Origin of the sequence: Streptomyces sp. DSM 40868, from assembly GCF_011820545.1 — a bacterium.
In the GTDB taxonomy this organism is placed as follows: Bacteria; Actinomycetota; Actinomycetes; order Streptomycetales; family Streptomycetaceae; genus Streptomyces; species Streptomyces eurythermus.
Window position 1 is genome coordinate 3,694,887 of the sequence record NZ_CP050504.1, and the last position, 57,316, is coordinate 3,752,202.

A 57,316-nucleotide genomic window follows, 5' to 3' on the forward strand; every position below is an offset into this window, starting at 1 on the left:
GCAGCGCGGGCCCCTGCGCGCCGGCCTGCTGCACCGGGACGGTCGCCCGTTTCTCCTCGCCGGCGCGCGGCTCGCCGCCGTCGTCGAGGCCGCGGTTACGACGCGAGTCCTTCGGCTCCAGCGGTATCGGCGAGCCCCGCAGCGGCTCGTCCGCGGTCCTCGGCAGCGTCAGCCTGAACTGTGAGCCGCCCCCGGGCTCACCCCAGGCCTGCAGCCAGCCCCCGTGCAGCCGCGCGTCCTCCAGGGCGATGGACAGCCCGAGGCCGGTGCCGCCGGTGGTACGCGCGCGTGCCGGGTCGGCCCGCCAGAAGCGGCTGAAGACCCTGGTCGCCTCGCCGGGCTTCAGGCCGACGCCGTAGTCCCGTACGGCGACGGCCACCGCTCCGCCCGCGGCGGCGAGCTTGACGACAACGTCCTTGCCCTCGCCGTGCTCGACCGCGTTGACGACGAGGTTGCGCAGGACCCGCTCCACGCGCCGGGCGTCCGCCTCGGCGACGACGGGCTGCTGGTCGCCGACCACCCGGATGTGCGTGCCCTTGCGCTCGGCGAGCGGCTCGGCACCGCTCACCACCCGCCGCACGACCTCCCTGAGGTCTATCGGCTCGGCCTCCAGCGCGGCGGCGCCCGCGTCGAACCGGCTGATCTCCAGCAGGTCCGCGAGCAGCGACTCGAACCGGTCCAGCTGGTCGGCGAGCAGCTCGGCCGACCGCGCGGTCACCGGGTCGAAGTCCTCGCGCGCCTCGTGGATGACGTCGGCGGCCATCCGGACGGTGGTCAGCGGGGTGCGCAACTCGTGCGAGACGTCGGAGACGAACCGCCGCTGCATCCGCGACAGGTCCTCCAGCTGCTGGATCTTGACCTGGAGGTTCTGCGCCATCTTGTTGAAGGCCTCGCCCAGGCGTGCGATGTCGTCCTCGCCGGTGACCTTCATCCGCTCCTGCAGCCGCCCGGCGGACAGCCGCTCCGCGATCCCGGCCGCCATCCGCACCGGCGTGACCACCTGCCGCACCACCAGCCAGGCGATGGCGCCGAGCAGGACGACGACGAACAGCCCCGCCGTGGCCAGGGTGCCCTTGACCAGGCTCAGGGACTTCTCCTCCTGCGTGAGCGGGAAGAGGTAGTACAGCTCGTACTGGCGGCCGTTCGGGTCGTTGAGCTGCTTGCCGATGGCCAGCCCCGGCTGCGACTCCTTGCCGCCGAAATAGACGATCCGCGTGTTGCTCTGCACGGCCGTCGTACCGTTGTTGACCCGCTCGCGCAGCTCGGCGGGCACGCTGGAGGTCGGATTGACATTCCCGGAGCCACGCGGGCTGCGCCCGCCGCCGCTGTCGTCGCCGACGGGCAGCGTCACCACGTCGAAGGCGCCCGCGCCACCGCTGGACAGCGACTCCACGAGGTCGCTCATCCACTGGATGACGTTCTGGGACTGCCGTCCGTCGACAGTCGCCGTACCGTCACCGGTCCCGGCCGCCCCGCCGGCGCCCGTGCCGCTCACCGCCTCGTCGGCCTTCTGCCTGGCCACCGCGAAACCGCCCGTGGCCTGGCTCTGCGACGCCTTCACCTTGGCGTCCAGCAGACCGTTGCGCACCTGCCCGATCACGACGAAGCCCAGCAGCAGGACGACACCCAGCGACATCACCAGGGTCGTGGCCACGACCCGGAGCTGGATGTTGCGCCGCCACAGCCGCATCACGGGCAGCAGCGGGCGGCGCACCCAGCGCAGGAACAGCCGCAGAACCGGGCTGCCCTGGACCCCGCCGCGCGGCAGCCCGCCCTCGAGCAGCCTCCTCAGGCGCGCACCCGTCGCCGACCGGCCGACAGGCCGCCCCGAACGGGTCCCGGGCCCGCCGGGAACCGAAGCGGCACTGTCCCCGGACATGTCAGCTCGGTCCGGCCTTGTAACCGACACCACGGACGGTCACCACGATCTCCGGCCGCTCCGGGTCCTTCTCGACCTTGGAACGCAGCCGCTGGACATGAACGTTGACGAGCCGCGTGTCGGCGGCGTGGCGGTAGCCCCACACCTGCTCCAGCAGCACCTCACGGGTGAACACCTGCCACGGCTTGCGCGCGAGCGCCACCAGCAGGTCGAACTCCAGCGGGGTCAGCGCTATCGACTGCCCGTCCCGCTTCACCGAGTGCCCGGCGACATCGATGACCAGGTCACCGATGGTCAGCTGCTCCGGCGCCGGCTCCTCCGACCTGCGCAGCCTGGCCCGGATCCGGGCCACCAGCTCCTTGGGCTTGAACGGCTTGACGATGTAGTCGTCGGCCCCCGACTCCAGGCCCACCACGACATCCACGGTGTCGCTCTTGGCCGTGAGCATCACGATCGGCACCCCGGACTCCGCCCGGATGAGCCGGCACACCTCGATACCGTCCCGTCCGGGCAGCATCAGGTCGAGCAGCACCAGATCGGGCTTGCTCTCACGGAAAGCGGCCAGCGCCTTGTCGCCGTCGGCTACGAAAGACGGCTCAAAACCTTCACCACGCAGCACGATCCCGAGCATCTCGGCCAGTGCGGTGTCGTCGTCGACGACAAGGACTCGTCCCTTCATAAACGACATCATCCCATTCTCGTAACGGTGACCGGGGCGCTGGTGAGGCAGGTCACTGGCCCGTGACCATAGTCGTACCGGGCCGTCACTGTCTGCCCCTGTCCGTCAGCGTTGATGTCAGCGGTAGATGTCAGATCTGGGCGCCGGAACACCGGCTCTTCCCGACCGACCAGACGGGCCCCACCCCAGCTCCCTGGACGCAGCCGCCTCCGCTCGGACGGTTCCAGCTCCCCCCGAGGGACGCAGGCACGCTGCCGCGCACGTTCCACAACCACGACTATCGGTCCGGCCCACTCACGCGGAGCAGATCATCCATGGCGCTACGCGCTGCCGTCACGAAGGCGTCGAGACAGTCGTTCAGCCGGGAGTGAGCCTGGAACCACGAATCAACCGGCGTCTCCTCGCCAGGCTCGGCACGGCTGCCATCCTGCCGCCAACGCCGCAGCGTGCTGAGCGTGGGAGGTAGCTGGGACAGGCACAACATGAGCTCATCAGCGAGTTGCGACACTGGTTCAGGCCCCTCCAGCTGGACCTTATGTACCGAGCCGCCGGCCGCTCTGACTGCTGCGTCGACTTCCGCAGCTAAGGCGTCGATGTCACCGACCGCCTCGTAACGGGAGCGCATGATCATGTCGCCGAGCTTGTCGCCATCATGATTGACGGCATGGGCGTCCGCCAGGAACTGCTGATACACCTGTCGACGGTGATCGATCTGTAACTCTCGTATCTGCCGACGTTCCTCGGCTTGCAGCAGTCGCACCTGTTGCTGTTCAGCAGACAGGAGCTGCATCCGTTGCTGCTCCGCGAGGGCTGCATCCTTGCGTCGTTCGGACCGGAATGTAACGGCTGCGGTCAGTCCGCCACCAGCAAGCGTCCCCAGGACGCTCACAGCCGCCACGAGTAGGGAGTCCGCCATAGGCCTCATGTTGCCAGCCGAGGAGTTCCTCACGTTCGGGGATTGATCGCTAGCGCGGAAGACATCGACCGGTTGCCGTCCGATCGGGCACGCGAGAGACACGTGCGTCTGTGTAGCGAGAGATCGACGCACGGCACGGCAGCAATGTGACGCAAGTCACATAATCGAGCTCGGCCGCGATGGTGGCGACGGCGTGGACGATCGCAGTTTTGACGACGATGCCGGCGTCAAAAGCCGCCCATAGCGCGCATAACCCATTCGAGACTTCACTCTAAGTGACGAAAATCGGGCCTTGCCCTGCACTTGCCGCTACGCTCCGGCGCTACGCTAATCGCCAGCGATTCCGGAGCGTAGCGGCAAGTGGCGTGACATCTCGCCAAGGTGTCTGATATGCCCGAAAACTTTAGAGATTCTTTACCCGTGGGAGAGCTGTGGTGCAACGCTTCCAGGGCGCTGACCTGCGGAAATGTAGCGATGGCCCGATTGACTTCAGCACTACTTCTGCAATCATCGAAGACATGAGCACGCGATACGCCGACCAAGTCCCGTTCTCCGAGCTCATGCGTAAGCAGAGTGAGGTGGCCGACAAGGCTGCTCACGGTAAGGGGGTACTGCTGCGCCGCCGTAACGAAGAAGATCTTGTACTGATGAGTGCGGCTCACGCCGAGTCCACGGCCAATGGCTTCAGCGTTGCCAGCCGCATGTTCGTCTCCTTGATGAAGCACGACGCCGGAGCTAGGGAGCTGCTGATGGTTCTACCTGACGTGTTCCCGTGGGTGCGCTACCTGCCGGAAGAGGATGTGCGCGAGTTCCTAGTTGATCTGGTGCAGACCATCGACGCGTGCGACGACTTGGAGAACCTCGCCCCGCTTGAAACTGCTGTGGCAGCATGGCGAAGCACCGCCGAGGTCTATGCTGATCCCAAGCTGCGCGCTGCGCTGACTGAGGGGGAGCTAGATGATCTCGGGCAGGTCGAAGTCTGCTGACCCTCAAGGGGGGTTCACCTGGTGAGTGGAGGAAGGCGGGAGCGCGTCGCTCCTCCTCCGATAGGTGACGAGTGGGACGTGAAGTTCGGCAAGTCCGACGCGAAGCGCGGTTGGGACGAGCTGTGTAGGACTGCAACGGCCAATGCCCGGAAAGCGTTTGAGACTCTTCGGGCAGCGCCGTGCCCCTTCCCGGAAACGTCGCGTCAGCACCGTTTGAAGGGCAGTCTGAGGTCTACTACCTTCGACGGACGGTCCTATGCCTTGTGGCAGTACGAAGTGACGTCGGGTGGCCGGATCTGGTACTGCGTTGATGAGGCCAAGCGCATCGTTTGGCTGCTTCACGCGGGGCCCGGGCATCCGAAAATCACTGAATAAGGCTGACAGCCGGTGGTCGAGCTCCCCCCTCAACCCACCACTCACCCCAGCTCCCATCCCGTACGCCGTCGACCCACACACCGTGGAGCAGGCGTGGTTCCTGGCGTCCAGGTGGAGCGCGCCACTGTACGAACGACCTGGACGCCAGGGGCCGCGTCTGCTCGGCTCTGCCTGGGTCGGCGGTGTACGGGATGGGAGCCCCTCGCCCGCCACGACGAACCCGCGGTCGGCGACGGCGCCCCCTCCATCCCGGTGCCGGCCGATCCCCCGCCGGAGGCACTGTTCTGACCGTGACCGGAGCTCGGTGGGTGACCGACTCATGGCCACCGGCCCTATCCACCCGTGGGCGCGCGTCGGCGCAGCGCGGGCGGAGCGGGCCGAAGGCAGGAGCGGCGCCCGCAGCGGAGCCGGGAAGCGCGCCCGGCGGAGCGGAGCGCAGCCGGGGCTTGATGAGGTAGAGAAACCTGTAACAGCTCCTGGCCGATACGGGCTTAGGACTTGGTGCGCCTCCGTGGCGGTCCGGCATCGACGCGCACACGAGGGAGCAGGGTGCGACTGCTGGCAGGCGACTTGGCGGGGAACCGTCCGGGCGACGCGGTGCGCCGCAAGATCGTGGAGCTACAGCCGGATCCACTGCTGAGGCTGATTGGGCGCTGACCGCCTGCATGGCGCGGGACGCGCGGACTTGGATCCGCTGATCAACCGTCGATGGCGTACCCAAGTGCCTGGGCAATGGTGCCCATGTCCTCGGTGATGGCGTCGGCTCCGACCTCGGTGAATGCTTCGATCTTGCGCGGCTTGTTGGCGTAACCGATGGCCGTCCCTCCCGCCGCATGCGCGGCCTGGATGTCGGTCACGGAATCTCCGATGAGCACGCAGGCTGTGGGTCGGACATCGAGCCCCTTGGCGGCCCGGGTCACCGCGTCAGGGTTGGGCTTCATCAGGTCGGGCCTGTGCCGGACGCGCCCCACCACGTCATCCACCAGGTAGGACAGCCCGTGCCGATCAAGGAAGCTGAGGACGCACTCCGGGCTGTTGTTCGTGACCACCGCTACCGGTCGACCGGCCTTCCTGGCGGCCATCATGGCTGCCACGCCGCCACTGGTCGGATCACCAGATACCTGTACAGCGTCCATCTCCGCTGCGATCAAGGCTTCCTCGATCTTCCCGCTCAACGGCCGGTCGATGTCGTAGGTCAGACGCAGGACTTCGAGGGGATCTGATATCCCAAGCAGCTTGGTGCGAAGCTCGGGGTTCTGGTCCGCTGCCAGCCGGGCGAGGTCCTCCGCCACCTGGGGCGCCGGCAGGCCCGCGAAGACATCGCACAGCGGCCCATCGAAGTCGAACAGCACAGCCTGCGCGGCGGTAAGTGTCCTGGTCAGGCTGTCACTGGGCATCAAGATCAAAGTCCCTCGCGACGGTGTCCCATACGCTCTCGAACCACATCTGGGCTTGCTGGACTTGCTGGGCGCCGCTCGAAGACTCGCCCTCGTTCACCGAGTGGTGGAACAGGACGGTGTCCTTGCCCAACAAGTCGTAGATCTCGATGGCCTCTCCCTGGGCCACGACCTTGTTGGGCTTGACCGGGTAGTACCCGAAGAACACGTCGGCACCGTTGATTACGTACAGCTTGAAGAACGCTGTCCCGCTGTGAACTCGGACCTCGACAGCGGTCTCCGGAACCAGTCCTAGTTGTTCCAGCTCGTTGATCGAGTCCCGGATGCTCCGCGCGTATCCCAGCATGATGTCGTTCATCCGCTTGCGGAGACGCGGATCGTCCGCGCCGTCACCTCGGCGTACGGGCGCGAGGTGGGGCACCGACATGTCCGGCACGAGTATCCGAACGCGGATGCTGCTAGGGGTCAGGCGCCCAACTCGGATCTTGTCCAGCGGCTCTTGCAGGGCACCGTGCAGTGTCTCGCTGGTGAATCCGGCGAAGTCGATCGTCACGTGCTGTGCGGCGAACGCCTGCTCCACGTACGGCCGAAGTCCCGCCGGCCGCTCCGTCCGGTTGCGGACGTAGACGCCACTGCCCTTGCGGGAGACCACGAGACCTTCGTCCTCCAGCTCGCGCAACGCCCGCTGGATCGTCGCCCTTGCGAATCCATACAGCTCCGTCAGCCGCTGATGCGACGGCAGCTTCTCGCCCGGCGCCAGCTTCTTCGTGCGGATCGCAGCCCCGAGGCTGCTCGCGACCTGCTCATACGGCGGCCGATCGTCGTCCGGGTCGAGTGGATCTGGAGTGAAGGCCATGAGCCGATCGTACGCGCCCAAGTCCCACATTGGGACAACCAGGCCAGCCAGGTGTTGACATGGCTAGCCAGGCTGCTTACGTTAGTCATGCAGCCAAGAAGGCTAGCCAAGCCAGTCACCTACTGGAGGCGAACTATGCCGTCCTTCAAGATCGACACGTCTACTGCCATGGTGTTCGTGGCGACCGCACCGGAACCGAAGATGGCCAACAAGAAGACCGGGGAACGGGCCATCGACCGTGACACCAGCGCGCCGCTGTCGACGGTGGGCCTGCTGATCTCCGACGAGGGGGAGGGAAACCTCTACCAGGTCACGATCCCGGAGACGGGTTACCCGGAGGGTCTGGCTCCGGGCATGCCGGTCAAGGTGGTCGGCCTGAAGGCCCGTGACTGGGAGAACGAGTTCAACGGCCAGAAGCGGCACGGCATCTCGTTCCGCGGTCGCGATCACCCCGGTGGCCTGACCATGACTGACCTGACGATGTGGCTGGAGGCCACTGCCGGGTTAACCGCCGCCGGTGGTGTCGGCTACGCGAAGGTGCGGGCGCCTCGCGCGTACTGGGCGCTAGTGGGTCTGCCGACCGCGCTGACACGGTTCGGGTTCACCTACCGGTCCACGATGGACGTGTGCGGCCTCACGGTGCAGCCGTCGGGCCTGCGGGCGTTCATGACCCGCAACGTCGCCCGCCGTGAGGTTCAGCCGGTACCGCCGAAGATCCGCCGCGTGCGGGGCACGTCGACCGGACTGCGGGTGACCCTGCGGCTTCCGGCCGGTCTCGAGCCTGCCGACGTGGCCGCCGCCTCCGAACGGCTCCGCCACGCCTGGGGCGTGCACTCGGTGACCGTGGTGGAAACGAAGCCGGGTTTCGTTGAGTTGCGGATGACCGGGTATGACGTGCTCCGCCGGGTCCGCATGCCCCGTAAGGCCGCGCCGCACGACATGATCGTGCCGGTTGCGCTGCGGGAGGACGGGACCGCCTTCGAGCGTGACTACCGCAAGGCGCCGATGGCGCTCACCCTGGGAGCGAACCAGTCCGGCAAGTCCATGTACCAGCACAACCTGATCAAGGGCCTGGCACAGCTCCCGGTCGCGCTGGTCGGGGTGGACTGCAAGCGCGGGGTCGAGCAGTCCGGCTACGCGCCGCGTCTGTCGGCGCTGGTCACCACCCCGGATGACGCCGCTTCCCTGTTCGGCATCCTCGTTGCGGAGATGGAAGACCGCTTCGACCTGCTCAGCAAGCAGGGGGCCTCGGAGATCTGGGAACTGCCCGACGCCTTGCGGCCCGTGCCGGTGGTCGTGCTGGTGGATGAGGTCGCGGAACTGTTCCTGATCTCCTCGAAGAAGGATGAGGAGCGGCGGGAGCGGATCGTCACCGGTCTGATCCGGTTGGCGCAGATGGCCCGCGCCGTCGGGATCTACCTGGAGATCTGCGGGCAGCGGTTCGGCTCGGACCTGGGCAAGGGCGCCACTATGCTCCGCGCCCAGCTCACAGGCCGTGTCGTGCACCGGGTCAACGACAAGCAGACCGCCGAAATGGGGCTGGCTGACATCGCCCCGGACGCCGTACCGGCCGCGAGCCTGATCCAGATGGACCGCCCGGGGACCGCTGTCGCGGCGGACACCTCCGGCGGCTGGTCGAAGATCCGCACCCCGGCTGTCACGCAGGAAGAAGTGGTCGCCGTGTGCCGGAAGTACGCCCACCTGGTCCCGGATCTGCCGTTCCTCGAACCGTTCCGCCCGTACGCGCCCGTGGCGCCGGCGGATGCCCCGTCGCTGGTCAAGCCGCGACCGGTCACCGAGTAACCCCCTCTGTTCCACGGTCGGCGCGACCGCTCTCGCGCCAGGTCCCCACCCCTTCCATGCCTGAAACCGGATCGGAGATCACATGTTCTGCGAGCACTGCGGCGACGAGGACGGCGCCCAGACCGGCATCGACCACGACGAGCGCGACTGCCCCTGGTACGAGGCCGACTCCGATGAGGACGACGAGTGAGCGCTGCGAAGAGCGCTACCAAGCCCGCCGACGGCACCGGCCAGAACCCTGACTGATCTGCCCATTTCTGGGCCTGACTCCCCTGAGGGGAGGTGTCTCATGACCCGCTCATCCCTCCGCCCGGACGCTGTACTCATCCAGGCCGTGATCGCCGGTGCGCTGTCCTTCGCCCACCTGCACGACCTGGCCGAAGCCGCCGGCCAGTCCGGTTGGAAAGCCTGGGCCTACCCCGTCTCCGTCGATCTGCTCCTGGTCGCCGCTTGGCGCCGACTGCGCAATGCCCGGCGCGACCGCTCGGCCTGGACCTGGTTCGTCATCGCCCTGGGTGCCTCGCTCGGCGCCAACGTCGCCACCGCCGGTCTCCTCGACTTGCACCAGGTGCCCGCCTGGCTGCGCATCCTCGTGGCTGGCTGGCCGGCGCTGGCCTTCCTCGGCGGCACCCTGCTCGTCCACTCACCCGCCACCCCGGCGCCCGCCCCGGTCGAGCCGGAAACCGAGCAACCGGCCATGGCGGAAGTCGCCGTCGACCGCGCCGACGAACCCGCACCCGCGCCAGCTCCGGAACTGGTTCCCGCGCCGGAACCCGAGCCCGTGAAGCCCGCGGTTCCCGCCCCGGTCGTCCCGGCGGCGCTGCTGGACCACGCCCGCAAGCTCACCGAAGCCCACCGGGCCTCCACCGGCTCCCCGATGTCCGCCGACGTGCTCGCGGCCCGCCTCGGCCTGCCCGAGGAGATGACCCGCGCCATCACCGATCAACTCCAACTCGCCTGATCAGAGGGGACACCAGCACATGGCCCTGTTCAACTTCAACCGCCCGTCGGACTACCTGGACGCGGCACGCGAGATGGCCGACAGCAACCGTCCGACCCTGGCCCGCCTGCTCGCCGAGGAAGCCGCCGACCGTACCTCGGACCCCGCCGAGAAGGCGCGCATCCTCGCCGGGTTCCCCGGTGGCAGCCTCCAGAAGGACAACTGATGACCGTCTACCGCCGCTTCCGCAACGTGGTCCGCATCGGCCCCGTCCAGGTCGCCACCTCCTACGACGGCCGGGGCCGCGACAAGCACACCGCCGCCTGCACCGCCCCGCGCTGCGGCTTCTCCGCCGACTACGACAGCCGCGCCGCCGCCGAACTCGCCGCCCGCACCCACCGCTGCACGGCCTGAACGGAGATCCCCGCATGAACGTTCCGCTCTGGCTCGCCGTCGTCGCGGTCGGCTACCTCGGCGTCAAGCACATCCGACCGCCGTGGTGGCTCGTGGTCCTGCTCCTTCTCGGCGGCTACCTCGTCGCCCACAGCGCCCTCGGCCCCGTCGTCGGCTCCCTCGTCAACTAACCCGACCGAAGGGACACCACCGTGTTCACCCCGAAGTACCCGGCCCAGGACACCGCCCAGCCCTCGGCCACCGTCCAGCCGCAGACCACCGTCCCGGCCTCCGCCGTCCAGGCCCCCGCGCCGGTTGTCCCGGCGGCCCCGGTCTCGAACCGCCCGACCATCCAGCTCACCCCCGGCAGCACGCTCGCCCTCGTGGCCGGCGGCGGCGCCGTGGTCCTCGTCGTCGGCGCCGTCCTGGTCTCCATGCTGTTGGCCGTCGCCATCACCGGCGTCTCCGTGGCCGTGGTCGCCGTCGTGCTCCGCTCGCTCGTCAAGGACCTTCAGAAGGGGCGGTGACCGGTATGGACACGCAGACGATCGCGGCGGCTGGCTTACCGGCCCTGGGCTGGGCCTTCCACGGCGGGCTGCTCCTGCGCCGCCTGGCCACCGCCCGCCGTGACCCCCTGACCGGGCTGCACACCCGCGCCGGATGGACCGCCCGCGCCGAACGACTCCTGGCCAAGCACCCCGGCGCCCTGGTGCTCCTGGTCGACCTGAACGACTTCAAGGCGATCAACGACACTCACGGCCACGCCGCCGGAGACACGGTGCTCACCGCTACCGCCCGCCGCCTGGCCGACTGGTGCGGACGCCACGGCATCACCGCCCGTCTCGGCGGGGACGAGTTCGCCGCCATCGTCACCGACCCCAGCCACACGCCCGGCCTCAGCGCCCTCCAGGCCGCCTTGGATCAGCCCGTTGACCACAACGGACGCTCCCTGCCGGCCTCCGCTTCGGTCGGCCACTGCCACCGCCAGCACCTGCCCGTACCAACCCTCACTGACGCTCTGTCCGCCGCCGACTCGGCGATGTACGCGGCCAAGGGCCACGGCAGGCGCAACACACGCTAAGCGGCCCCCGGGGCGGCTCTCTCGCCAAAGATCCGCCGCCCCGGGCGCCTTCCCACCTTCCAGATCCAACGGACCCGAAAGGCAAGCCCATCATGCCCGAGGAACATGCCCAGGACATGCCGATCTGCGGCGACTGCGACGGCTTCCCCACCGTCGCCATCACCACCGGCACCAACGCCGACGGCTCCCGCGCCACCCTCACCGTCACCTGTCCTGCCTGCAAGGGCACCGGCCACACCATGGCCCCCGGCCCGGCCCACGCCAAGGGGGCAGCGTGACCGACACCGCCACCATGGCGGGCCTGGACCCGGCCACCCTCACCGACGTGCTGAGGCTGGCCGGGTCCACCGGCTTCGACCGCATCCAGGAACAGATCCGCCGCACCGGCGGCTGCGCCGACCCCATCCACCTCCAGGGCTCCGTCGTCGTCCGGGACAAGCAGACCCGGCACGTCCTGCACCACTACTCGACCGACACCGAACCTGGTGGACGGCTCCGGATCGCCTGCGGCAACCGCCGCGCCTCCCGCTGCCCCGCCTGCGCCTGGACCTACGCCGGTGACACCTACCACCTCATCCGCGCCGGCCTCGTCGGCGACCCCGACAAGGGCACCCCGCACACCATCCGCGATCACCCCCGCGTCTTCGCCACCCTCACCGCGCCCTCGTTCGGCCCGGTCCACAACCGGCTCGGCAACCGGCCCTGCCGCTGCGGCACCCGCCACAGCGAGGACGCGCCCGAACTTGGCACCCCGCTCGCCCCCGAGATGTACGACTACGCGGGCGCGGTCCTGTGGAACAACCACGCCTCCGACCTGTGGCGGTACTTCACGATCTACCTCCGCCGCGAGATCGCCCGCCGTGCCGGTCTCACACAGAAGGCCGCCCGGGAACAGGCCCGCGTCTCCTTCGGCAAGGTCGCCGAGTACCAGAAGCGCGGGGCCGTCCACTTCCACGCCGTGATCCGCTTCGACGGCCCAGACGGACCTGACAGCCCCCCGCCCGCCTGGGCCACCCTCGACCTGCTCACCGACGCCATCCACGCCGCAGCAGCCCGCGTTCAGGTCGACATCGACCCCGCTGGCGACCGGCCCGCCCGTTCTCTCACCTGGGGCAAGCAGCTCGACGTACGCCCGATCCGTGCCTTCGGCGACGGCGAGGAGATCACCGAACAGGCCGTCGCCTCCTACGTCGCCAAGTACGCCACCAAGGCCGCCGAGACCACCGGCACCGTTGACCGCCGCATCGGCAACAAAGAGGCCCTGGCCCTGCTCGGCGTCCCGGACCACCCGCGTCGGCTGATCGAAGCGTGCTTGGACCTGCACCCGCTCTACCCGGACCGCAAGCTCCGCGACTGGGCTCACATGCTCGGCTTCCGCGGCCACTTCTCCACGAAGTCCCGCCGCTACTCCACCACCCTCGGCGCCCTCCGCCAGACCCGCGCCGACTACCGCGCCGCCCAGCAACGCGCCGCCCTCGGCCTGCCCGACCCCGACGACGAGGAAGCGACCACGCTCACCCTCGCCCACTGGACCTACGCCGGCCACGGCCACACCCCCGGTGAGTCCTGGCTCGCCGCCAACATCCGCCGCGACATCCAGCACAGCCGCGAGATCGCCCGGGAGGAGCTACCCGCGTTGCTCGACCTGGAAGGAGCCGCCGCATGACCACCGCTGCCCCGGTGCTGCTCACGGTTCCTGAGGTGATGGGCAGGCTCAAGTACAGCCGCTCGAAGGTGTACGACCTGATCCGCTCGAAGCGTCTCGCGTCGTTCACGGAAGGTCGGTGTCGACGCATCCCCGAGAGCGCCGTCCAGGAGTACATCCGCACACGGCTTGAGGAGGCTTCCTGATGCCTCCGCGCAAGCGCAACCCCAACGGTTCCGGCACCGTCACGAGGCGCGCTGACGGCCGGTACCAAGCGGCGGTGTACGTCCCACAGCCGGACGGGACGACGAAACGCAAGTTCGCCTACGGCAAGTCCTACGACGAGTGCGACCGGAAGCGCCGCGAACTCCTGGACCGCGCCGCCGGCGGCATCCCCACCCCGACTCGCGACATGACTCTGGGGCAGTGGTTCGACTACTGGCTCCAGGTCGTGGTGAAGCCCAACCTGGCGCCCAACAGCTACCGCGCGTACGAAACAGCCGTGCGACACCATCTCCGGCCCCGCCTCGGGCCCAAAGTCATGGTCAAGCTGGGCGTCACGGAGCTACGTGGGGCCGTACAGGCGCTCGCAGAGGATCAAGGGGCGAAGACTGCCAAGCGGGCGTTACGGGTCCTCTCAGCCGCGCTCACGGCCGCGATGGTGGAAGACATCGGCCTGACTCGGAACGTGGCCAAGCTCGTGCACGTCCGCGCGACCACCGACAGCGGCAAGAGCTGGGACGCCGTGACGGTGCTGCGCTTCCTGGCCGCCGCTCGTCGCCTAACCCCGTACTACCCGGCCTTCCTCCTGCTCTGCCTCCTCGGCCTGCGACGCGCTGAGGTGTGCGGACTGCGCTGGGAGAGCATCGACCTAGACAACCGGATCATCTGGGTGGAGAAGCAGCGGCAGCGGGCCAGCGCGGGCACGGTCGACACGGAGCTCAAAACCGAGACGTCCAAAGCACCCCTGCCGCTGCCCGCCCAGTGCATCGCTCCTCTCCGCTGGGCACGCATGCGGACTGCCATGCTGCGCGAGCGCGCCATCAGCCGGGGGCGCCCCTGGTTCGAGGATCCCGACGGGCACGTGTTCGTGACTCGGACCGGCCGCCCGCTCTCGCCGACCCATCTCTACCTGGTCCTGCAACGGATCATCAGGAAGGAGGGACTGGGCAAGATGAACCCGAAGGGACTGCGCAAGTCCTGCGGCACCTTGCTCGTCCACCTCCGGGTGCACCCGCGGATCGTGAAGGCGATCCTTCGGCACAGCCGCATCACCACGACGATGGACATCTACGCTGAGGCCCTGGACCCGGACGTCGTGGAGGCGGTGGCGCAGCTCGATCGGCTGCTCCGCCAGCCGGCCCGGATCCGGGAGCTGGAAGCCGCTCGATCGGACCTGGATTCCGCCGCTTGATGTAGCCGTTGGATGTCACGGCCCCTCTCCTCGCGCGTCGCCGCAGGTAGAGGGGCCGTTTCCGTTGCTAAGGGCGAGAGCATCCCATTCTCGTAACGGTGACCGGGGCGCTGGTGAGGCAGGTCACTGGCCCGTGACGATAGTCGTAGGGGACGGTCACTGTCTGCCCCCGTCCGCCGGCGTCGACGTCAGCGGTGGAGGCCGGACCCGGGCACCAGAACACCGGCACCCTGCGGCGCACGTAGCGCGCGCAGCCGGGTCAGAACCTCCTGTACGCCTCGAACACCGTGCCGGGCGGCAAGGAACGACTGAAGAGCACGTGCACAAGACCGTACGGAGCCGCTGTTGCCGGGGGCGGACAGGCCCGTAAGGGGCCGTCACCGTCTGCCCCCGGCGTCTGCCGCCGGCCGCGGTCCGGTCAGGCGGGGTCCGGGGTGGGGCGTGAGCGGGCGCAGAGGCCGGCGAGGGACTCGGCGGTCACCGGGGAAACGGCTCCCTCCTCGGTGACGATGGCCGTCACCAGCTCGGGGGGCGTCACGTCGAACGCCGGGTTGTACGCCTGCGTCCCCAGCGGCGCCACCGGTATCCCGCCTGCCGCACCGGTCCCCGCCACCTGGGGCGCCACGACCTCGGTCACCTCGAAACCGGGCCGCTGCTCGACCTCGATGGACGCCCCGTCGGGCGTGTCCGGGTCGATCGTCGTCACCGGGGCCACCACGATGAACGGCACATGGTGGTACCGGGCGAGCACGGCCAGCGGATAGCTGCCCACCTTGTTCGCCACCGAGCCGTCGGCCGCGATCCGGTCCGCCCCGATCAGCACCGCGTCCACCTCACCCGCCGCGAACAGCGAACCCGCCGCGTTGTCGGTGAGCAGGGTGTACGGCATGCCGCTGCGGGCCGCTTCGTACGCCGTCAGGCGCGCCCCCTGCAACAACGGCCGTGTCTCGTCCACCCACAGCCGCCGCAGCCGCCCCGCGCGGTGCGCGGCGAGTGCCACGGCGAACGCCGTGCCCTCCCCGCCCGACACCAGCGAACCGGTGTTGCAGTGGGTCAGGATCCGGTGCCCGCCGGCCGGCAGCAGTTCGTCCAGCAGCGTCAGCCCGTGGGCCGCCATCCGGCCGCTGGCCTCGGCGTCCTCCTGGTGCAGCGCCCGCGCCGCGGCGAGTGCCGCCACGGCGGCCGCGGTGGGGTCACCGGTGCGGGCCAGCGCCGCCTGGTGCGCCGACTCGGCCCGGCGCACCCCGACGGACAGGTTCACCGCGGTGGGCCTGGCCCCTTCCAGCGTCCGCGCCGCCTCGGGCACGTCGAAGCCACGCGCGGCGGCCAGCGCGACGCCGTACGCCCCGGCGATCCCGAGCAGCGGCGCCCCGCGCACGGCGAGCGAGCGGATCGCCTCCACCAGCGCCGACGCGTCCGTGCACACCAACTCGACCTCTTCGGCCGGGAGCCTCGTCTGGTCGAGAAGGACCAGTACGGGGCCCTCTGGTGGTTCCTCCCATCGGATCGCCGGTATCTCGGTCGGCCGCTTGTCCCCACTCGTTCGCGCCTGCTGATCAGCCATGCCGTCAGTCTGCCCCGGATCCGGCGGACAATTGAAGAAGTCCCGCCCCCACTGCGGCCGGTACCCCGGTGACCGGCCCATGGCACGATGGCTGCCAACCCGCCGCCGCGACCGCGGACGGGCACCGAGAAGGAGCTTCGATGACTGACACTCCGGGCTGGGCCTCGCCCGGATCCGCCCCGTCGTCCGAGGGGCGGGAACCCGGTGCGTCCGGCCCCGCCGAGCCCGCCGACCGCCCCGGCCCCGCCGAGCCCGCGCCGCAGCCGGGCCCGGACCCGCAGGGCCAAGGCGTGAAATGGTCCAAGGAGCAGCCGCCACCCGGCCAGTGGTCGGCGCCCACCGGCGCCCCCGGGACGCCCGGCCCGCACCAGACCCCGCCACCCCCGCCGCCCGGCCCCGGCTGGGGCGGTCAGCCCCCGGGCGCCCCGGGCCCCGGCGGCTACGGCGGTCATGGCGGCGGATACGCGGGCCCGCCCGCCGGCTACGGCGGTTACCCGGCCTGGGGCGGCGGCTGGGGCGGACCGCCGCCCGCCGCCAAGCCCGGCGTCATCCCGCTGCGCCCGCTCGGCGTCGGCGAGATTCTCGACGGCGCCGTCTCCACCATGCGCACCTACTGGCGCTCGGTCCTCGCCATCTCGCTGGCGGTCGCCCTGATCACCGAGACCGGCCTGGTGCTGCTGCAGGGCTTCGTCCTCAACGACGCCCTCACCAACGCCTCGCTCGACAGCGAGACCGCCACTCCCGGCGAGGTGCTCCGCAGCCTGCGCGACACCATGGTCGGCACCGGACTCCTCACGGTGGTCTCGGCAGCCGCCACCATCGTCGCGACCGCCCTGCTCACGACCATCACCAGCCGTGCCGTGCTCGGCAAGCCGGTCAGCACCGGCGAGGCCTGGCGCGAGGCCCGCCCGCGGCTGCTCAAGCTGTGCGGTCTGCTCATCCTGCTCGGTCTGATCGTCTTCGGCGTGCTCGCCGCCGGCGCACTGCCCGGCTTCCTGGTCCTGATCAGCAGCCGCAGCGACACCGCGGGGGCCGCGCTGATGGCCCTGGGCATCCTCGGCGCCGTAGTCGTCGCGATCTGGCTGAGCATCCGCTACTACCTGGCCGCGCCCGCCCTGATGCTGGAACGGCAGGGCATCCGGAAGTCCATGAACCGCTCCGCCCGGCTGGTGCGGGGCTCCTGGTGGCGCGTCTTCGGCATCCAGTTGCTCGCCGGCCTGATCGCGAACATCGTCTCCGCGATCGTGACCATCCCCTTCGCCGTCATCGGCGCTGCCGCGAGCGGCGACGGCATGGCCGACTTCCTCGCCACCGACGGCGGACACGTCGGCTGGGCGTTCCTGATCATCCGGTCCATCGGCTCCGTGATCGGCACCACGCTCACCCTCCCGATCAGCGCCGGCGTCACCGCGCTCCTGTACATCGACCAGCGCATCCGCCGCGAAGCCCTCGACCTGGAACTGGCCCGCGCGGCCGGTGTCCAGGGCCACGGCACCGGCGCCCCCGGTCCCGTCCCCGGGAGCTGACGCGGTGAGCCTCACGGGGGGAGTACTCACGGCGGCGCTCCCGTCGGGCGCCACCACCGTCGTACGAGTGTGGCGCGCGTCGGACCGTGCGCTCCTGGCGGCCAGCGGCTCGGGCGACGAGCCGCCGGTGACCATCCCGCGTGATCCCGCGCGGGAAGCGGCCCGGCGCGAACTGTCCAAGGGGATGTACCACGAGAACGATCCCAGCCTGTTCCAGCGCGCCCTGAACGCGTTCTGGGACTGGCTCGACCGGCTGTTCGGCACTGCCGCGTCGGCCACCCCGGGCGGCGCGGTCGGGGTGGCCGTCGTCATCCTGTTCGTCGTCGCCGTCCTGGCCGCCCTCTGGTGGCGCCTCGGCACCCCCCGCCGCCAACCCACCTCCCCTCCGGTCCTGTTCGACGAACGCACCCGCAGCGCCGCCGAACACCGCGCGGCCGCCGAGGCACACGCGGCCCAAGGCCACTGGAACCAGGCCGTCCAGGAACGCATGCGGGCCGTGGTCCGCTCCCTGGAGGAACGCGCCCTGCTCGACGTACGCCCCGGCCGCACCGCCGACGAAGCCGCCGCCGAGGCCGGCCGCGCCCTGCCCGCGCACGCGGACCGACTGCGCGCCGCGGCACGTGAGTTCGACGACGTCGCATACGGCGGGCGCAGTGCCGGCGAGCAGTCGTACCGCCGCCTCGCGGAACTGGACCGCGACCTGGAGAACACCCGGCCGAGCCTCGCCGGCAGTACGGTCAGCACGGCCCACAGCAGCCGCCAGGGGGCAGCCGAGTGACCACCGAGGCCCCGCCGACGACCACCACCTCCACCGCGCCCACCGGCCGCCGGCTGTGGACCCGGACACGCGGCATCACGCTCGCCGTCGTCCTCATCCTGGCCGCGGCCGTCGCCATGGCCGCCGTGCGCTCCACCGCCCGTCACGGCGAACTGGACCCGCGCTCCGCCGACCCCTACGGCAGCCGTGCCGTCGCCGAACTCCTCGACCAGCGGGGCGTGTCCACGCGCGTGGTCACCACACTCGACGAGGCCCGCTCCGCCACCGGCCCGGACACCACCCTGCTCGTCGCCGTACCCGACCGTCTGACCCACCGCCAACAGGACCGGTTGCACTCGGCGATGGCGGACTCCGGCGGACGAACCGTCCTGGTCGCGGCCGGCAGCTGGTCCGTCGAACGGCTCGCCCCCGGGGTCACCGCGGACCCCGCCGTCAGCGGTAACTCCACGCTCGCCCCGGACTGCGCCCTGCCCGAAGCCCGGCGGGCCGGCACGGCCGACACCGGAGGCGTCCGCTACACCACCGCCCACCTCGACGCCGACTCCTGCTACCCCAGCGAGCGCCTCGCCACCCTGCTGCGTCTCCCCGCCGCCTCCGGGAGCGGCGACACCGTCGTCCTCGGCGCGCCCGACATCCTCTACAACGACCGCCTGGACGAGCAGGGCAACGCCTCCCTCGCCCTTCAACTCCTCGGCTCCCGCCACCATCTGGTCTGGTACCTCCCCTCACTGTCCGACGCCTCCGGCGCCCCCACCGGCGGCCAGAAAGGCTTCTTCGACCTGCTCCCCTCGGGCTGGCTCTGGGCCACCCTGCAGCTGTTCGTCGCGGCGGCCCTCGCCGCGTTCTGGCGGGCCCGCCGATTCGGCCCGCTCGTGGCCGAGAAACTCCCCGTCGCGATCCGCGCCTCCGAGACCACCGAAGGCCGTGCCCGCCTCTACCGCAAGGCCGACGCCCGTGACCGCGCGGCCGACGCTCTACGCTCCGCCACCCGCACCCGCCTCGCCCCCCTCGCCGGCGTCCCCGTCGTTCAGGCGCACACGCCCGAGGCCCTGCTTCCCGCCCTCTCCGCCCGCCTGTCCGGCGACGGACAGGACCTGCACTCCCTCCTCTTCGGACCGCCGCCCGGCGACGACGCGGCCCTCATCGCCCTCACCGACCAACTCGACGCCCTCGAAAGAGAGGTACGCCGTTCATGATGGACCCGACCACTGACAACGCCGGGCAGAGCGGGGACGCGGGCACCGCCCGCACCGCGCTGGAAGCCCTGCGCGCCGAGATCGCCAAAGCCGTGGTCGGCCAGGACCCCGCCGTGACCGGCCTCGTCGTCGCCCTCCTCTGCCGCGGACACGTACTACTAGAAGGAGTCCCTGGGGTCGCCAAAACGTTGCTCGTCCGCGCCCTCGCCTCCGCACTGGAACTCGACACGAAGCGCGTCCAGTTCACCCCCGACCTGATGCCGAGCGACGTCACCGGCTCCCTCGTCTACGACACCCGCACCGCCGAGTTCTCCTTCCAGCCCGGCCCGGTCTTCACCAACCTGCTCCTCGCGGACGAGATCAACCGCACTCCGCCGAAGACCCAGTCCTCGCTGCTGGAGGCCATGGAGGAACGCCAGGTCACGGTCGACGGCACCCCACGCCCCCTCCCGGAGCCGTTCCTGGTCGCCGCGACCCAGAACCCGGTCGAGTACGAGGGCACCTACCCCCTCCCGGAAGCACAGCTGGACCGGTTCCTGCTGAAGCTCACGATCCCTCTGCCCTCCCGCCAGGACGAGATCGACGTCCTCACCCGGCACGCCTCGGGCTTCGACCCGCGCGACCTGCGCGCCGCCGGCGTACGACCGGTCGCCGGCCCGGCGGACCTGGAGGCGGCCCGCGCCGCGGTCGCCAAGACGACCGTCTCGCCGGAGATCACCGCCTACGTCGTGGACATCTGCCGCGCCACCCGCGAGTCGCCGTCGCTCACCCTGGGCGTCTCCCCGCGCGGCGCCACCGCCCTGCTCGCCACCTCACGCGCCTGGGCCTGGCTGACCGGCCGCGACTACGTCATTCCGGACGACGTGAAGGCCCTGGCCCTGCCGACACTCCGGCACCGCGTCCAGCTGCGCCCGGAAGCCGAGATGGAGGGCGTGACCGCCGACTCGGTCATCAACGCCATCCTCACGCACGTCCCGGTCCCGCGCTGATGGCACTCACCGGACGCGCCGCTCTCCTCGCGGCCCTCGGCTCGATCCCCGTCGGCATCCTGGAACCGGGCTGGACGGGCATCCTCGCGGTCAACGGCCCCCTGGCCCTGGCCTGCGCCTGCGACTACGCGCTGGCCGCGCCGGTCCGTCGCCTGCTGCTGGCCCGCTCCGGCGACACCACCGTCCGTCTCGGTGACACCGCGAACGTCACCCTGACGGTGACCAACCCGACCCGTCGGCCCCTGCGGGCCCAGCTCCGGGACGCCTGGCCGCCTAGCGCTTGGCAGTCAGGCACCGAGACCGAGGCGTCGCGACACCTGCTGACCGTGCCTCCGGGCGAGCGCCGGCGCGTGACGACGAGGCTGCGCCCCACCCGCCGCGGCGACCGTCAAGCCGACCGCGTGACCATTCGCTCCTACGGCCCCCTCGGTCTGTTCACCCGCCAAAGCGCCCACAAGGTGCCCTGGACGGTACGAGTCCTGCCCCCGTTCACGAGCCGCAAGCACCTTCCGTCGAAACTCGCCCGATTGCGTGAACTCGACGGCCGTACCAGCGCGCTGACCCGTGGGGAGGGCACGGAGTTCGACAGCCTGCGCGAGTACGTGCCCGGGGACGACACCCGCTCCATCGACTGGCGTGCCACAGCCCGGCAGTCCTCCGTCGCGGTCCGCACCTGGCGTCCGGAGCGCGACCGGCACATCCTGCTGGTCCTGGACACCGGCCGGACCTCGGCGGGCCGCGTGGGCGACGCCCCACGGCTGGACGCCTCCATGGACGCGGCCTTGCTGCTCGCGGCCCTCGCCTCGCGCGCCGGTGACCGGGTGGCACTCTTGGCCTACGACCGCCGGGTACGCGCTCTGGTCCAGGGCCGCACGGCCGGCGATGTCCTGCCGTCACTGGTCAACGCGATGGCCACTCTGGAGCCGGAACTCGTCGAGACCGATGCTCGTGCTCTCACGGCCACCGCTCTGCGCACGGCGCCTCGGCGTTCCCTGATCGTCCTTCTCACGACGTTGGACGCGGCACCGGTGGAACAGGGTCTGCTTCCGGTGCTTCCCCAGCTCACTCAGCGCCACACGGTTCTGGTCGCATCGGTGGCGGATCCGGAGATTGCCCGCATGGCCGGCGCTCGGGGCAACGCCGAGGCCGTGTACGAGGCAGCGGCAGCGGCTCGCGCGCAGGACGAGCGTCGGCGCACTGCCGAGCAACTCCGTCGTCATGGGGTGACGGTGGTGGACGCGACTCCCGAGGAACTGGCGCCGGCGCTCGCGGACGCGTATCTGGCGCTGAAAGCGGCGGGCCGGCTCTGAGAGCTTTTACGAGAGTTCTTATCCACCGCAGTCCCTCCGGGGACGCCATGCGTGCATAACGCAGAAAACCCCCGCACCGTGAGGTGCGGGGGTTTTCCCAAAAATTGTTCGGCGGCGTCCTACTCTCCCACAGGGTCCCCCCTGCAGTACCATCGGCGCTGTGAGGCTTAGCTTCCGGGTTCGGAATGTAACCGGGCGTTTCCCTCACGCTATGACCACCGAAACACTATGAAACAATCAACCAGACCGCTTAAACAGCGGGGCTGTTCGTGGTTTCAGAACCAACACAGTGGACGCGAGCAACTGAGGACAAGCCCTCGGCCTATTAGTACCGGTCACCTCCACACGTTACCGTGCTTCCAGATCCGGCCTATCAACCCAGTCGTCTACTGGGAGCCTTACCCCATCAAGTGGGTGGGAGTCCTCATCTCGAAGCAGGCTTCCCGCTTAGATGCTTTCAGCGGTTATCCCTCCCGAACGTAGCCAACCAGCCATGCCCTTGGCAGAACAACTGGCACACCAGAGGTTCGTCCGTCCCGGTCCTCTCGTACTAGGGACAGCCCTTCTCAAGACTCCTACGCGCACAGCGGATAGGGACCGAACTGTCTCACGACGTTCTAAACCCAGCTCGCGTACCGCTTTAATGGGCGAACAGCCCAACCCTTGGGACCGACTCCAGCCCCAGGATGCGACGAGCCGACATCGAGGTGCCAAACCATCCCGTCGATATGGACTCTTGGGGAAGATCAGCCTGTTATCCCCGGGGTACCTTTTATCCGTTGAGCGACGGCGCTTCCACAAGCCACCGCCGGATCACTAGTCCCGACTTTCGTCCCTGCTCGACCCGTCGGTCTCACAGTCAAGCTCCCTTGTGCACTTACACTCAACACCTGATTGCCAACCAGGCTGAGGGAACCTTTGGGCGCCTCCGTTACCCTTTAGGAGGCAACCGCCCCAGTTAAACTACCCATCAGACACTGTCCCTGATCCGGATCACGGACCCAGGTTAGACATCCAGCACGACCAGACTGGTATTTCAACGACGACTCCACCCACACTGGCGTGCGAGCTTCACAGTCTCCCAGCTATCCTACACAAGCCGAACCGAACACCAATATCAAACTGTAGTAAAGGTCCCGGGGTCTTTCCGTCCTGCTGCGCGAAACGAGCATCTTTACTCGTAGTGCAATTTCACCGGGCCTATGGTTGAGACAGTCGAGAAGTCGTTACGCCATTCGTGCAGGTCGGAACTTACCCGACAAGGAATTTCGCTACCTTAGGATGGTTATAGTTACCACCGCCGTTTACTGGCGCTTAAGTTCTCAGCTTCGCCCACCCGAAAGTGAGCTAACCGGTCCCCTTAACGTTCCAGCACCGGGCAGGCGTCAGTCCGTATACATCGCCTTACGGCTTCGCACGGACCTGTGTTTTTAGTAAACAGTCGCTTCTCGCTGGTCTCTGCGGCCACCCCCAGCTCAGAGCGTAAAGCTCATCACCAGGTGTGGCCCCCCTTCTCCCGAAGTTACGGGGGCATTTTGCCGAGTTCCTTAACCATAGTTCACCCGAACGCCTCGGTATTCTCTACCTGACCACCTGAGTCGGTTTAGGGTACGGGCCGCCATGAAACTCGCTAGAGGCTTTTCTCGACAGCATAGGATCATCCACTTCACCACAATCGGCTCGGCATCAGGTCTCAGACTATGTGCAAGGCGGATTTGCCTACCTTGCGTCCTACACCCTTACCCCGGGACAACCACCGCCCGGGATGGACTACCTTCCTGCGTCACCCCATCACTCACCTACTAACCGCTTGGTCCGGCGGCTCCACCACTTTCCATTCCCCGAAGGGTCCGGAACGGCTTCACGGCCTTAGCATCACGATGCTCGATGTTTGACGCTTCACAGCGGGTACCGGAATATCAACCGGTTATCCATCGACTACGCCTGTCGGCCTCGCCTTAGGTCCCGACTTACCCTGGGCAGATCAGCTTGACCCAGGAACCCTTAGTCAATCGGCGCAAACGTTTCTCACGTTTGTATCGCTACTCATGCCTGCATTCTCACTCGTCAACCGTCCACGACTACCTTCCAGTGCCGCTTCACCCGGCAGACGACGCTCCCCTACCCATCACAGCCTCCGTTGGGAGTACATGCTGCAATGACACGACTTCGGCGGTACGCTTGAGCCCCGCTACATTGTCGGCGCGGAATCACTAGACCAGTGAGCTATTACGCACTCTTTCAAGGGTGGCTGCTTCTAAGCCAACCTCCTGGTTGTCTCTGCGACTCCACATCCTTTCCCACTTAGCGTACGCTTAGGGGCCTTAGTCGATGCTCTGGGCTGTTTCCCTCTCGACCATGGAGCTTATCCCCCACAGTCTCACTGCCGCGCTCTCACTTACCGGCATTCGGAGTTTGGCTAAGGTCAGTAACCCGGTAGGGCCCATCGCCTATCCAGTGCTCTACCTCCGGCAAGAAACACACGACGCTGCACCTAAATGCATTTCGGGGAGAACCAGCTATCACGGAGTTTGATTGGCCTTTCACCCCTAACCACAGGTCATCCCCCAGGTTTTCAACCCTGGTGGGTTCGGTCCTCCACGAAGTCTTACCTCCGCTTCAACCTGCCCATGGCTAGATCACTCCGCTTCGGGTCTTGAGCGTGCTACTAAAATCGCCCTATTCGGACTCGCTTTCGCTACGGCTTCCCCACCCGGGTTAACCTCGCAACACACCGCAAACTCGCAGGCTCATTCTTCAAAAGGCACGCAGTCACGAGAACAAGGCAAGCCTCGTTCCGACGCTCCCACGGCTTGTAGGCACACGGTTTCAGGTACTATTTCACTCCGCTCCCGCGGTACTTTTCACCATTCCCTCACGGTACTATCCGCTATCGGTCACCAGGGAATATTTAGGCTTAGCGGGTGGTCCCGCCAGATTCACACGGGATTTCTCGGGCCCCGTGCTACTTGGGTGTCTCTCAAACGAGCCGCTGACGTTTCGACTACGGGGGTCTTACCCTCTACGCCGGACCTTTCGCATGTCCTTCGCCTACATCAACGGTTTCTGACTCGTCCCACGGCCGGCAGACCGTGGAAGAGAGATCCCACAACCCCGCATGCGCAACCCCTGCCGGGTCTCACACGCATACGGTTTGGCCTCATCCGGTTTCGCTCGCCACTACTCCCGGAATCACGGTTGTTTTCTCTTCCTGCGGGTACTGAGATGTTTCACTTCCCCGCGTTCCCTCCACACTGCCTATGTGTTCAGCAGTGGGTGACAGCCCATGACGACTGCCGGGTTTCCCCATTCGGAAACCCCCGGATCAAAGCCTGGTTGACGACTCCCCGGGGACTATCGCGGCCTCCCACGTCCTTCATCGGTTCCTGGTGCCAAGGCATCCACCGTGCGCCCTTAAAAACTTGGCCACAGATGCTCGCGTCCACTGTGCAGTTCTCAAACAACGACCAGCCACCCATCACCCCGAACCAACAGGTCCGAGTGCACTGGGGCCGGCAGCTGAGGAAAGTTCATTCCCTCAGACACCCAACAGCGTGCCCGACACCCTCGCCACCCAGCCGTTCCGTTCCACGCCGAAGCAGTACTAGGAAGACCAGAAGGTCAAGTGTGCCGAGTAGTCAACGTTCCACCCATGAGCAACCAGCATCAGACGTTCGCTGATGTACTGGCCTCTGACCGAGCCAAGCTCGGTAAGAAGTGCTCCTTAGAAAGGAGGTGATCCAGCCGCACCTTCCGGTACGGCTACCTTGTTACGACTTCGTCCCAATCGCCAGTCCCACCTTCGACAGCTCCCTCCCACAAGGGGTTGGGCCACCGGCTTCGGGTGTTACCGACTTTCGTGACGTGACGGGCGGTGTGTACAAGGCCCGGGAACGTATTCACCGCAGCAATGCTGATCTGCGATTACTAGCGACTCCGACTTCATGGGGTCGAGTTGCAGACCCCAATCCGAACTGAGACCGGCTTTTTGAGATTCGCTCCACCTCACGGTATCGCAGCTCTTTGTACCGGCCATTGTAGCACGTGTGCAGCCCAAGACATAAGGGGCATGATGACTTGACGTCGTCCCCACCTTCCTCCGAGTTGACCCCGGCGGTCTCCCGTGAGTCCCCAGCACCACAAGGGCCTGCTGGCAACACGGGACAAGGGTTGCGCTCGTTGCGGGACTTAACCCAACATCTCACGACACGAGCTGACGACAGCCATGCACCACCTGTACACCGACCACAAGGGGGGCACTATCTCTAATGCTTTCCGGTGTATGTCAAGCCTTGGTAAGGTTCTTCGCGTTGCGTCGAATTAAGCCACATGCTCCGCCGCTTGTGCGGGCCCCCGTCAATTCCTTTGAGTTTTAGCCTTGCGGCCGTACTCCCCAGGCGGGGCACTTAATGCGTTAGCTGCGGCACGGACAACGTGGAATGTTGCCCACACCTAGTGCCCACCGTTTACGGCGTGGACTACCAGGGTATCTAATCCTGTTCGCTCCCCACGCTTTCGCTCCTCAGCGTCAGTATCGGCCCAGAGATCCGCCTTCGCCACCGGTGTTCCTCCTGATATCTGCGCATTTCACCGCTACACCAGGAATTCCGATCTCCCCTACCGAACTCTAGCCTGCCCGTATCGACTGCAGACCCGGGGTTAAGCCCCGGGCTTTCACAACCGACGTGACAAGCCGCCTACGAGCTCTTTACGCCCAATAATTCCGGACAACGCTTGCGCCCTACGTATTACCGCGGCTGCTGGCACGTAGTTAGCCGGCGCTTCTTCTGCAGGTACCGTCACTCTCGCTTCTTCCCTGCTGAAAGAGGTTTACAACCCGAAGGCCGTCATCCCTCACGCGGCGTCGCTGCATCAGGCTTTCGCCCATTGTGCAATATTCCCCACTGCTGCCTCCCGTAGGAGTCTGGGCCGTGTCTCAGTCCCAGTGTGGCCGGTCGCCCTCTCAGGCCGGCTACCCGTCGTCGCCTTGGTGAGCCGTTACCTCACCAACAAGCTGATAGGCCGCGGGCTCATCCTTCACCGCCGGAGCTTTCCAACCTCCAAGATGCCTTGGAGGTTCGTATCCGGTATTAGACCCCGTTTCCAGGGCTTGTCCCAGAGTGAAGGGCAGATTGCCCACGTGTTACTCACCCGTTCGCCACTAATCCCCTCCCGAAGGAGGTTCATCGTTCGACTTGCATGTGTTAAGCACGCCGCCAGCGTTCGTCCTGAGCCAGGATCAAACTCTCCGTGAATGTTTACCGGTAATCCGGTTGACACATCACGAGAGCGGTGCGAGAGGAGGAATAGTCCCCTCGCACACAGCGTCCTCGCTGTGTTTTTTCAAAGGAACCTCGTCCCAGCTGATGCTGGAGACGGGGTATCAACATATCTGGCGTTGACTTTTGGCACGCTGTTGAGTTCTCAAGGAACGGTCGCTTCCTTTGTACTCACCCTCTCGGGCTTTCCTCCGGGCGCTTCCCTTCGGTCTTGCGTTTCCGACTCTATCAGATCTTTTCTCGATCCGATTTCCTCGGTGCTTTCCAGGTTTCCGCTCTCGCGTTTCCCTTTCCGGCGGTTCCGACTTTATCAGAAGTTCTTGGCCGGTCTGACCGGCCGCTCATTTCCGATATTCGGAGGATGCTCTCCCGAGGGCCGTTCACGACTCTCTGAGAGGCAACAAGTAGATTCTAGCAACTGCCCGGCAACATGTCCAGTTCCAGACAACTCATTGAATCTACCTCCCCACTCCCTCCGTGTCAACGGCTCTTGCGGGGCGAAGAGGAGACTAGCAGCTCAGAGGGGGTGAGTGCACATCCGGTGGAGTCAGGCGGCCATGGGCACGGACGCGCTGCGCTCCGTCGCCCCGAGATCGCCCGTCTCGCCGGCGCGTGTCGCACGGCCGCCAAGGAGATAGACGTAGGCCAGAAAGGCCAGCTCGGCCACGACGCCGATTCCTATGCGGGCCCAGGTGGGCAGGCCGGAGGGGGTGACGAAGCCTTCGATGGCGCCGGAGACGAGCAGGACCAGGGCGAGGCCGATCGCCATGCCGATGGCCGCGCGTCCCTCCTCGGCGAGAGCGGCCCGCCGGGTGCGCGGGCCGGGGTCGATCAGGGTCCAGCCCAGGCGCAGACCCGTACCCGCGGCGACGAAGACCGCGGTCAGTTCCAGCAGGCCGTGCGGGAGGACCAGGCCGAGGAAGGTGTCGAGGCGGCCCGCGGAGGACATCAGGCCGAAGCCCACGCCCAGGTTCAGCATGTTCTGGAAGAGGACCCACAGGACGGGCAGGCCCAGGAAGACGCCCAGGACCAGGCACATCGCCGCCGCCTGGGCGTTGTTCGTCCATACCTGGGCGGCGAAGGCGGCCGCGGGATGGCTGGAGTAGTAGGTCTCGTACTCGCCGCCCGGGCGGGTCAGCTCCCGCAGCTGGCTGGGTGCCGCGATGGACGACTGCACCTCGGGATGGGTGCCGATCCACCAGCCCAGCAGGACGGCGACGGCGGTGGACACGAGCGCCGTGGGCACCCACCAGTGGCGGGCGCGGTAGACGGCGGCCGGGAAGCCCTGGCCCAGGAAGTGCGTGACGTCCCGCCATGAGGCGCGGCGGGTGCCGGCGACGGCGCTGCGCGCGCGTGCCACGAGCTGGCTGAGCCGTCCGGTCAGGTGCGGGTCGGGCGCGCTGGACTGGATGAGGGAGAGGTGGGTGGCGGTGCGCTGGTAGAGGGCGACGAGTTCGTCCGCCTCGGCGCCGGTGAGCCGGCGCCGACGGCGGAGCAGTGCGTCCAGCCGGTCCCATTCGGCTCGGTGTGCGGAGACGAAGACGTCCAGGTCCATCGGGTCTGCCTGCTCCTCGGCTGGTCGTCCACTGCTCGTCGTGGATGCTCATGCTTGCGGTCAGCTTGTCGTACTGCGGCGCGATGTGCCCTCAGCTTGGCAGACTGGCGGTTCAGGGGGCAGACCAGGGAAGGACGGCGGGCGTGAGTGAGCTGGTGACCGGCGAGGCGGTGGCGCTCGAACTGCGGCCCGCGAAGCTGCCGAGCAGGGCGCTCGCCGTCTTGCTCGACCTGGTGGTGGCGATGGTCGCGTACCTCGTTGTGGTCGTGGTGCTGGTGGCGTCGACGGCGTCGCTGGACGAGGCCGCGCAGATGGCGCTGTCGATCGCGTCGTTCCTGCTGGTCCTGGTCGGCGGGCCGATAGCCGTGGAGACGCTCAGCCACGGGCGTTCGCTGGGGAAGCTGGCGTTCGGGCTGCGGGTGGTACGGGACGACGGTGGGCCGATCCGGTTCCGGCACGCTCTGGTGCGGGGCGCGATCGGGGTCGTCGAGATCCTGATGACGTTCGGCGTGGTGGCCTGTATCGCCTCGCTGGTCTCGGCGCGGGGGCGGCGGCTGGGCGATGTGTTCGCGGGCACTCTGGTGGTCCGGGAGCGGATACCCGCCGGGCGGACGGGTTTCGTACCGCCTCCGCCTCCGTGGCTCGTGGGCCGGTTCGCCGGGCTGGATCTGTCCGCGGTGCCGGACGGGCTGTGGCTTGCCGTCCGGCAGTACCTGACGCGGATGCCGCAGCTCGATCCGCAGGTGGCAGCGGGCATGGCACAGCGGCTGGCTGCCGACCTCGCCGGGCGTACCGGTGCCGCGGTGCCGCCGGATCTTCCCCCGGCCGCGTTTCTCGCGGCCGTGGTGCACGAGCGGCAGTCCCGTGAGGCCCGGCAGGCGTTCGGCGGGGGCCCGGCCGCCGGCGGCGGTGGTCTCGCGGCCGGTGGCTTCGCACCGCCGGCGGGAGAGCCCGGCACGCCGGCCACTCCCCGGCCTGCACTCGCACAGCAGGACCGGCTGTCGCGGTACGGGGACTCGTATCCGGACCAGGCCAGGCTTCAGCCCGAGGGCGCGTACCCGTCCGAATCGTCCGCGTCCGTTCCGCCCGCCACTGCCCGGCCGCCGCGGGACGAGCCGTCGGCCGGTCGGCCGGCCACCGGGTTCGTGCCGCCCGCGTAGGTCCTCGCGGGGCCGGGCGCGGGGGTCAGTCGAATCGTGACGGCGGTGACTGGAGGTCCTCCAGCTCGATGCCGGGCGCGGCCAGGACGACGTCGCCGGCGATGTGGACGGCGTGCTGTTCGCCGGTGTCCAGGGCTGTGACCTGGTATTCGTCCACGGTCAGGGGGCCGTTGTCAGTGGCGTGTGCTTCGCTGTTCACCAGAGCCCAGGACTGGTCCACGGTGCGGGGGGCGAGGACCGGGTCGGTGAAGGCCACCAGGCGTACGCGGGTCGCGGCGGACGAGGGGGTGAGGCGCAGGAGCCGTGCGGTGGCGACGAGGAATGCGGGGGACGTGCCGGTGAAGGCGTGGGCGCGCACATTGCCTTCGGTGGCATGGAGGCCGGTGGGGTCGGTGCGGACCCAGGTGACGCCGTCGAGGGCGGCGCCGCGCACCTGCCAGTCACCCGCGTGCAGTTCGAGGCGGAGGGGGCGGCCGAGGTCGTCCAGGGCGAGGTCGACCGAGCCCCGGTGTTCACCGGCGGGGCCGGTCAGCCGGGAGACATAGCGCCAGCCGGACGGGCCGGGGGCGCACTGGAAGTGCTCTTCTGCGAGGGGGGTGTGATCGTGCGGATCGTGGAGCGAATAACGGCCGCGGGGCATGGGGGTCCTGGGTCTTGACGGGCTGGTCCGGCCGGAAGCCATGGGTCGGGGCCAAAGGGGCAGGCCCCCGGCACGGGGGTGCGGGGGCCTGCCTCGAAAAGCCTGCTGCCGGGAGGGGTGCGTCGGCGCACCGGCGCACTCCCCCGGCGGTCGGGCTACGGGATCACCGGCTCAGTAGCGGTAGTGGTCCGGCTTGTACGGGCCGTCGACGTCCACACCGATGTACGCCGCCTGCTCCGGGCGCAGCTTGGTGAGCTTGACACCGAGGGCGTCGAGGTGGAGGCGGGCGACCTTCTCGTCGAGGTGCTTGGGCAGGGTGTAGACGCCGATCGGGTAGGCGTCGGGCTTGGTGAACAGCTCGATCTGGGCCAGGGTCTGGTCCGCGAAGGAGTTGGACATCACGAACGAGGGGTGACCGGTGGCGTTGCCCAGGTTGAGCAGGCGGCCCTCGGACAGCACGATGATCTTCTTGCCGTCGGGGAAGGTCCAGGTGTGGACCTGCGGCTTGACCTCGTCCTTGACGATGCCGGGCACCTTGGCCAGACCGGCCATGTCGATCTCGTTGTCGAAGTGACCGATGTTCCCCACGATCGCCTGGTGCTTCATCCTGGCCATGTCCGAGGCCATGATGATGTCCTTGTTGCCGGTCGTGGTGATGAAGATGTCGGCCGTCTCGACGACCTCGTCCAGCGTGGTCACCTGGTAGCCGTCCATCGCCGCCTGCAGCGCGCAGATCGGGTCGATCTCCGTGACGATCACCCGGGCACCCTGGCCGCGCAGGGACTCCGCGCAGCCCTTGCCCACGTCGCCGTAACCGCACACCACGGCCGTCTTGCCGCCGATCAGCACGTCCGTGGCACGGTTGATGCCGTCCACCAGGGAGTGCCGGCAGCCGTACTTGTTGTCGAACTTCGACTTCGTCACGGCGTCGTTGACGTTGATCGCCGGGAAGAGCAGCGAGCCGTCGCGCTGCATCTCGTACAGACGGTGGACACCCGTGGTGGTCTCCTCGGTGACACCGCGGATCTCCGAGGCGAGCTGGGTCCACTTCTGCGGGTTCTCACCCAGCGTGCGGTGCAGCAGCTGGAGGATCACACGGTGCTCGTCGGACTCGGCCGTCTCCAGTGCCGGGACCTCACCGGCCTTCTCGTACTCCACGCCCTTGTGCACGAGCAGGGTGGCGTCGCCGCCGTCGTCCAGGATCATGTTCGGGCCGCCGGTGGGGCTGTCCGGCCAGGTCAGCGCCTGCTCCGTGCACCACCAGTACTCCTCCAGGGTCTCGCCCTTCCAGGCGAACACCGGCACACCGCGCGGGTTGTCCGGGGTGCCGTCCGGGCCCACCGCGATCGCCGCGGCCGCGTGGTCCTGCGTGGAGAAGATGTTGCACGAGGCCCAGCGCACCTGCGCGCCCAGGGCCACCAGGGTCTCGATCAGCACGGCCGTCTGCACCGTCATGTGCAGCGAACCCGTGATCCGGGCACCGGCCAGCGGCTGCGCCTCGGCGTACTCCTTGCGGATCGCCATCAGGCCGGGCATCTCGTGCTCGGCGAGGGTGATCTCCTTGCGGCCGAACTCGGCCAGCGACAGATCGGCGACCTTGAAGTCCTGTCGGTTCTCGACAGTCGTCATTACGAGCTGCTCCTCGGGGTTGGGTCGAGGTGGGTACGGCTGGTCTGCGCGGCGGCGGACACAGGGGTGCCCGGGAAGAGGACACAGGCATGCCCACGTACGCGCAGCGCAGTCCGTCGGAGGCCCTCTCTCCCTCGGTCGGCCCGTGTGGGGCCGCCCGACCGCCATCAGCAGCGACGTCTGGCTCCGTCCCAAGCTACACCGGAGGACCCGGTCGTCCCAGTCCGCCTTCGGATTCCTCGCGTCTTCCCCAGGTCGTCCTCGGCGGGTTTCCGGGGGCGGTGGGGGTGCCTGGGGGTGGGCGGAAACCGTGGAGCCGGCGCGGACAGACCGGTGTGAAGCGGGACTTACCTGCCTTCGGGGCGGGGTGGCGTGTGAGCCCGCGCCTCCGGGAGCGGGGCCGCTTTCGGCCGGCCCGCCCGGAGAGGACCGCCCTGCCCGTCCGGCGCACAGGCCGTTCGCGGACGGCCGATATGCTCCGCGCCGCGGACGGGCCGCGTGGGGAGGGCGGGACATGGCGGGCAGAGGGCGGGGACTTGGGATCGCGGCGCTCGTGGTCGGGCTGCTGGGCGTGGCGCTGGGCGGCGGTGCCTGGGTGTACGGGCGCGGCGCGTACGGCTCGGGCACCCTCTCGAGCCCCAGCATGGAGCCGGCGTACCACCGGGGTGACCGGATCGTCTGGGAGCGGATGGACGGGAGCGGGGTGCGGCGCGGTGATGTCGTGATGCTCTCGATGCCGGGGCGCTACGGGACCGACGGTGTCGTCATGCAGCGGGTGATCGGCGTGGGCGGCGACCGCGTGGCGTGCTGCGCGACCGTCGGCACCGAGACGCGGATCACCGTGAACGGCAGGCCGGTCACGGAGCCCTATGTGTACGAGGGCGATGCCGATGGTGTGAACCGGTCGTACGACGTGAAGGTGCCCGAGGGCCGGCTCTTCCTGCTGGGCGACCGCCGGTCCGACGCGCGGGATTCCCGTTTCTTCGCGTCGGACCACGGCGGGACCGTTCCCGTGGACGCCGTGCGGGGGCGGGTGACGGACGGCCGTACGGGCCCGACCCTGCTGGGTACGGCCCTGCTGGCCGGCGGGGTGCTGGTGCTCACCGGCGGCGGGCTGGGGATCGGCTTCCTGGTGGTACGGCGGCGGAGGGCGCCGGTGGTGCCGCCGGCGCCCTGGCCGGTGCGGCACCGCTGAGGCCGGCCGCCGTACCGGGCGTCAGTGGCCGGCGGCGTGGGGGTTCGGGCCGCCGGGGGTGGCGCTCGGGTCCGGGCCCTTGGCGGCCTCTGCCTCGCTGTAGATGTCCGGTTCGAGGTAGATGACGCGGGCGATCGGGACGGCGGCGCGGACGCGGGCCTCGGCGGCGTCGATGGCGGCCGCGATCTCGGCGGCGGTGTCGTCGTGCTGGACGGCGATCTTCGCGGCGATCAGCAGCTCCTCGGGGCCGAGGTGCAGCGTGCGCATGTGGATGACACGGGTGACCATGTCGCCGTCGACGATCGCGGTCTGGATCTTCTTGACGTCCTCGATGCCCGCGGCCTCGCCGAGCAGCAGCGACTTGGTCTCGACGGCCAGGACCAGGGCGATCAGGACGAGCAGGATGCCGATGCAGAGGGTGCCGATGCCGTCCCAGACGCCGTCGCCGGTGAGCAGGGAGAGGCCGACGCCGCCGAGGGCGAGGACCAGACCGATGAGCGCGCCGAAGTCCTCCAGCAGGACGACCGGCAGCTCGGGTGCCTTGGCGCGGCGGATGAACTCCTTCCAGGAGAGCTTGCCGCGCAGTTCGTTGGACTCCTTGATGGCCGTGCGGAAGGAGAAGCCCTCGGCGATGATCGCGAAGACGAGGACGCCGACCGGCCAGTACCAGTGCTCCAGGTCGTGCGGGTGGCGGATCTTCTCGTAGCCCTCGTAGATGGCGAACATGCCGCCGATGGAGAACAGCACGATCGAGACCAGGAAGGCATAGATGTACCGCTCGCGGCCGTAGCCGAAGGGGTGCTGCGGGGTGGCCTCGCGCTGTGCCTTCCTGCCGCCGACGAGCAGCAGGAACTGGTTGCCGGAGTCGGCGAGCGAGTGCACGCCCTCGGCGAGCATCGAGGAGGAGCCGCTGAACGCGAACGCCACGAACTTCGATGCCGCGATCGCGAGATTGGCGCCGAGTGCCGCCACGATCGCCTTGGTACCGCCTGACGCGCTCATGTGTCCGCGTTGTCCCTTCGCCTGTGTCGGCCTCGTACTGTTTCCGTCCGGACGGGTGCCCGGTTTTGCCCGGCCTTTGCCGGTGGGCCATTCTTGCAGCCCGGCCGGGCACCGGCGCGTCAGGTATCCACAGGCCCGGTCATATGATCGACCGCTTGTCCACAGCCCTGGTCAGACGACCACGGTGGCGCGGAAAATGGTGCCCGCGCCGGAGATCTCCGCCTGTTCGCCCGCCGGGACGAAGACCGACTGGCCGGGGCCCAGCGCGTGCTCGCCCGCCCGGACGGCGCCGGCCGTGCAGAGCAGGATCTGCGGGGTGTCGCGGGTGAGGTCGCGGGCGGCGCCGCCCTCGGGCAGGACGTAGCGGGAGAGCCGGAACTCGTCGGTCGGCGTCTCGTAGACCTCTTCGCCCTCCGGGGATGCCTCCGGGCGCAGCACGCCCGGGTCGCTCGGTTCGAAGCGGACGATCCGCAGCAGTTCGGGGACGTCGACGTGCTTGGGGGTGAGGCCGCAGCGCAGGACGTTGTCGGAGTTGGCCATGATCTCCACGCCGAGGCCGTCGAGGTAGGCGTGCGGGATGCCGGCGCCGAGGTACAGGGCCTCGCCCGGCTGCAGCCGGACGTGGTTGAGGAGCATGGCCGCGATCACGCCGGGGTCGCCGGGGTAGTGGTGGGCGATGCCGGCGTAGGGGGCGTAGGCGCCGCCGAGGCGGGTGCAGGCGGCGGTGGCCTCGGCGACCGTGTGGGCCATCTCCTCCGGGTCGGCGGTGAGGATGGCGGTGAGGACCTCGCGCAGGGCCGCGTCCTCGGGGTGCGCGTGCAGCAGGTCGACGTACGGCTTGAGGGAGTCGACGCCGAGCCCGTCGAGGAGGCCGGCGGCCTGGACGGGGGCGCGGAATCCGCACAGGCCGTCGAACTCGGTGAGCGCGCAGATCAGTTCGGGCTTGTGGTTGGCGTCCTTGTAGTTGCGGTGCGGGGCGTCAACCGGGACGCCGCGCCGCTCCTCGTCGGCGTACCCCGCCCTGGCCTGCTCCAGGTCCGGGTGCACCTGGAGGGACAGGGGCGCGCCGGCCGCGAGCAGCTTGAGCAGGAACGGCAGCCGGGGGCCGAACCTGGCGACCGCGCGGGCGCCCAGTTCCCGCTCCGGGTCGGCCTCGACGACCTCGGCGAGGGTGCCGCGGGGGGTGCGCGACGGGGCTCCGGGGTGTGCGCCCATCCACATCTCCGCCTGGGGTTCGCCGGTCGGCTCGGACCCCAGGAGCTGCGGGATGGCGGTGGGCGAACCCCAGGCGTAGGGGCGGATGGTGTTGTCGAGGCGGTCCATGTGTCTTCTCTGTCTCCGTACGTGCGCTGCTCGGTCGGCGCTGCCGCTTCCGTTCCCGGCGCCGACGGGGTCTGCCCGTGCCTGCACCGGTTCTGCCCATGCCGACGCCAGGTGCCCCGGCCCCGCCGACGGGACTACGGCGACGGCGCGGCGGCGGGACCCGCGGCGGGTGCGGGCGGTGGGCCAGGGGTCAGATCAGGCTCCCGAAGCGAGCGCCAGGTAAACGGCGGCGAAATCCGTGACGGCGATCAGTTCCGCGAGGGTCTCCAGTTCGCCGCCCTCCTCGGGTTCGAGTTCGCTGACCGGCGTGTCGTGGCCGAGGGCCACGTCGCGGGCGGCCGGGGCGGCGGTGAGGCCGCTGATCGGGCGGTCGCGCAGCAGCACCACGCGCGCGTGCAGCGCGGGCGGCTCCTCCACGCGGTCCCGGAAGAAGTCGTCCGGGTCGGCGCTGGCGGCGAGCGGCCCGGCCAGCAGGGCGCTGTGCGCGGCGAGCGCCTCGGGCAGTTCGGCGACCAGGGCCGGGCGGCCGGCGAGTTCGGCGAGGGCGGCGGCGAACCGGCGGCCCGCCGGACCGGCCGAGGTGCCCTCCGTCCACACCACGGGCAGCGCGTCGGCCAGCTCCGCGGCGAGGGTCTTGGCCGGGTTGCTGTAGGTCGCGATGGCGGGTCCGCAGCGCTCCGCGATGTGGTCCAGCCGGTCGGCGACCTTCTCCAGGGCCTCCGGCGGGGCGTCGAGCAGGCCGATCCGGTCCAGGAGCGCGAGCAAGGGGGTCAGCAGCGCCCAGAGCACCCCGGGAGAGGACGCGGCGAGCGGTTCCTCCTGGTCGTACGGGGCCGTCGCCATCGGTACGAACAGGCCGTGCGCCCCGGCGACCGCCTCGGCGAGCGGGGTGCCGGGCGGGGCCACGCCGGCGACGGAGCAGCCGCGGCGGTAGGCCTGCTCGGCGAGGAGGGACAGGCTGGGTTCGGTGCCGTCCGGGGTGGCGATCAGCAGCAGGTCCACGGAGCCGGCCCAGCCCGGCAGTTCCCAGCGCAGGGCGCCCGCGGCCGGGGCGACGCCGGTGGGGGCGAGCCGGACGACGGGGCTGCCCGGGCCAGCCAGTGTGCCGAGGAGGTCGGCGGTGTGGGTGGCGGCGGCACCGGGGCCCGCGATGAGGACCGCGCGGGGGCGGCCGTCGGGCTTGAGGCTGCCGACTCCGGCCTCGGCGGCGTTCCGGGCGGCGGTGCGGACGCGGGCGCCGGCCTCCGCCGCCCCGCGCAGCAGACCTCGGTGGTCGGCCTCGGCGAGGCCCTCCGGGGTGTCGAGCAGCGTTTCGTCCAGCATGGGCGGCAGCCTCCGGTCGCCGGGGATCCTGGGGTGCTACGAGGGGACGGGCCTGGTCACACGGGGCGGCGGCCGGACCGGGCGGCGCCGGCCCTCTCGCCCACGGTGACGGGCCGGCTCAGGCGGGGCGGCGGGCCTCGTCGACCAGCAGCACCGGGATGCCGTCGCGGACCGGGTAGGCGAGACCGCAGTCCGGGCCGGTGCAGACCAGCTCGGTGTCCTGCTCCTTCAGGGGGGCGTGGCAGGCCGGACAGGCGAGGATCTCCAGGAGGCCGGCTTCGAGCGCCATGGGGTGTCCCTTCGGGGGGCGGATGGGTGTCTGTGGTTGGCCTGGTCAGCGTACCGCCGATGGGGCGGGCCGCTCAGCCCCTGATGATCGCCAGGGCCTCGTCGCGGATCTTGGTCAGCGTCGCCTCGTCCTTCGCCTCGGCGTTCAGCCGGAGCAGCGGCTCGGTGTTGGACGGGCGGACGTTGAACCACCAGTCGGCGGCGGCGACGGTGAGGCCGTCGAGGTCGTCGAGGGTGACGTCGGCGCGGCCCTCGTACGCGGCGCGGACGGCGGCGAGGCGGCCGGGCTGGTCGGCGACCGTGGAGTTGATCTCGCCGGAGCCGCGGTAGCGGTCGTACTGCGCGACCAGGGCGGACAGCGGGCCGTCCTGGCCGCCGAGCGCGGCGAGGACGTGCAGGGCGGCCAGCATGCCGGTGTCGGCGTTCCAGAAGTCCTTGAAGTAGTAGTGCGCCGAGTGCTCGCCGCCGAAGATGGCGCCGGTGCGGGCCATCTCGGCCTTGATGAAGGAGTGGCCGACCCGGGTGCGCACCGGGGTGCCGCCGTTCTGCCGCACGACCTCGGGGACCGTGCGGGAGGTGATCAGGTTGTGGATGACGGTGCCCCTGCCGCCGTTGCGGGCCAGCTCGCGCGCGGCGACCAGCGCGGTGATCGCGGACGGGGAGACGGGGTCGCCGTTCTCGTCCACGACGAAGCAGCGGTCGGCGTCGCCGTCGAAGGCGATGCCGAGGTCGGCGCCCTCCGCCGGGACCCGCTTCTGCAGGTCCACGAGGTTGGCCGGGTCGAGCGGGTTGGCCTCGTGGTTCGGGAAGGTGCCGTCCAGCTCGAAGTACATCGGGACGAGCGTCAGGGGCAGACCGGCGAAGACGGAGGGGACGGTGTGGCCGCCCATGCCGTTGCCGGCGTCGACCACGACCTTCAGGGGGCGGATGGCGGAGAGGTCGACCAGGGAGCGCAGGTGCGCCGCGTAGTCCTCCAGCGTCTCGCTCGTGGAAAGCGTTCCCGGCCGGGCCGCGGGTGCCGGGGCGCCCTCGGCGAGCCGGCGCTCGACCAGTTCCCGGATCTCGGTGAGTCCGGTGTCCTGGCCGACGGGGGCGGCGCCCGCGCGGCACATCTTGATGCCGTTGTACCGGGCCGGGTTGTGGGAGGCCGTGAACATCGCGCCCGGGAGGTTCAGCGCGCCCGAGGCGTAGTACAGCTGGTCGGTGGAGCACAGGCCGATCTCGACGACGTCCACGCCGCGGTCCGCCGCGCCGTGCGCGAAGGCGCGGGACAGGCTCGGGGAGGAAGGGCGCATGTCGTGGCCGACGACGATGGCCGCCGCCGCTGTCACGTCCGCGAAGGCGGCACCGAAGAGCCTGGCCAGTGCCTCGTCCCACTGGTCCGGGACCACTCCGCGTACGTCGTACGCCTTCACGATCTGTGACAGATCAGCAGTCACGGCCATCCTCCTGAAAGTGCTGTGGGTGCCCAAAACTACCCGTCGGACGGCGGGGAGCGGTGTGCGGACACCGGGCGGAGGTCCGGGAACGTCGCCCGGAGTGGTCAGTTGTCCGGGGAGCGCAGGACCCTCAGGTGGCCGCGGCGGGCGACCTCCATGGGGTCCGCGGCGCGGGATCCCCCTCCGCCGGCCTCGGCCGCGCGCTCCTGGGGGCGGGCCGCCTCGCGCACGGCGTTGGCCAGCGCTTCCAGGTCGTCTCCGCTGGGCCGCGCGGGCGCGGAGCCGTCGAGGAGTCGTACGACCTCCCAGCCGCGCGGGGCGGTGAGGCGCTCGGAGTGCTCGGCGCACAGGTCGTAGCAGTGGGGTTCGGCGTAGGTGGCGAGCGGGCCGAGGACCGCGGTCGAGTCGGCGTAGACGTACGTCAGCGTCGCGACGGCGGGTCGGCCGCAGGCGGTGCGCGAACAGCGACGTACAGGGCTCACGATGTTGGACGGTACCGCACTCTTGAGCGGGCCGCGACGACTCTCCACCAGGTCACTCCACCGTGTCGGGCTGTGAAACGCCCCACACACCCCTTCGAGGGGACCCCGCTGACCTGCATGGACGAGCTTGCGCCGGGGGCGCGGAGGAGGCGCGTGCGGTCAGGAGTCGTCACAAACACCATCAATTGCCTTGAGTTCGGTGGTCTCGGAAAGTTACGGAAACGAGCCAGACGTTGGCCGGAATGGTCATCCTGCGACAGGGCGGGCGGGGGCCGGTTGCCGCGTGGAGCCGGACGGGCGGAGGGTGCGGGGACTACGCTTCACCGGTGATGGACAACCGTGTACCGCCCCGTGCCAGCGGCCCCGGGCCCCGTCGCCGTGATCGTCACGGACGGGGCATGCGGGGGCCGATCGCGCCGCCGCAGGTGCCGTTGGCCGCCAGCCGTGCCGAGGTGTTCGCGGATCTGGTGCAGGACTCCGTGGACCGTCTGGAGCGGCGGTGGCCGCAGCTGGCCGACATCGATTTCCTGGTGCTGGAGGTGCCCCGGCTGGACGGGCGGGGCGACGGGCCGGTGTGGGACGACGAGGCCGTACCGCTCGGCGGGGTCGTGCCGGCGCGGGACGGGCGACGGGCGCGGGTGGTCGTGTACCGGCGGCCGGTGGAGATCCGGACGAAGGGGCGGGACGAGCGGGCCGCGCTGGTGCACGAGGTGGTCGTGGAGCAGGTGGCGGAGCTGCTGGGACTGACGCCGGAGACGGTGGATCCCCGGTACGGGGAGGACTAGGCGGCGCGGGCGCCCCCGCGTCCGCCCGAGCCGCCGCCGCTTCCGCGAGCGCTACTTCTGCAATATCGACAAGTCCTCCTGCGTCCGCGGTACCGACACCAGGCCGTGGTCGCTGGGGAGGGTCTGGACGGTGAAGGCGGGGGTGTCGGCGGCGGTGAGGGTGCGGGAGGCGTAGACGGGGCCGCCGGAGACGGGTTCGACGGTGAGGGCGTAGGTGCCCTTCAGGCCCGTCGGGACGGGGGCGTCGACGTCCTGCGTGGTGCCGGACTTGATCGTGTACGTCTTGGTCGCCGGGTTTCCCCCCTCGCTGCCCGCCGAGGCGGTGACCTTGACCGTGGCCGCGCCCTCGGGCGCCGACAGCGCGAGCGTCGTGCCCTTGGCGCTGTTGCCGGCCGAGGTCGCGCGCGCGCCGACGGCAGCGGTGGCCGGGATGAACGCCGTCTCCCGCTTGTCCCCCTTGCCCCGCACCACCTGGAGCGCCGCGACGACCGGGACCGCCTGGTCGGTCGGGGTGAGCACCAGGGAGCCGGGCTCGCCCCGGGTGACGTCGCCGAGGTCGACCGTCGTCGTCATGCCGGACTTGACGTGGACGGTCTCGTTCCCGGCCGGGGTGATCAGGCCGTCGGGCGAGGCCAGGCGGATCTTCAGGTCGGCGTCGTCGTCGCCGGGGGCGAAGGCGGTCAGGCGGACCTCGGTGGCGTCCTTGGGGATGCCGGGCAGGACCAGGCTGCCGGCCGGGTCGGCGGCGGGGGCCAGCCAGTCCCCGCCCGCCTTGTCGTCCAGTGCCTGCACGGCCGCGCCGACCCGGCCGCCGCGCACGCTGACGTGCACGGTGAGGCCGGTCTGCCGTTCCTCGGTGAGCGTGGGGAGCAGGAACGCCTCGCTCGCCCCCGGTTCGACGGTGAGGTTCTCGCCCAGCGGGGCCTTGATCGCGCCGTCCTTGCCGTACAGCTCGATGTCGACCACGGCGGCGGAGTCGTCGGGGTTGGTCAGGTGGACGTAGTCGGTGCGGCCGGCGGCCGTGCTCGCGCCCGGGAACCAGAAGTCGGTGTCCGCTCCGGTGCAGTTGACGCCGAGGAGGCCGCGGCCGGTGCCGGCGGCGACCTCGGTGGTCTCCTGGACGGTCCAGCCGGGTGCGAAGGAGCCGTCCGCGGTGCCGACGAGCGCGGGCGTGTCCCCGCCGGAGGTGTCGCCGGTGGCCGGTGTGCCCGGTGCCTTCGGCGTGAGCACCGGCTGCCCGGCCTTCTTGTCCTTGCCGCCCTTGGCGTCCTTCTCGCCGGCCGCCTGGAGCCGGGCCCCGCCGCCGCTCGCGGCGCCCTTGGTGACGGGGGTGAACGAGGTGTACGTCGTCTCGGCGAGGTCCGAGGTGCTGGGTGCCGGGCAGACCAGGCTGGTGCGCTCCACGGGCTGCCGGGCGGCGGCCCCGGGAGCGGCGCCGGACGCGGACGGCGAGTCGACGGCGGCGAACGCGGTGACGGCGGCCAGCGCGGCCGTGCCGGCGAACAGGGACAGGGTGGTGCGGTTCACTGCTGGCTCCCGTCGGGACGCTGGCTGCCGGTGCCGTGGGGCTGCTGGGCCGGGTCGTAACCCCTCGGGGCGGGGTCGTATCCCTGTGAGGCGGGGTCGTAGTCCTGCGGGGCGGAGTCGTACCCCTGCGGGCTGGGGTCGTACCCCTGCCGGGCGGGGTCGTACGCCGTGTCGTAGCCCTGGTGCCGGTAGGCCGTGGGGTCGTAGGACGACTGGTCGTCGGTGCCGCCGTAGCCGTACGGGTCGTAGGGGGCCGTCTGGTACGGGTCGGACTGCGGGTACGGCCGCTGGTCGTACCCGGCCGGCGCCTGGTACTGGTCGGTGCCGTAGCCGGTGTATCCGGTGGGCGCGTACGCGGCCGGGTCGTGGGTCTCGTAGGGCTGGGCCTCGGGGGCGGCGGCCGGGGGCGCGGGTGTGCCGGGCGGGTCCCCGGCGGGCGGTTCCTCGGCCTGGGCGCGCAGGCGGCGGGCGCGGCGGCCCTCGCCGGCGGTGGCCTGGGCGGGCAGCGGCTGCTCCTCGGGCAGGTCGTCGTCGACGTCGCGGCGGCGGCCGGGCAGGGCGAGGACGACCAGGACGACGGCGAGCAGGCCCTGCGCCCAGAGCCAGGCGGTGTGGGCGAGCGGCGTGTCGTAGGTGACGTCGAGCCTGCCGCCCTGGGCGGGGAGCCGGAAGCCCTGGGCCCAGCCGTCGACCGTGGTGCGGGTGAGCGGTTTGCCGTCGAGGGTGGCCGTCCAGGCGCCGTCGGCGCTGTCGGCCAGGCGCAGGACGCGGCCGTCGGCGCCGGCGGGGACCGTGGTGTGGATCTCCACCGGTCCGGCGGCGACCGGCTGGGGCGTGCCGGAGCCGCCGGCGGGCACGATGGCCGCACGGGAGACGTCCTGGTCGACGCGCCACAGGGCGCCGCCGTTCTGCTGGCTGAGCCGGGTCAGGCCGGGGGTGGCGTCCAGGACGCGGGTGATCTCCCGGGGGGCGCCCTTGTGGACGAGGACGTAGCGCACGGCGAAGCCGCCGAGCTCGGCGGCCTGGTCGGCGCCGGAGCCGGCCACCAGGTGGGCGACGGTCTGGTCCAGGCGGGTGTTCGCGCCGTCGGCCGCGGTGAGTTCGGCGTCTCCCATGCGGGCGCCGGAGCCACGGACCAGGCTGTAGCGCACGCGCGTGGTGGAGTCGCTGTCCAGGACCAGGGTGCGGGCCTGGGCGCCGCCGGTGGAGTCCTCGGCGACGAACGCGGGGACCTGGGCCGGGTCGCGGCGCTCCAGCGGGCCGTCGGCGCCGCGGATCATCCAGCCGGCGGCGACGAGGAGCGGGCCGGCGGCCGAGGCGAAGGCGATCAGGGCGGCGACGGGCTGGCGCCAGCCGAAGCTCTGCTCGGCCACACGCGCGCGGGCGCCGTCGGCGCCGAGGGCGGCGGCGGCCAGCAGGGCGATGCCGTAGACGAGGGTGGCCGGTCCGGCCCAGGCGGACCTGTTGGACAGGACCGCGAAGACGAGTCCGGCCAGGGCGACGGCCCAGGCGGTGCGGATGCCGAGCTGCCGTTCGGAGCGCAGCAGGGCGGCGAGCGCGGCCAGCACGATGCCGATGAGCATCAGGCCGTTCACGGTCCCGGGGCCGCCGGGGGCGGCGCCGAGCAGGTCGAAGGCGGAGGCGGCCGAGGGGCCGTAGTCCAGGCCGGCCTCCTGGAGGAAGCCGGTCGGGAACAGGGTCAGCGACCAAGGGGCGAGGACCAGCAGCGGGGTGCCGAGCTGGGCGAGGAAGCGCGGTCCGTAGCCGAGGAGGTCGCGGCGGCGCAGTACCAGGACGCCGAGGCCGAGCAGCAGCGCGAGGGGCCACACGATCGGGGTGAAGGCGGTGGCGACGGTCAGCAGCAGCGCGTACGCCCAGGTGGCGCGCCAGCTGCCGCGGGTGCCGGCGCGGCCCGCGAGGCCGCTCGCGGCGATGCCGGCGCGCGCGATGAGCGGCAGCAGCACGGCGAGGACGGCGGTGCCGACGCGTCCGCCGGCCAGCGCGCCGGTGGTGGCGGGCAGGAAGGCGTAGGCGATGGCGGCCCAGGCGCGCAGCAGCCGGGAGGTGACCAGCGGCCGGGAGGCGAGGTAGGCGGTGCATCCGGCGAGCGGCACCGAGCCGATCAGCAGGACGGTGACGGCGAGGCCGGTGGAGCCGAACAGGAGCGAGGCGAGGGTGGCGACGAGGGCCAGGTAGGGCGGTGCGGAGGGGGTGCCGCCGGTGCCCGTGGGGTGCCAGGCGTCCAGGTAGCGCGACCACAGGTCGGTCGCGCCGGCCGGGGCGGGCAGCAGGGCGCCGCCGGCGAGGGCGCCACCGCCGAGCAGGGCGCGGCAGGCGGCGAGGGAGATGAGCAGCAGGGCGAGGAAGAGGACGGGGGCGGGCCTGCGGGCGATCCGCTTGAGCCGGGCGAACTGCTCGACCTCCAGGAAGTCGGCGTCGTCGCCGCCGGGCCCGGACTCCACGGCGCCGCCGTGCCGGCCGGCCGCGGAGGTGTCGGTGTCGGAGTCGCCGGTGAGGTTGCCGGCGATCTGTTCCACGGTGGCCCGGATGGTGGCGCCGGGCGGCGGGAAGAGGGCGCGCAGTCCCGCCTTGTCGATGCGGGAGGGGCCGCGGCGGCGCCGGGCGGCGATGATCCGCTCGGGGCGCAGCAGGGTGCTCAGCAGGCCGCGGATCTCGTCGAGGGCCTGGCCGGGGACCTTGCCGACGAGGTAGGCGAGGGTGCGCAGGACGGTGCCGAGGACGAGCCGGAGCAGCACCCAGGGCAGCGCGGCGGTACGGGTGTTGACGAGCAGGGTGTAGACGGCGCCGGCCTTGTCGACCTTGTGCGGGGAGGCGGTGGTGCGGCCGGCGCAGTCGACGGCGCGGCGCTCGCGTGAGGCGGCCTCGGCGTGCCGGACGACGGCGTCGGGGGCGATCAGCACGCGGTGGCCGGCGGTGTGGGCGCGCCAGCACAGGTCGACGTCGTCGCGCATGAGGGGCAGCAGCCGGTCGAAGCCGCCGAGCTGTTCGAAGACGTCGCGGCGCACGAGCATGCCGGCGGTGGACACGGACAGCACGGTGCGGACGTGGTCGTGTTGTCCCTGGTCCTGTTCGCGGCGGTCCAGACCGGTCCAGCGGCGGCCGGAGTTGGCGATGGAGACGCCTACCTCCAGCAGTTGGCGGCGGTCGTACCAGCCGCGCAGCTTGGGGCCGACGATCGCGACGTCGTCGCGGCCGAGTTCGAGTTCGTTGTCGACGACCCTCAGCAGCTGGGCGAGGGCGCCGGGTTCGGGGGCGCAGTCGTCGTGCAGCAGCCACAGCCACTGGACGGGTTCGCCGTGCGGCAGTTCGGGCAGGTCGTAGGCGTCGTCGCGCCAGGTGCGGGTGGCGGGGTCCCAGCCGCTGGGGCGCTTGAGGTACGGCAGGTCGTCGGGGGTGAGGAGGGGCGCGCTGCGGTGGGCCTCCTCCACGGCCTGGCCGAAGCCGGTGCGGCGGGCGAGGTGCAGGACGTTGGCCTCGCCGAGGGCGTCGGTGAGCAGCCGGGCGGAGTCGTCCGCGCTGCCGGTGTCGGCGGCCACCGCGTGCTGGACGGGGCGTTCCTGGCCGAGCAGCCCGGCGAGCGCGTCGGGCAGCCAGCGGGCGCCGTCGTGGGAGACGAGGACCGCGGTCACGACGTGGCGCGGGAACTCAGGGATGGCAGCTTCTGGTTGGGCTGCCGCATGGCTGTGCACGGACATCGAGGTACGGGCCCCGGTTCGATGGACTGCGGTGGACGCCTGTGTCTTCTCGCGGAACGAGGGGACAGCGGGGCGTCTCGGACGAGCGTCCACACTATCGGCTGGGCATGACGACGGCCCGCCGCCTGTGGACAACCCACGGCTGACGGGCCGTTCGTACTCTTCGCGGTCGCGCGTATGGTCACACGGCGGCCTTCTTCAGCCGGCGGCGTTCGCGCTCGGACAGGCCGCCCCAGATGCCGAAGCGCTCGTCGTTGGCGAGGGCGTATTCGAGGCACTCGGAGCGCACCTCACAGGCGAGGCAGACCTTCTTGGCCTCTCTGGTGGAGCCGCCCTTCTCGGGGAAGAAGGACTCGGGGTCGGTCTGGGCGCAGAGTGCGCGCTCCTGCCAGCCGAGTTCCTCGTCCGCGTCGTCGACCAGCAGTTGCTGCACCAGCTCGGTCATGTGCGCCCCTCGTCTGTCTTTCGCGTCCCCGTGCGTGGCCGTTACCGATTTCGGCTGAACGACACGAGTGAAATTACAAGTGTGCTGCTCCGGGCGAGTCAAGCCGAGATCTGCTATTGGGCCCGTTATTCACTCTGCGGAACCAAGGCCGTGCGGAAAGTGTTCAAATCGCCATAAACCTTGACACGCAGGCGGACCCACGGGGACGACCGAACCCCGTACAGATCCTCTGTACGGAGAAGGACGCCTCCGTGTTCGATCCCGTTCCGCGAGGCTCGCGCGCTCGGATGTGCCCCATGTGTCCCGCGACCCCGATGAGCAAACCTTTCGCCTGCGAAATAAACCGGAAGAGGTGAAACATGTCCCACATACCGGGCAGCGAGTTGACACTGCCCGTGTGAACCGCTGTCCTAGTGGGCATGCTCGCGTACTTGGCACCCACCTCGACCCGCACCGCCGGGTCCCTCGGTGCCGCCCGCGCGCGCTGTAGCTGTTGCTGCTGTCCCAGCTGTTGAGCCAAGCCCGCTCCGGCTGTTCCCGAGTCCATCCCGGCTCGGCCGCGTTCCGCCTTCTCCGATCCCCCTCGTCCGGGGCATCCCGCCCGCCCGTGACCCGGGCGGACCGCACGCGTCACCCAGCTCCGGCCCCACTCTTCCGCCGAGGACCACCGCACCCCCATGAACAGCGACAACGACCTCCAGATCGCCGGCGACATCCTCGAAGTCCCGCACCTGCTCCAGCCGCCGCGCGAGCACCCGGCCACCGTCGCCGAGTTCGCGGGGCTCGCCCGCTCGATCGCCGCCGACCGGGACCAGTGGGCGCACCTGGTCCGCTTCGACGCCACCACCCGCTGGTACCACCGGCTGCGCACCGGCCCCGGGTACGAGGTGTGGCTGCTGTCCTGGCTGCCCGGGCAGGGCAGCGGGCGGCACGACCACGGGCGCTCCTCCGGTGTGCTCACCGTCGTGGCGGGCACGCTCACGGAGCACACCGTGCGCGGCACGCGCGCGCTGGGGGCGGGCGCGCAGCGGGTGTTCGCGCCGGGGTACGTCCACGAGGTCGTGAACGACGCGCTGGAGCCGGCGGTCAGCCTGCACGTGTACCACCCCGGGCTGACCGAGATGCCCATGCACACCTCCCCGCACTGCGAGGCGCCCTCGGTGACTGCCTGACGCACTGTCGTACCCGGCTGACACACTGTCCCCATGCGCATTGTGGTTCTGGCAGGCGGCATCGGCGGTGCCCGGTTCCTGCGTGGTCTGAAGCGGGCCGCGCCGGACGCGGACATCACGGTCATCGGCAACACCGGCGACGACATCCACCTCTTCGGGCTGAAGGTCTGCCCGGACCTCGACACGGTGATGTACACGCTGGGCGGCGGCATCAACGAGGAACAGGGCTGGGGGCGGGCCGACGAGAGCTTCCACGTCAAGGAGGAGCTGGCGGCCTACGGCGTCGGGCCGGAGTGGTTCGGGCTCGGCGACCGGGACTTCGCCACGCACATCGTGCGGACCCAGATGCTCGGGGCCGGCTATCCGCTCAGCGCGGTCACCGAGGCGCTGTGCGACCGCTGGCAGCCGGGCGTGAAGCTGATCCCGATGACCGACGACCGCGTGGAGACGCACGTGGCCGTGGAGCTGGACGGCGAACGCAAGGCGGTGCACTTCCAGGAGTACTGGGTGAAGCTGCGCGCCTCCGTCCCGGCCCTGGCGATCGTCCCGGTCGGCGCCGAGCAGGCCAAGCCGGCCCCGGGCGTCCTGGACGCCATCGCCCAGGCGGACGTGATCCTCTTCCCGCCGTCGAACCCGGTGGTGTCCATCGGCACGATCCTCGCCGTGCCCGGCATCCGCGAGGCCATCGCGGACGCGGGCGTGCCCGTGGTCGGTCTCTCCCCGATCGTCGGGGACGCGCCCGTGCGCGGGATGGCGGACAAGGTGCTGGCCGCCGTCGGCGTGGAGTCCACGGCCGCCGCGGTCGCCGAGCACTACGGCTCCGGACTGCTCGACGGCTGGCTGGTCGACTCCGTGGACGCGGGCGCGGTCGAGCGGGTCGAGGCGGACGGCATCCGCTGCCGGGCCGTGCCGCTGATGATGACCGACGTGGAGGCCGCCGCGCAGATGGCGCGGGAGGCGCTGGCGCTGGCCGAGGAGGTGCGGGGAGCGTGAGCGCGACGGCGTCCGCCGAGGCGGGCGAGCGGGCGGAATACCGGGTCTGGGCCCTGCCCGGCATCCCCGAGGTGCGGCCGGGCGACGACATCGCCAAGCTGATCGCCTCGGCCGAGCCCGGCCTGGCCGACGGCGACGTGGTGATCGTGACCTCCAAGATCGTCTCCAAGGCGGAGGGCCGGCTGATGCGGGCCGATGACCGGGAGGCGGCGATCGACGCCGAGACGGTCCGGGTGGTCGCCCGGCGCGGCACGCTGCGCATCGTGGAGAACCGGCAGGGCCTGGTGATGGCCGCCGCCGGGGTCGACGCCTCCAACACCCCCGCCGGGACCGTGCTGTTGCTGCCCGAGGACCCGGACGCCTCCGCGCGCGCCATCCGGGCCGGCCTGCGCGAGGCCCTCGGCGTCAACGTCGGGGTGATCGTCACCGACACGTTCGGGCGACCTTGGCGCTCGGGGCTCACGGACGTGGCGATCGGCGCCGCCGGGGTGCGCGTGCTGGACGATCTGCGCGGGGGCACGGACGCGTACGGCAACCCGCTGAGCGCCACCGTCGTCGCCACCGCGGACGAGCTGGCCGCCGCCGGCGACCTGGTCAAGGGCAAGGCCGAGGGCCGTCCGGTGGCCGTCGTGCGCGGGCTGCCCCACGTCGTGGACCCCGGTACCGCCGACGGTACGGAGGAGGGCGCGCGGGCGCTGGTGCGCCGGGCGCAGGACGACATGTTCCGGCTCGGCACCTCGGAGGCGATCCGGGAGGCCGTCACCCAGCGGCGCACCGTGCGGTCCTTCGCCGACGCCCCCGTGGACCCGGGTGCCGTCCGGCGCGCGGTGGCCGCGGCGGTCACCGCGCCCGCCCCGCACCACACCACGCCCTGGCGGTTCGTGCTGCTGGAGTCGGAGGAGTCGCGGGTACGGCTGCTCGACGCGATGCGGGACGCCTGGATCGCCGATCTGCGCCGGGACGGCAAGAGCGAGGAGTCCATCGCCAAGCGGATCCGGCGCGGTGACGTCCTGCGCCAGGCGCCGTATCTGATCGTGCCCTGCCTCGTCATGGACGGCTCGCACACCTACGGCGACCCCCGGCGGGACGGCGCGGAGCGGGAGATGTTCGTGGTCGCGATGGGCGCGGGCGTGCAGAACCTGCTGGTCGCGCTGGCCGGGGAGCGGCTGGGCTCGGCGTGGGTGTCGTCCACGATGTTCTGCCGGGACGTGGTGCGCGAGGTGCTCGGACTGCCGGCGGACTGGGACCCGATGGGCGCGGTCGCGGTCGGCCGGCCCGCCGAGGAACCCCGGCCCCGGCCGGAGCGGGACGCGGAAGCGTTCGTGGAGGTGCGCTGAGCGCCTACCCTCGTAAAGCGGAACCGGTACCTCCGGAACATCCCGGCCGGCCCTCTAGGACTCCCCCGTGGCAGGACGCTTTCCCCAGCGGCCCACGCGTACGACCGTGCGCGGCGGGCATGCCGCCGTGCCCGGGGCGACCGGGATACCCCGGCAGACGGCGCCCGCGCGGGTCCGCCGATGGGTGCCGGACGGCCCGCTGGACCTCGGGCTGACCCTCGGACCGCTGCGGCGCGGGCCCGCCGACCCTACGTTCCGGGCCACCGCGGACGGGTCCGTGTGGCGAGCCTGTCGTACGCCCGCCGGACCGGGCACGCTGCGCGTGCGCGCGTACGGCGGTGAGGTGCTCGGCGAGGCGTGGGGGCCCGGGGCCGGGTGGCTGCTGGAGCAGTTGCCGGAGCTGCTCGGCGCCGCCGACGATCCCGGGGCGTTCGTGCCCCGGCACCGGGTGGTGGCGCTGGCCCGGCACCGCCGGCCGGGGCTCCGGCTGACCCGGACCGGGCTGGTGCTGGAGTCGTTGATCCCGTCCGTGCTGGAGCAGAAGGTCACGACCGACGAGGCGTACCGGGCGTGGCGGCTGCTGGTACGGCGGTTCGGGGAGCCGGCGCCGGGGCCCGCGGGGCTGGGCGAACGGCCGATGTCCGTGATGCCCGCGCCGCGGACCTGGGCGCTGATTCCCTCCTGGGAGTGGCACCGGGCGGGCGTGGACGACAAACGGGCGTCCACGATCCTGCGGGCCGTACGGGTCGCCGAGCGGCTGGAGCAGGCGGTGGGAATGCCGCCGGACCAGGCCCGGGCGCGGCTGGAGGTCGTACCGGGCGTGGGGCCGTGGACGTCGGCGGAAGTCGTGCAGCGCAGTCATGGGGCGGCGGACGAGGTGACCGTCGGCGATCTGCATCTGCCCGGGATCGTGGGGTGGGCGCTGGCGGGCGACCGCGACGCCGACGACACGGAGATGCTGCGCCTGCTCCAGCCGTACACCGGGCAGCGGCACCGGGCGGCCCGCCTGATCCTGCTGAGCGGCCACGTACCGGCCAGACGCAAACCGAAGATGCCTTGGGTGGACATCGGGGTGCTGTGAGGCGTGGGTGCTGCCGAGGGCGCTTACCGGCGCTGGCAGGGTGCCGTGAAGCCGACGGTGGCGGACTTGCCCAAGGGGCGCGGGGAGCTGCGCGAGCGGCCACCGACGGCCCGCGCACGGCGTCGGCCGGCGGCCGCCCCTTCCCTTCCCCGTGCCGGGGGCCTGGGGGCGGAGCCCCCAGGGCGGTGCGCCAGGCAAGGCTGGAGCGAACCGGAGTTCACTACTGGTCGGAAGAGAAGCGGAGCGCCCCCGCGGGGATGCGGGCGTCGCACCACACCCGTACGCCCTCGCGGAGTTCGTTGTCCGCGCCCACGACCGCGCCGTCGCCGATGACCGTGCCGGTGAGGACGGAGCGTTCGCCGACGCGGGCCCGGGTGCCGATGAGGGAGTCGGTGACGACGGCGTCCGGCTCGATGACGGCGCCGGGAAGGATGGTGGAGCCGGAGACCCGCGCCCCCTCGGCCACGAACGCGCCCTCGCCCACCACCGTGCCGCCGGTCACCTTGGCGTCCGGCGCCACCGTGGCCGTGGGCAGCACGAGACGGTCGCCGCAGCGGCCGGGCACGGCCGGGGAGGGCGCGCGGCCGAGGACCAGGTCGGCCGAGCCGCGTACGAAGGCGGCCGGGGTGCCGAGGTCCAGCCAGTACGTGGAGTCGACCATGCCCTGGAGATGGGCGCCGGCCGCCAGCAGGCCGGGGAAGGTCTCGCGTTCGACGGAGACCGGCCGGTCCGCCGGGATCGTGTCGATGACCGAGCGGCGGAAGACGTACGCCCCCGCGTTGATCTGGTCGGTGACGATCTCCTGAGGGGTCTGCGGCTTCTCCAGGAACGCGAGGACGCGCCCGGTGTCGTCCGTGGGCACGAGCCCGTAGGCGCGCGGGTCCGCCACCCTCGTCAGGTGCAGGGAGACGTCGGCGCCCGTCGTCTCGTGGGTGTCCACCAGGGCCCTGATGTCCAGCCCCGTCAGGATGTCGCCGTTGAAGACCAGCACCGGGTCGCCGGGACCGGAGTGCAACCGGTCGGCGACGTTGCGGATGGCGCCGCCCGTGCCGAGGGGCTCCTCCTCCGTGACGTACTCGATGTGCAGGCCGAGCGCGGAGCCGTCGCCGAAGTACGGTTCGAAGACCTCGGCGAGGTAGCTGGTCGCGAGGACGATGTGTTCCACGCCCGCCGCGCGGGCCCGCGCCAGCTGGTGGGTGAGGAACGGCACTCCGGCGGCCCGCACCATCGGCTTGGGCGTGTACACCGTGAGCGGTCGCAGCCGGGTGCCCTTGCCGCCGACCAGAAGGATCGCTTCCGTCACCTGTCGTCTCCGCTTCCAGCCGGACCGGCCGCACTGCTGGTCTCACTCGTTTCGGCCGGCCAGTGTAAGCAGACCGGAGGACGGCGCCTCGGCCGGCCGCGCGGTGTCCGGCCGGATCGGCGCGCGCTTTCCCCCGTCCGCCCGGCCTCAGCGCCCCTGGTAGCGCGCCGCGCTGGTGCGGACCGTGCCCAGCTTGGCGTAGAGCCGCTTTCCGGGACACTCGGTGGCGTATCCGTCCCGGTGGCCGGACATCACGTTCAGCCGTACCTTCTTTCCCTTGGGGTAGAGGTTGCCGCCACCCGACGTGAGGTACGTCTTCGCCCTCGGGTCGGCCCCGTGGAGGCCGAGCTTCCACGCGGCGAGCCGGGCGACGGCCGTCACCGCGGCACCCGGCGGCTGGGTCGTGCCGTGGCTGCCGATCACGGCGACGCCCATGCTGTCGGTGTTGAACCCCATCGTGTGCGCGCCGAGCACCGGCTTGGCCACGCCCCCGGCCCGGCCCTCGTAGAGCGTTCCGCACTTGTCGACGAGGAAGTTGTAGCCGATGTCCCGCCAGCCCATGCTCTTGACGTGGTAGCGGTAGATGCCGCGGATGACGGAAGGGGCCTGGGCGCAGGTGTACTTGTTGCCCGAGGCCGTGTGGTGCACGAAGGCCGCCTTGATCTTCTTCGTGTAGACGAACCCGCGTTCGCGCAGTGACTCGTCGGCGCCCCAGCCCCGGCGCGTGACGATCTTCGGGCGCGCACCGATGTACGGCTTGCCCCGCGACGGGCCCTGAAGCCTCGTCAGTTCCTTCTCGGTGGCCGGGCGGTCGAGTGCCGGGATCGCGGTGGTGCCGTAGGCGGCGATGTCGGCGTTCGCGCCCGAGGCGGCGATCGCGGCCTCCGTGTCCAGCGCGGTGCGCGGCGGCTCGCCGGCGGGCGCCCCCGCGGCCGGCGCCTCCCTCGCGTCCCGCCCGGGGTCGACCAGTTCCAGGCGCAGCCCCGACGGCAGCGCGCCGCGTCCGCCCCGGCTGCCCGCCTTCTCCGCCCGCACCCGTACCTCCACGCCGTCCGAGGAGCCCACCCACAGCGGCGCGGTCGCTCCACGCACCCGGTGGGCGGAGCGTTCCGCCGTGCCCGGGTCGGCGCCGTGGTCGGCGTGCGCCTCGACGTCCTGCCAGCCGGTCCACTTCCCCGTCGCGGCGGACCGGGTACGCACCCGCACCCGGCCGTGCAGCTCGGTGCCGGGGTCGTCCCACACCACGCCGAGCAGCGCGAAGCGGCCGAGACCGGTGCGGCGCAGGCCCTGCTCGGGGGCCGCGCCGGGGTCGCCTTCGCGGGACAGCGGGACGAGCGGCAGCGAGCGGGTGCTGCCCGGAACCGCGCCCCCGGAACCGGACTCGAGCACGGACCCGGAGCCGGACGCGGGCACGGACCCGAAGGCGGGCGGAGCCGGCGTGAGGGTGAGGACCGCCGCGCAGGCGGCACCGACCGAGCGGAGGGTGAACGGAAGGACGCCGGAAGAGGAAGCAAGGAATCCACGCATGCACACGACTTTGGACATAACCGACAAATCTGTCCATAGGTCAGCTGACGGACCGTCGGACGGGGATCCGCCGAACCGGTGGCCCGTTCCCCCCGTGCCGACGCCCGCCCGCGCGTACCCTGTGCCGGGTGAACGCCACCGATCGCACCCCCGCCGACCTGCTGACTTCCGCGCTCGCCGCGGACCCCGGCCGCCCGCTGGTGACCTTCTACGACGACGCCACGGGCGAGCGCGTCGAACTGTCCGTGGCCACCTTCGCCAATTGGGTGGCCAAGACCGCCAACCTCCTCCAGGGCGACCTGGGCGCCGAACCCGGTGACCGCGTCGCGCTGCTGCTGCCCGCGCACTGGCAGACGGCGGTGTGGCTGCTGGCCTGCTCCTCGGTGGGCGCGGTCGCGGACGTCGCCGGGGACCCGGCGGCGGCCGACCTCGTGGTGAGCGGTCCCGACGCGCTGGAGGCCGCGCGGGCCTGCTCCGGGGAGCGGGTGGCGCTGGCGCTACGGCCCCTGGGCGGACGGTTCCCGCAGCCGCCGGCCGGGTTCCTCGACTACGCCGTGGAAGTGCCGGGACAGAGCGACCGGTTCGTCCCGTTCGCGCCGGTGGACCCGCGGGAGCCGGCGCTCGTCGTCGCCGGGCGGGAGTTCAGCGGCGCGGAGGTGGTCGAGCGCGCCTCGGCCCAGGCGCCCTCGCTGGAGCTGACCGGGCCCGGTTCCCGGCTGCTGTCCGGGCTGCCGTACGACACCTGGGAGGGGCTGAGCGCGGGGCTGTTCTCGCCGCTGGCCGTCGGCGGGTCCGTGGTGCTGTGCCGGCACCTGGACCGGCTGGACGAGGAGTCCCTCGCCAAGCGCGTCGAGAGCGAGCGGGTGACCGCGGTACGCCGCTGAGCCCGTACGACGGCCGTCATACGGCGTGAGCCGCGCAACGCCCCCGCACCCCCGCGTCCCCGCGCGCCCACGCCCCCAGGACCCTCCGTCTCACCCGATCGGAGCAGCAAAGGGCGCTGCCCGGGCCGCTCCCCCGCCATCGTCGTAAGGGCAGCACGTGACGCTCGTACGCCATGAGGGGATGGCCCATCGTGACCGACACCGCAGGCAGGCCCCTCGGTACCGGTCGCGGGCCGGGGTCCTCGGCCACCGGGGACGGGCTGATACGGCGCCGGCGGCGGCGCAGGCTGCGGAACTCGGCGCTGGGGGCGGCCGCCCTCCTCCTCGCCGCCGGCGGCGCCGGCTGGGCCGGCTACGCCCGGCTCAGCGCCAACATCACCTCCGACGAGGCCGCCGCCGCCGAACTGGCCCGCTACGAACGGGAGCGGCCCACCGCGCTGGTCCGGGACGCGCAGAACATCCTGCTGATCGGGTCCGACACCCGGGCCGGGGAGGCCAACCGCGAGTACGGCAAGGGCATCACCGGGCAGCGGTCGGACACCACGATCCTGCTGCACCTGGCCGCCGACCGGACCAGCGCCACCGCCGTGTCGCTGCCCCGCGACCTGATGGTGCACATCCCCTCCTGCCGGAAGGAGGACGGCACGCGCAGCGACCCGGTGTTCGCGATGTTCAACCACGCCTTCGAGGTGGGCGGTTCGGCGTGCACGATCCGGACCGTGGAGAAGCTCACCGGCATCCGCGTCGACCACCACATGGTGCTGGACTTCGCCGGGTTCAAGAGGATCGTGGACGCCGTCGACGGCGTCGAGGTGTGCCTCGAGGAGCCGGTGGACGACAAGGCGGCGAAGCTGCGGCTGCCCGCCGGGCGGGTCACGCTGAACGGGGAGCAGGCGCTCGGATACGTGCGCGCCCGCAAGTCGCTCGGCAACGGCAGCGACACCGAGCGGATGGAACGCCAGCAGCGGTTCCTCGGCGCGCTGGTCGACAAGGTGCGCGGCGACGACATCCTGCTCAATCCGGTGAAGCTGTATCCGCTGCTGGACGCGGCGACCTCCGCGCTGACCACCGACCCGGAGCTGGCGAGCCTGCGCGGCCTCTACCAGCTGGCGCGCGGACTGCGCGACATCCCCACGGAACAGGTCCGGTTCCTGACCGTGCCGAGACGGTCGTACGTCTACGACGCCAATCGTGATCAGCTCGTGGAGCCGGAGGCCGAAAAACTGTTCGGGCGGCTGCGGGCCGATCAGCCGGTGGCGGTGTCACAAGAGAATTCACAGGAAGTTCCCCGGGATGTCACAGGAGCGGGCGGCCCGGACGGCCCCTCGCCCGCCCCGACGTTTCGCGGGTACACCGCCGTCGAACACACCTGTGCGTAGGCCGTCTACCCGAAACGGCGAACCTCCGTTTTGAAAATGAGGGGGATTGCCCGGTTGTAGGCACGTCGAATTTGTCATCGGCGTCGTCCGACGCTGAACTGGGCGGATAGTGTGAGCGATCCGGTGCACCTGGCCGCGAGGTCCGACGGGCTTTGTCGGGGCCGTGCACTGTTTCACCGAGACCCGAGCGCCTTGGAGGGGGAAGGCGCCGCGTGGCCCCGACGGAGGATTCGGACAACCGTGGACGCGCAAGGCCGTGGGCGGGCGGACAACATCGACCCCGCAGACCAGTGGGTGCTCAATCCGAACACCGGCGAATACGAACTGCGACTGAGCCCTTCCGCAGCGCAGCCGCCGGTTCCCGGACCGCGCAGACCGTCCGGTAAGGACGACGGCGGTGCGGCGGGCGGCCGTGCCCGGCGGCAGGGCGGCGAGAGCCGGCCGCCGTCCCGGGCGCGCGGCTCCGACGTGCCGCCGCCGCGCTCGGCCCGGCGCCGGGCCGCGGAGCCGGAGGCGCCGCAGGGGCGGCGCGCCTCCCGGCGGCCGGCGAAGAAGCCGTCCCGGGCGAAGAAGGTGCTGCTGTGGACCGGCGGGTCCATGGCGTTCGTGCTGGTCGCCGTGACGGCCGCCGGCTACCTCTACATCAAGCACCTGAACGACAACATCACGTCGGTGTCCGACGACGGCGCCAGTACGGGCGGCTTCCGCAAGGACGAGGCGATCAACATCCTGCTGATCGGCACCGACAAGCGCACCGGCAAGGGCAACGAGGGCTACGGCGACGCGGGCAGCGCCGGGCACGCGGACACCACGATCCTGCTGCACGTGTCGAAGGACCGCTCCAACGCCACCGCGCTGAGCATCCCGCGCGACCTGATCGTCGACATCCCGGACTGCCCGACCGAGCAGGAGGACGGCACCCAGAAGATCATCCCGGGTGCGACGGGCGTCCGTTTCAACACCAGCCTCGGGCAGGACGACCGTACGCCGAGCTGCACCATGCGCACGGTGACCGAGCTGACCGGGATCAAACCGGACGACTTCATGGTGGCCGACTTCAACGCGGTCAAGACGCTGACCGAGGCGGTCGACGGTGTCGAGGTCTGCCTGGCCAAGGACATCGACGACCCGGACTCGCACCTGAAGCTGTCCAAGGGCAACCACAAGATCTCCGGTGAGCAGGCGCTGGCGTTCGTGCGCACCCGGCACTCCGTGGGCCTCGGCGGCGACCTGAGCCGGATCGGGCTCCAGCAGCAGTTCCTGGGCGCGCTGATGCGCAAGCTGAAGGGCAACTCCACGCTGACCAGCCCGACGAAGATGGTGAAGCTGGCGGAGGCCGGCACCAAGGCGCTGACCGTGGACGACAAGCTGGACGACATCAACAGGCTGAAGGACCTGGGGCTGGAGCTGGGCAAGCTCGACCCGAAGAACCTGACCTTCACCACGTTGCCGGTCAAGGACAACCCGGCCGACGGCACCGTGCACAAGACGGTGATCGTGGACCAGGCGCTGGCCCCGCAGGTGTTCCAGGCCATCCAGAACGACGTCTCCTTCACCGACGTGAAGAAGAAGGAGAAGGCGGCCAAGGACGCCCAGGCCGCCCGGCTGAAGGGCACCCAGGCGCCCGCCTCCGAGGTGCGGGTGCGCGTCCTCAACGGCGGGGCACAGGCCGGCAGCGCGCAGGCGGTACTCGGCTGGCTGCAGAACGACCAGGGCGTGACCAAGTCGGAGAACGGCGGCAACGCCCCCGAGAAGCTGGCGAAGACCACGCTGGAGTACGCGCCCGACCAGGCGGCCCAGGCCCGCCGGCTGGCCGCGATCATGGGCCTGTCCGGGGCCGCGCTGAAACCGGGCGAGAGCGTGACCAACGCGCAGGGACTGCCGGCGATGACGCTGACCCTGGGTGCGGACTTCAAGGGAGCGGGGGTCTCCCTGACACCGCCGACGAAGGCGCCGAAGGTCGACAAGTCCACGGCGGACAAGGTGAAGTGCGCTTCGTAGGTAACCCATGGGGCCCGTCGTGCGTCTAACCGGACGCGGGACGGGCCCGCTGCTGGGCGCGAGGGCGGGGAGGGCAGGGAGTGGCGCAGAGCGAGGTGCGCGGAAAGGCTCCGGCGGTCGAGGA

Annotated in this window: 48 protein-coding genes and 3 rRNA genes (2 of these 51 only partly in view); 28 read left to right on the forward strand and 23 right to left on the reverse strand. The window is 70.6% G+C overall.

Features of this window, described 5'->3' with window-relative positions; genetic code table 11:
- The 3 genes from mtrB to HB370_RS16635 form a co-directional block, all read right to left on the reverse strand.
- A protein-coding gene (gene mtrB, locus HB370_RS16625) for an MtrAB system histidine kinase MtrB (protein WP_030782959.1) crosses the window boundary here: on the reverse strand, positions 1-1,879 show its 5' portion. 242 nt of this gene lie to the left of the window's left edge; the window shows 1,879 of its 2,121 coding nt (coding positions 1-1,879); it begins with the start codon at positions 1,877-1,879; its stop codon lies beyond the left edge, outside the window.
- A 1-nt stretch (position 1,880) separates the two neighbouring features.
- Complete coding sequence (gene mtrA, locus HB370_RS16630) at positions 1,881-2,570, reverse strand: two-component system response regulator MtrA (RefSeq protein WP_187279108.1); 690 nt, start codon at positions 2,568-2,570, stop codon at positions 1,881-1,883.
- Positions 2,571-2,835: 265 nt separating this feature from the next.
- Entirely contained in the window at positions 2,836-3,474 is a 639-nt protein-coding gene (locus tag HB370_RS16635) for a hypothetical protein (RefSeq protein ID WP_030782962.1), read from the reverse strand.
- A gap of 434 nt (positions 3,475-3,908) precedes the next feature.
- On the opposite strand from HB370_RS16635, the gene HB370_RS16640 reads away from it, so the two are divergent.
- Positions 3,909-4,460, forward strand: a complete 552-nt coding sequence (locus HB370_RS16640) for a hypothetical protein (protein WP_208974407.1) — start codon at positions 3,909-3,911, stop codon at positions 4,458-4,460.
- A 1,073-nt stretch (positions 4,461-5,533) separates the two neighbouring features.
- Here HB370_RS16640 and HB370_RS16645 read toward each other — a convergent pair.
- Positions 5,534-6,232, reverse strand: coding sequence for an HAD family phosphatase (locus tag HB370_RS16645; RefSeq protein WP_030782970.1), 699 nt, complete (start codon positions 6,230-6,232; stop codon positions 5,534-5,536).
- The gene (locus HB370_RS16650; protein ID WP_030782972.1) at positions 6,222-7,088 is read right to left on the reverse strand and encodes a winged helix-turn-helix domain-containing protein; all 867 of its coding nucleotides are present in this window, start codon (positions 7,086-7,088) and stop codon (positions 6,222-6,224) included. The genes HB370_RS16645 and HB370_RS16650 overlap by 11 nt, the downstream gene beginning before the upstream one ends.
- A gap of 465 nt (positions 7,089-7,553) precedes the next feature.
- Here HB370_RS16650 and HB370_RS16660 point away from each other — a divergent pair, with 465 nt between their 5' ends.
- The 11 genes from HB370_RS16660 to HB370_RS16710 all read left to right on the forward strand — a co-directional run bounded on the left by HB370_RS16660 (position 7,554) and on the right by HB370_RS16710 (position 14,364).
- Positions 7,554-8,891: an FtsK/SpoIIIE domain-containing protein gene (locus HB370_RS16660; RefSeq protein WP_030782975.1), complete on the forward strand. Its 1,338-nt coding sequence runs from the start codon at positions 7,554-7,556 to the stop codon at positions 8,889-8,891.
- A gap of 289 nt (positions 8,892-9,180) precedes the next feature.
- Positions 9,181-9,852, forward strand: coding sequence for a DUF2637 domain-containing protein (locus tag HB370_RS16665; protein WP_030782978.1), 672 nt, complete (start codon positions 9,181-9,183; stop codon positions 9,850-9,852).
- A 19-nt stretch (positions 9,853-9,871) separates the two neighbouring features.
- Positions 9,872-10,057, forward strand: coding sequence for a hypothetical protein (locus HB370_RS16670; RefSeq protein WP_030782981.1), 186 nt, complete (start codon positions 9,872-9,874; stop codon positions 10,055-10,057).
- Entirely contained in the window at positions 10,057-10,245 is a 189-nt protein-coding gene (locus HB370_RS16675; protein ID WP_030782984.1) for a mobile element transfer protein, read from the forward strand. The genes HB370_RS16670 and HB370_RS16675 overlap by 1 nt, the downstream gene beginning before the upstream one ends.
- A 14-nt stretch (positions 10,246-10,259) precedes the next feature.
- Entirely contained in the window at positions 10,260-10,415 is a 156-nt protein-coding gene (locus HB370_RS16680; protein WP_167345736.1) for a hypothetical protein, read from the forward strand.
- A 21-nt stretch (positions 10,416-10,436) separates the two neighbouring features.
- Positions 10,437-10,751, forward strand: coding sequence for a hypothetical protein (locus HB370_RS16685; protein ID WP_030782987.1), 315 nt, complete (start codon positions 10,437-10,439; stop codon positions 10,749-10,751).
- A gap of 5 nt (positions 10,752-10,756) precedes the next feature.
- Positions 10,757-11,305 (forward strand): GGDEF domain-containing protein, encoded by a 549-nt coding sequence (locus HB370_RS16690; RefSeq protein ID WP_030782990.1) that lies wholly within the window; start codon positions 10,757-10,759, stop codon positions 11,303-11,305.
- 92 nt (positions 11,306-11,397) lie between these two features.
- Complete coding sequence (locus HB370_RS16695) at positions 11,398-11,583, forward strand: hypothetical protein (RefSeq protein WP_030782993.1); 186 nt, start codon at positions 11,398-11,400, stop codon at positions 11,581-11,583.
- Positions 11,580-12,971: a replication initiator protein RepSA gene (repSA, locus tag HB370_RS16700; RefSeq protein WP_030782996.1), complete on the forward strand. Its 1,392-nt coding sequence runs from the start codon at positions 11,580-11,582 to the stop codon at positions 12,969-12,971. Before HB370_RS16695 ends, repSA begins: the two co-directional genes overlap by 4 nt.
- Entirely contained in the window at positions 12,968-13,156 is a 189-nt protein-coding gene (locus tag HB370_RS16705; protein WP_030783000.1) for a helix-turn-helix domain-containing protein, read from the forward strand. The genes repSA and HB370_RS16705 overlap by 4 nt, the downstream gene beginning before the upstream one ends.
- The gene (locus HB370_RS16710) at positions 13,156-14,364 is read left to right on the forward strand and encodes a site-specific integrase (RefSeq protein WP_030783002.1); all 1,209 of its coding nucleotides are present in this window, start codon (positions 13,156-13,158) and stop codon (positions 14,362-14,364) included. Before HB370_RS16705 ends, HB370_RS16710 begins: the two co-directional genes overlap by 1 nt.
- A 418-nt stretch (positions 14,365-14,782) precedes the next feature.
- Here HB370_RS16710 and mtnA read toward each other — a convergent pair whose 3' ends face one another.
- Positions 14,783-15,928, reverse strand: coding sequence for an S-methyl-5-thioribose-1-phosphate isomerase (gene mtnA / locus HB370_RS16715; RefSeq protein WP_030783005.1), 1,146 nt, complete (start codon positions 15,926-15,928; stop codon positions 14,783-14,785).
- 140 nt (positions 15,929-16,068) lie between these two features.
- Between mtnA and HB370_RS16720 the strand changes: the two genes are divergently transcribed.
- Genes HB370_RS16720 through HB370_RS16740 form a run of 5 tightly spaced genes read left to right on the forward strand, consistent with a single transcriptional unit; the run spans position 16,069 to position 21,727 of the window.
- Complete coding sequence (locus HB370_RS16720; protein WP_030783007.1) at positions 16,069-17,454, forward strand: glycerophosphoryl diester phosphodiesterase membrane domain-containing protein; 1,386 nt, start codon at positions 16,069-16,071, stop codon at positions 17,452-17,454.
- 4 nt (positions 17,455-17,458) lie between these two features.
- Positions 17,459-18,232 (forward strand): DUF4129 domain-containing protein, encoded by a 774-nt coding sequence (locus HB370_RS16725; protein WP_030783010.1) that lies wholly within the window; start codon positions 17,459-17,461, stop codon positions 18,230-18,232.
- Positions 18,229-19,428: a DUF4350 domain-containing protein gene (locus tag HB370_RS16730; RefSeq protein WP_030783015.1), complete on the forward strand. Its 1,200-nt coding sequence runs from the start codon at positions 18,229-18,231 to the stop codon at positions 19,426-19,428. Before HB370_RS16725 ends, HB370_RS16730 begins: the two co-directional genes overlap by 4 nt.
- Complete coding sequence (locus tag HB370_RS16735; protein WP_106980657.1) at positions 19,428-20,417, forward strand: MoxR family ATPase; 990 nt, start codon at positions 19,428-19,430, stop codon at positions 20,415-20,417. The genes HB370_RS16730 and HB370_RS16735 overlap by 1 nt, the downstream gene beginning before the upstream one ends.
- Positions 20,417-21,727 (forward strand): DUF58 domain-containing protein, encoded by a 1,311-nt coding sequence (locus HB370_RS16740; RefSeq protein ID WP_030783019.1) that lies wholly within the window; start codon positions 20,417-20,419, stop codon positions 21,725-21,727. The genes HB370_RS16735 and HB370_RS16740 overlap by 1 nt, the downstream gene beginning before the upstream one ends.
- Positions 21,728-21,833: 106 nt before the next feature.
- On the opposite strand, the gene rrf is transcribed toward HB370_RS16740, so the two are convergent.
- The 4 genes from rrf to HB370_RS16760 form a co-directional block, all read right to left on the reverse strand.
- Positions 21,834-21,950, reverse strand: a 5S ribosomal RNA gene (gene rrf / locus HB370_RS16745).
- An 82-nt stretch (positions 21,951-22,032) separates the two neighbouring features.
- Positions 22,033-25,155: ribosomal RNA gene (locus tag HB370_RS16750) — 23S ribosomal RNA — on the reverse strand.
- A 300-nt stretch (positions 25,156-25,455) separates the two neighbouring features.
- A 16S ribosomal RNA gene (locus HB370_RS16755) occupies positions 25,456-26,982 on the reverse strand.
- Together the 16S, 23S and 5S rRNA genes form the textbook arrangement of a ribosomal RNA operon.
- Positions 26,983-27,553: 571 nt before the next feature.
- Positions 27,554-28,561, reverse strand: a complete 1,008-nt coding sequence (locus tag HB370_RS16760) for a stage II sporulation protein M (RefSeq protein WP_030787967.1) — start codon at positions 28,559-28,561, stop codon at positions 27,554-27,556.
- 143 nt (positions 28,562-28,704) lie between these two features.
- Here HB370_RS16760 and HB370_RS16765 point away from each other — a divergent pair, with 143 nt between their 5' ends.
- Positions 28,705-29,721 (forward strand): RDD family protein, encoded by a 1,017-nt coding sequence (locus tag HB370_RS16765; protein ID WP_030787970.1) that lies wholly within the window; start codon positions 28,705-28,707, stop codon positions 29,719-29,721.
- A 25-nt stretch (positions 29,722-29,746) separates the two neighbouring features.
- Here the strand turns inward: HB370_RS16765 and HB370_RS16770 are convergent, their stop codons facing one another.
- Together HB370_RS16770 and ahcY are read right to left on the reverse strand one after the other, a co-directional pair.
- Positions 29,747-30,361 (reverse strand): hypothetical protein, encoded by a 615-nt coding sequence (locus HB370_RS16770; RefSeq protein WP_030787973.1) that lies wholly within the window; start codon positions 30,359-30,361, stop codon positions 29,747-29,749.
- Positions 30,362-30,532: 171 nt separating this feature from the next.
- Complete coding sequence (ahcY, locus tag HB370_RS16775) at positions 30,533-31,990, reverse strand: adenosylhomocysteinase (protein WP_030787976.1); 1,458 nt, start codon at positions 31,988-31,990, stop codon at positions 30,533-30,535.
- Between the two features lie 514 nt (positions 31,991-32,504).
- Here ahcY and lepB point away from each other — a divergent pair.
- The gene (gene lepB / locus HB370_RS16785) at positions 32,505-33,185 is read left to right on the forward strand and encodes a signal peptidase I (protein ID WP_208974408.1); all 681 of its coding nucleotides are present in this window, start codon (positions 32,505-32,507) and stop codon (positions 33,183-33,185) included.
- Between the two features lie 21 nt (positions 33,186-33,206).
- Here the strand turns inward: lepB and HB370_RS16790 are convergent, their stop codons facing one another.
- The 6 genes from HB370_RS16790 to HB370_RS16815 all read right to left on the reverse strand — a co-directional run bounded on the left by HB370_RS16790 (position 33,207) and on the right by HB370_RS16815 (position 39,090).
- The gene (locus HB370_RS16790; RefSeq protein ID WP_030787982.1) at positions 33,207-34,187 is read right to left on the reverse strand and encodes a cation diffusion facilitator family transporter; all 981 of its coding nucleotides are present in this window, start codon (positions 34,185-34,187) and stop codon (positions 33,207-33,209) included.
- 171 nt (positions 34,188-34,358) lie between these two features.
- On the reverse strand, positions 34,359-35,510 hold the full coding sequence (gene manA / locus HB370_RS16795) for a mannose-6-phosphate isomerase, class I (protein ID WP_030787985.1): 1,152 nt from the start codon (positions 35,508-35,510) through the stop codon (positions 34,359-34,361).
- Between the two features lie 195 nt (positions 35,511-35,705).
- Complete coding sequence (locus HB370_RS16800) at positions 35,706-36,833, reverse strand: SIS domain-containing protein (RefSeq protein WP_030787988.1); 1,128 nt, start codon at positions 36,831-36,833, stop codon at positions 35,706-35,708.
- A 118-nt stretch (positions 36,834-36,951) separates the two neighbouring features.
- Entirely contained in the window at positions 36,952-37,122 is a 171-nt protein-coding gene (locus HB370_RS16805) for a Trm112 family protein (protein WP_078637673.1), read from the reverse strand.
- A 73-nt stretch (positions 37,123-37,195) separates the two neighbouring features.
- Positions 37,196-38,560 carry a phosphomannomutase/phosphoglucomutase gene (locus HB370_RS16810; RefSeq protein ID WP_030787991.1) on the reverse strand — a complete coding sequence of 455 codons (1,365 nt, stop codon included), beginning with the start codon at positions 38,558-38,560 and terminating at the stop codon, positions 37,196-37,198.
- A gap of 104 nt (positions 38,561-38,664) precedes the next feature.
- Positions 38,665-39,090: a DUF3499 domain-containing protein gene (locus HB370_RS16815; RefSeq protein WP_030615734.1), complete on the reverse strand. Its 426-nt coding sequence runs from the start codon at positions 39,088-39,090 to the stop codon at positions 38,665-38,667.
- A 350-nt stretch (positions 39,091-39,440) separates the two neighbouring features.
- Here HB370_RS16815 and HB370_RS16820 point away from each other — a divergent pair, with 350 nt between their 5' ends.
- Positions 39,441-39,827, forward strand: a complete 387-nt coding sequence (locus tag HB370_RS16820) for a metallopeptidase family protein (protein WP_030787994.1) — start codon at positions 39,441-39,443, stop codon at positions 39,825-39,827.
- Positions 39,828-39,878: 51 nt separating this feature from the next.
- Here HB370_RS16820 and HB370_RS16825 read toward each other — a convergent pair whose 3' ends face one another.
- The 3 genes from HB370_RS16825 to HB370_RS16835 form a co-directional block, all read right to left on the reverse strand.
- Positions 39,879-41,354, reverse strand: a complete 1,476-nt coding sequence (locus HB370_RS16825) for a DUF5719 family protein (protein WP_030787997.1) — start codon at positions 41,352-41,354, stop codon at positions 39,879-39,881.
- A complete protein-coding gene (locus HB370_RS16830) occupies positions 41,351-45,070 on the reverse strand; it encodes a glycosyltransferase family 2 protein (RefSeq protein WP_078637674.1) in 3,720 nt (1,239 codons plus the stop codon). The genes HB370_RS16825 and HB370_RS16830 overlap by 4 nt, the downstream gene beginning before the upstream one ends.
- A gap of 181 nt (positions 45,071-45,251) precedes the next feature.
- Positions 45,252-45,515, reverse strand: a complete 264-nt coding sequence (locus HB370_RS16835; RefSeq protein WP_003975777.1) for a WhiB family transcriptional regulator — start codon at positions 45,513-45,515, stop codon at positions 45,252-45,254.
- Positions 45,516-46,192: 677 nt separating this feature from the next.
- Between HB370_RS16835 and HB370_RS16840 the strand changes: the two genes are divergently transcribed.
- The 4 genes from HB370_RS16840 (at position 46,193) to HB370_RS16855 (ending at position 50,098) form a co-directional block, all read left to right on the forward strand.
- Positions 46,193-46,687 carry a cysteine dioxygenase family protein gene (locus tag HB370_RS16840; protein ID WP_030788002.1) on the forward strand — a complete coding sequence of 165 codons (495 nt, stop codon included), beginning with the start codon at positions 46,193-46,195 and terminating at the stop codon, positions 46,685-46,687.
- Positions 46,688-46,720: 33 nt separating this feature from the next.
- Positions 46,721-47,680 (forward strand): 2-phospho-L-lactate transferase, encoded by a 960-nt coding sequence (gene cofD / locus HB370_RS16845; RefSeq protein WP_030788006.1) that lies wholly within the window; start codon positions 46,721-46,723, stop codon positions 47,678-47,680.
- Complete coding sequence (locus tag HB370_RS16850) at positions 47,677-49,017, forward strand: coenzyme F420-0:L-glutamate ligase (RefSeq protein WP_030788010.1); 1,341 nt, start codon at positions 47,677-47,679, stop codon at positions 49,015-49,017. The genes cofD and HB370_RS16850 overlap by 4 nt, the downstream gene beginning before the upstream one ends.
- Before the next feature lie 67 nt (positions 49,018-49,084).
- Complete coding sequence (locus HB370_RS16855) at positions 49,085-50,098, forward strand: hypothetical protein (RefSeq protein WP_030788012.1); 1,014 nt, start codon at positions 49,085-49,087, stop codon at positions 50,096-50,098.
- 220 nt (positions 50,099-50,318) lie between these two features.
- Here HB370_RS16855 and HB370_RS16860 read toward each other — a convergent pair whose 3' ends face one another.
- Entirely contained in the window at positions 50,319-51,401 is a 1,083-nt protein-coding gene (locus HB370_RS16860; protein WP_030788015.1) for an NDP-sugar synthase, read from the reverse strand.
- Positions 51,402-51,548: 147 nt separating this feature from the next.
- Positions 51,549-52,946 carry a peptidoglycan recognition protein gene (locus HB370_RS16865; protein ID WP_030788018.1) on the reverse strand — a complete coding sequence of 466 codons (1,398 nt, stop codon included), beginning with the start codon at positions 52,944-52,946 and terminating at the stop codon, positions 51,549-51,551.
- Positions 52,947-53,056: 110 nt separating this feature from the next.
- Here HB370_RS16865 and HB370_RS16870 point away from each other — a divergent pair, with 110 nt between their 5' ends.
- From HB370_RS16870 to HB370_RS16885, 4 genes are all read left to right on the forward strand, one after another.
- The gene (locus HB370_RS16870) at positions 53,057-53,812 is read left to right on the forward strand and encodes a TIGR03089 family protein (protein ID WP_030788020.1); all 756 of its coding nucleotides are present in this window, start codon (positions 53,057-53,059) and stop codon (positions 53,810-53,812) included.
- Between the two features lie 173 nt (positions 53,813-53,985).
- On the forward strand, positions 53,986-55,191 hold the full coding sequence (locus HB370_RS16875) for an LCP family protein (protein WP_208974409.1): 1,206 nt from the start codon (positions 53,986-53,988) through the stop codon (positions 55,189-55,191).
- Between the two features lie 240 nt (positions 55,192-55,431).
- Complete coding sequence (locus HB370_RS16880; protein WP_030788027.1) at positions 55,432-57,192, forward strand: LCP family protein; 1,761 nt, start codon at positions 55,432-55,434, stop codon at positions 57,190-57,192.
- 80 nt (positions 57,193-57,272) lie between these two features.
- Positions 57,273-57,316: the 5' end (the start) of an LCP family protein gene (locus HB370_RS16885; protein WP_078637675.1), read on the forward strand. It continues 1,612 nt past the right edge of the window; the window shows 44 of its 1,656 coding nt (coding positions 1-44); its start codon is at positions 57,273-57,275; its stop codon lies off the right edge, out of view.

Excerpts from the sequence above, each read along its gene's own strand:
- mtrA (WP_187279108.1), bottom strand. The coding sequence starts at position 2,570 with ATGATGTCGTTTATGAAGGGACGAGTCCTTGTCGTCGACGACGACACC.
- HB370_RS16635 (WP_030782962.1), bottom strand. The coding sequence starts at position 3,474 with ATGGCGGACTCCCTACTCGTGGCGGCTGTGAGCGTCCTGGGGACGCTT.
- HB370_RS16645 (WP_030782970.1), bottom strand. The coding sequence starts at position 6,232 with ATGCCCAGTGACAGCCTGACCAGGACACTTACCGCCGCGCAGGCTGTG.
- HB370_RS16650 (WP_030782972.1), bottom strand. The coding sequence starts at position 7,088 with ATGGCCTTCACTCCAGATCCACTCGACCCGGACGACGATCGGCCGCCG.
- HB370_RS16660 (WP_030782975.1), top strand. The coding sequence starts at position 7,554 with ATGACTGACCTGACGATGTGGCTGGAGGCCACTGCCGGGTTAACCGCC.
- HB370_RS16665 (WP_030782978.1), top strand. The coding sequence starts at position 9,181 with ATGACCCGCTCATCCCTCCGCCCGGACGCTGTACTCATCCAGGCCGTG.
- HB370_RS16670 (WP_030782981.1), top strand. The coding sequence starts at position 9,872 with ATGGCCCTGTTCAACTTCAACCGCCCGTCGGACTACCTGGACGCGGCA.
- HB370_RS16675 (WP_030782984.1), top strand. The coding sequence starts at position 10,057 with ATGACCGTCTACCGCCGCTTCCGCAACGTGGTCCGCATCGGCCCCGTC.
- HB370_RS16680 (WP_167345736.1), top strand. The coding sequence starts at position 10,260 with ATGAACGTTCCGCTCTGGCTCGCCGTCGTCGCGGTCGGCTACCTCGGC.
- HB370_RS16690 (WP_030782990.1), top strand. The coding sequence starts at position 10,757 with ATGGACACGCAGACGATCGCGGCGGCTGGCTTACCGGCCCTGGGCTGG.
- HB370_RS16695 (WP_030782993.1), top strand. The coding sequence starts at position 11,398 with ATGCCCGAGGAACATGCCCAGGACATGCCGATCTGCGGCGACTGCGAC.
- HB370_RS16705 (WP_030783000.1), top strand. The coding sequence starts at position 12,968 with ATGACCACCGCTGCCCCGGTGCTGCTCACGGTTCCTGAGGTGATGGGC.
- HB370_RS16710 (WP_030783002.1), top strand. The coding sequence starts at position 13,156 with ATGCCTCCGCGCAAGCGCAACCCCAACGGTTCCGGCACCGTCACGAGG.
- mtnA (WP_030783005.1), bottom strand. The coding sequence starts at position 15,928 with ATGGCTGATCAGCAGGCGCGAACGAGTGGGGACAAGCGGCCGACCGAG.
- HB370_RS16720 (WP_030783007.1), top strand. The coding sequence starts at position 16,069 with ATGACTGACACTCCGGGCTGGGCCTCGCCCGGATCCGCCCCGTCGTCC.
- HB370_RS16735 (WP_106980657.1), top strand. The coding sequence starts at position 19,428 with ATGGACCCGACCACTGACAACGCCGGGCAGAGCGGGGACGCGGGCACC.
- HB370_RS16740 (WP_030783019.1), top strand. The coding sequence starts at position 20,417 with ATGGCACTCACCGGACGCGCCGCTCTCCTCGCGGCCCTCGGCTCGATC.
- HB370_RS16760 (WP_030787967.1), bottom strand. The coding sequence starts at position 28,561 with ATGGACCTGGACGTCTTCGTCTCCGCACACCGAGCCGAATGGGACCGG.
- HB370_RS16770 (WP_030787973.1), bottom strand. The coding sequence starts at position 30,361 with ATGCCCCGCGGCCGTTATTCGCTCCACGATCCGCACGATCACACCCCC.
- ahcY (WP_030787976.1), bottom strand. The coding sequence starts at position 31,990 with ATGACGACTGTCGAGAACCGACAGGACTTCAAGGTCGCCGATCTGTCG.
- lepB (WP_208974408.1), top strand. The coding sequence starts at position 32,505 with ATGGCGGGCAGAGGGCGGGGACTTGGGATCGCGGCGCTCGTGGTCGGG.
- HB370_RS16790 (WP_030787982.1), bottom strand. The coding sequence starts at position 34,187 with ATGAGCGCGTCAGGCGGTACCAAGGCGATCGTGGCGGCACTCGGCGCC.
- manA (WP_030787985.1), bottom strand. The coding sequence starts at position 35,510 with ATGGACCGCCTCGACAACACCATCCGCCCCTACGCCTGGGGTTCGCCC.
- HB370_RS16800 (WP_030787988.1), bottom strand. The coding sequence starts at position 36,833 with ATGCTGGACGAAACGCTGCTCGACACCCCGGAGGGCCTCGCCGAGGCC.
- HB370_RS16805 (WP_078637673.1), bottom strand. The coding sequence starts at position 37,122 with ATGGCGCTCGAAGCCGGCCTCCTGGAGATCCTCGCCTGTCCGGCCTGC.
- HB370_RS16820 (WP_030787994.1), top strand. The coding sequence starts at position 39,441 with ATGCGGGGGCCGATCGCGCCGCCGCAGGTGCCGTTGGCCGCCAGCCGT.
- HB370_RS16830 (WP_078637674.1), bottom strand. The coding sequence starts at position 45,070 with ATGTCCGTGCACAGCCATGCGGCAGCCCAACCAGAAGCTGCCATCCCT.
- HB370_RS16835 (WP_003975777.1), bottom strand. The coding sequence starts at position 45,515 with ATGACCGAGCTGGTGCAGCAACTGCTGGTCGACGACGCGGACGAGGAA.
- HB370_RS16840 (WP_030788002.1), top strand. The coding sequence starts at position 46,193 with ATGAACAGCGACAACGACCTCCAGATCGCCGGCGACATCCTCGAAGTC.
- cofD (WP_030788006.1), top strand. The coding sequence starts at position 46,721 with ATGCGCATTGTGGTTCTGGCAGGCGGCATCGGCGGTGCCCGGTTCCTG.
- HB370_RS16865 (WP_030788018.1), bottom strand. The coding sequence starts at position 52,946 with ATGTCCAAAGTCGTGTGCATGCGTGGATTCCTTGCTTCCTCTTCCGGC.
- HB370_RS16875 (WP_208974409.1), top strand. The coding sequence starts at position 53,986 with ATGAGGGGATGGCCCATCGTGACCGACACCGCAGGCAGGCCCCTCGGT.